Here is a 55,652-nt window from a genome sequence, read left to right as displayed (position 1 = left end):
TGCCGGCGCCGGTCGTATTGCTGATGCTTATGGCAGCACCCGAACTTGCCGTGGCGCTCACCTTGAGCCCATTCACCCTGGAACCGGTGGCGCTGTAGTCGAGCTTCAGCTTCGACAGTGTCTCGTTGTGGAAGCCGGTCAGGGAGTTGACGTCGGCGCTCACCGAAATCGCGTCGGAACCCGTGGCCTTGGTGGCGGTGTCGACGTCGGACGTGAATTGCTTGATCAGCGAGCGCGCGTCCAGCGCGTTGCCCCTGATGTCGATTGCATAGCCCTTACCCGATCGTTTCACCGAGACGGCAACATCGTCTCCCCGGTTCAACGTGACCTTGCTGAACCGCGCCGAGGACAGGGCGCCGTTGACCAGCACCACGCCGCCGTCGATCGAAAAGGTCTTTCCATTCAAGTCGAAGTCGGACAGCGTCGTGGTGTCGCCGGACTTGGCCATGGCAAATGTGACATTGGCTGGAATGCCGGGTCCCTTACTCCAGCCTGCCCAAGGAATATCCAGCCTGGCATTGGTCAGGTCCGCCGAAACAGTCTCGTTGCCCCTGCCGCTCTTGTCGATCTCAACCTTGACGGCTCCGGAAAGCAGCGCCGACAGGCCAGGCATGGCGGCGGCACGCATCTTGTCGTCGAGCACCAGCGCCACTTTCCGGCTACGTGGCGATCCGCCATCCCTGAGCGGTTCGATCAGGTCGAGTTCGGCTGGAATGCCGTTGAGCAGCGCCTTGGCTGATATCACGGCCTTCTCGGGTTCGACCGTGATCGAACCATCGGCGTCCGTCACCGTCTGGTCTTCGAACGGCTTGCCCAGCGACAGGTCCTTGTAATCGAGCGTCACCAGCCAATCGAGTTTCGAGCTGTCGACGCCTGACTGCAGCGGAATGTCCGCCTTGACGTGGCCGGTCACCGTGCCCGACAGGTCTTCCGGCAGCAGGCCGACATGGCGCATGGCATTGATCGGATCGTAGGAGGCGAGTTCGGCGATCGCGGACGCTTCCCCGGCGACGTCGATATCGAGCGCGCCGATCACCGGCGGGCGGTTCGCCGCCTTGATCGTCATCGTGCCGTTGCTTGCCGCCACCGTGCGGCCACTGGCCATATAGACGTTGCCCGAGGACAAGGCGATGTCGACGTCATTGCCGTGGAATTCGGCGACGCCGACGGCATCGCGTATCGGCGGGATGTGGCCGGCCGTATCGAAGCGCGATCCTTCGATCTGGAACCGGCCGAACACTTCATTTGATGAAAGCGGGATCCCGTTGCCAAGACGCCCAGGCACGACCTGGAACTGCAGGCTGCCATCGACGACACGGCCGCCGAACAGGTTCTTCAGTACCCAAAGGCGAGCGTTTCGCGCGGAAAACCAGGGCCAGAACTGCTTGACGTGCGAGACCGGCATGTCGTGGACGTTGAAGGCAACAGAGATGCCCGGCACCTTTCCCCTAGCGAATTCGACCGAAGCCGTGCCCAGCGCCTCGCTGGCGGCTCCGGACCTGATCCCGATCTGCTCGGCTACGAGCTTGTGGCTCCGGGTCTGGTAGACGCCGGCAATGCGGGCCACGAAATCGAGCGCAGGTTCGGACGATTCCGAAGGCGCCAGCGTCGAGCCGTCGCTGGTCAGGTCGTAGCGATAGGACGGCTCCTCGCCCGCTGATCCTGTCGCAGGCTTCGGTCCGATCGAACCGGCGAAATTGAAGATCGAGCGACCGGTTTTCAACAGCAGCTTGTCGACCTGGATCTTGTTCGACCCGGCGACAAGTGTGGCATCGAGATCGACGTCTGCTGGAAGCGAGCCACGCGACCCCAAATCGAGCACGGAACCCGCGAATGACAACGAGGCAGTCAGCCGCGACGCGTTCTCGCCGGATCCTTCCGATCCCGCCAGCTTCAAGGCAATCGCGCCCAGCGTCCCACTTGGCGCTGCCGCAGCGTCGTTAACCTCCGCTATCTCGACGCTGGCATCCAACCCCGTCACGCGCCGCGTCGTCGTATCGCGAGTGGCTGAGGCGGCGATGGCGAGTGCCCTGCCGTCGACATCCGCGTCGGATGAAAACTCCATGCCGCCCGGCCCCGACTGTCCAACGGTGGCATCTGTGATCCTGACCAGTTTGACCGACCCGGTCTCGGGCAGAACGATGTCGACATTGCGGAGGTCGATCCGGCGCATCGAATCCTCCCGCACTGCATCGAGCGCATGGTTGATGCTGGCAAAGACCGAATCGGCCAGTCTTTCCGGATCGATGAGGCCGTCGTCGTTGCGCAGCGTCGCCGTCCAGTCGCCACCCGACGGCAGCGCCGCCATCACGATGCGCGCGTCGGAAATCCTGGCGCTGGTAAGCCGCACCTCGCCCGAAAGCAGCGGTATCAGCCGTATGCCGAAGCGGACACGCCCAGCATCGGCCATCGGTTTTCCGTCGGCGGTCTTGAGGCTGACGTCGCTGACCTGCAGCGCGATGAAGCTCGATCCGTCGAGCGTGAGACCGGCCGGCCCGACCGCAACATCGACGTCGACGCCAGCCAATTTCTCGATGGCCGTTTCCGCTTCGGCCCGCAGCCGCTCGGCGCCGAAACCGGACATGCCGATCGCGTACACAGCGGCGGTGGCCAGCAGCACAAGCACCACAAAGCCGGCAAACAACCGCGCAAGAATGCGAACGCCGCGGCCGATCGACGCCTGGCCGAGCGGCGGTACGCGGCACGCGGACGGGAAGGCACCCAGGTCGGTGATCTCATCACGCCTGAATCTGATCTTCTCGTGCTGCGGCTGCTCCTGATCCACACAATTTTCCGTTGAACGAACTCGACCGTGGACGAATCCCGGTGCGACAATATATCGATGAGGCTTCGCGCGTAACCTCAAACAAGGGCATCGATATGGCTGATCTCGACGTCGGCGACCTTGCGCCGCAGTTCGATCTTCCCCGCGACGGTGGCGGCTCGCTCAGCCTCGCGTCATTGCTGGGAAAGCCGGTCGTGCTTTACTTCTATCCGCAAGACGACACCACAGGCTGTACCAATGAGGCGATTGGCTTTTCGCAGTTGAAGCCGGAGTTCGAAAAGCTCGGCGCCGCCGTCATCGGCCTGTCGCCGGACAGCGTCCGAAAACACGACAAATTCAAATCAAAATACGATCTGACCGTCGACCTCGTCGCCGACGAGGAGCGCAAGGTGATCGAAGCCTATCATCTGTGGGTCGAGAAGAAGCTCTATGGCCGCCGCTATATGGGTGTCGAGCGTGCAACGTTCCTGATCGGCAGCGACGGACGGATCGCCAGGATCTGGCGAAACGTTCGCGTCAGAGGCCATGCCGAGGCGGTACTGGAGGCCGTGCGCGTGCTTTGACGTCAACGTCGGCTGTGGCCTGAAAGCCCCATGAGAGGCATGAGGCGCCGAAGCCTGCACTTCATGCCCTCATGGCAATCCGGCTGCAACCTATGGGCTGCAAGCAGTTGGGCGCAAGCAACCGACCGTTAACCTTAATGATGTGTAATGAGGCCTGTCGTGGTGTCGTAATGAAAGCTTGGTCCCGTGAACGTAGCCAGTCAGTCAGCGGTCTTTGGCAGGCGCAAGGAGCCCCACACGGTCATTATCGCCCGGGGTAACGAGATAAGGCATTTCACCATACGGCCATGGGTTGCCGCTTTTTGCGGCTCCGCGCTGGCGGCGATGGCCATCGGCTACCTGCTGGCGACCTCCTATCTCGTGCTGCGCGACGACCTGATCGGCGCGACCACGGCACGGCAGGCGCGCATGCAGCAGGCCTATGAGGACCGCATCTCCGCACTGCGCGCCCAGGTCGACCGGATCACCAGCCGCCAGCTTCTTGACCAGCAGCTCATGGAAACCAAGGTCGGCGAACTGCTGGAGCGACAGACCCAGCTCAGCCTGCGCCATGGCCGCCTCGGACCGCTCCTCGAACGCAGCGAGCGCGAAGTCGGAACGCCACCTGCCACAGGTACTGCTGCGTCCGCAAAGTCGGATGAACGCGCCGGCGTGACCGACGCCCAGCCGCAGGCCTATTCGGTTGCCGGCGTCGGCGCCAACCTTGGCGCCGGCGACACCAGGCCGTTCTCCCTGTGGTCGACACGCTCCGATCCGCTGCCGAGCGACACCGCGGCCGATCGTGCCGACAAGCTGTTCGTGTCGATCAACGAGTCGCTCAAGGCCATAGAGAGCCAGCAGCTCACCCGCATCACCACGCTTGCCGACAACGCCTACAGAAACGCCGATGCAATTTCTCAGGCGCTCGAGGCGGCTGGCCTGCCGGTCGACAGCGATTTCGGCAAGAGCGATGCCGGCGGTCCGCTGATACCACTCGACAGTTCGATGACATTCGACAGCAAGGTTAGAGAACTCGATGAGGCGCTGGACGCGCTCGACCGCTTGAAAAAGGAGGCGCGCCGGCTGCCGCTCGCCAATCCCGCCCCCGGTCGCTCGGTCACCAGCCCGTTTGGTGTGCGCACCGACCCACTCCTCGGCACCGCCGCGCTGCATTCGGGGATGGATTTCAGGGCGCCGACCGGAATGCCCGCCAAGGTCACGGCGCCCGGCGTCGTCGTCAAGGCCGGCTGGAACGGCGGCTATGGGCGCATGGTCGAGGTCGACCATGGCAATGGCTTTGCGACGCGCTATGGGCATCTCAGCAAAATCAACGTGACCGTCGGCAAGAGGCTCAACGCCGGTGACGTCATCGGCAAGACCGGCAGCAGCGGCCGCTCGACCGGCCCGCATCTTCACTACGAGATCCGCCACAATGGCGAAGCCATCGACCCGCTGCGCTTCCTAAGGGTCGGCAAGAAGGTCGTCCAGTACCTCTGAAGTCCGCCATCTTCTTTCATTGAGACCGATCTGGCCGTTTTCCATCTGATGGCGGCCTCTGCTCGTGCTCCGTGTCGCTGGTGAACTCGTGACCGGCGCATCATGCGCGGAAGTCATTTGTTATTTTTGAATTCCATTTGACTGAATAAATATTCGGTGCGAACCTCATGTCTCCTAGGAACGCAAGACATGGCACTGCGGGGGACCAATCAGGAATTCGGGCGGCCTTACAACAGGCGCATTGTCCTCGAGTCCATCCGCCTTCACGGTCCGGTCGCCCGCGGCGACATTGCCAGGCGGGTCGGGCTCACCGTGCAAACGGTATCGACAATCGTTCGCGAGTTGGAAGAACACGGCTACGTTCTGTCCATGCGCGAAGAGCCGCGGGGGCGTGGGCTGCCTCCGGCGACCTTGCGGATCAACCCGGAGGGCGGCTATGCCGTCGGCATCCATGTCACCCCGCTGGGAACGAATGCGGCGCTGATCAATTTGAGCGGAGACGTGATCGAGAGCACCTACCGCGAGGCCCCCAATGCATCGCCCGACCATGCTTTCGATCTGATCGGCGCGATGGTGCTTGAATTGACCCGACTGCGGCCGGGCGGTCGCGTTCTCGGCTTAGGCATGGCGCTGCCCGGCCCTTTCGGCGTGGAGTCGATGAGCTTTATCGGCCCGACGACGATGGCCGGCTGGAAGGACGTGGCGCTTCGGGAACGACTGGAGGCCTCGACCGGGCTGCCCGCGTTTTTCGAGACCGACATGGCGGCCGCGGCAATGGGCGAGCGCCTGTATGGCCTCGGGACGGGATATTCCGAATACTACTATCTCTATTTCGGCGTCGGTCTTGGCGGCGTCATGGTTCATGACGGAAGCGCGTTGCGCGGCGCCTGGGGAAATGCCGGCGAAATCGGACACATCCCTGTCGTGCCGGGTGGCGAGCCGTGCCCATGCGGCAATCGCGGCTGCCTCGAAAGATACCTCTCGCTCGAGGCACTGCGGCGCAGGAACATCAGCGACGCCGATTGGGTTGATGAAGTCGAGTCGATCTTCCGCAACGCCATCACCATCATCGAGAACCTGTTCGATCCCGAAACCATCATCCTCGGCGGACTGGCGTCCACCGATTTGCTTGAACGGCTGGCTGGTTCGGTTGCGAACCTTCCCAACTCGATCTCGGCGCGAAACGACCGCACCACGCCCCGTGTCACCGTCGCACGCGGCGGCCAGCATGCGGTGTTGCGCGGGGCCGCAGCGCTTGCCGTCTCAGGGGTGCTTTCGCCACGCTTCGGCCAGATATTCACCGCCGAGCGCGAACGCGGGCGAGATATCCTGCAAGGCAAGGGGATCGCGGCATGAGCGGAGCTCAGCCTGGCATGAGTGAACCTCTGCTGGTGCTCGACAACGTCGCCAAGAACTATGGCGCGATCGAAGCGCTCAAGGGCATCAGCTTCTCGATCGGCAAGGGCGAGGTGGTGGCGCTTTTGGGCGACAATGGCGCCGGCAAATCGACACTGGTCAAGATCATCGCCGGCGGCCTGGAGCCGACCTCCGGTCGCATGCTGTTCGAGGGAAAGGAATTCCTGGCCAAATCTCCCGCCGAGGCCAAGGCCGCGGGGATCGAGACCGTCTATCAGGACCTCTCGCTTTGCACCAATGTCGACGTGGTGGCCAATTTCTTCATGGGCCGCGAGATCACCAGGAAATTTCTTGGCGTTCCCGTGCTCGACGAACCCGCCATGGAGCAGGTGGTCGAAAAGGCGCTGACCAGCGCCGGCACGCGCATTCCTTCGCTCAGAAGCAATGTCGAGCACCTCTCGGGCGGCCAGCGGCAGGCCATCGAGCTCAACCGGTTTGTGCATTTTGGCGGCAAGCTCGTGCTTCTCGACGAGCCGTTCGCAGCACTCGGTGTCGAGCAGACGCGGCGCGGTCTCGACATGATCCGTCAGGTGGCCAGCCAAGGTATCGGCGTCGTCATCATCACCCATATCATGCAGCAGGCCTTCCAGGTCGCCGACCGGATCGTGGTGATCCGGCAAGGCGTCGTTGCGGGCGATGTCGCGCGCAACAAGACAAGTCCCGACGCGGTGATCAACATGATCACCGGAGAGACGCTCGCCGGTGCCGGACCGGCAGGCTGAGGGACAAATGAGGGGTCCGGCGCAAAAGGAGCGAACGACATGAAGAAAATACTTCTTGCTGTCTTCGGTATCCTGGCACTGGCCTTTGCCACGCTCACGCCGGCATTCGCCCAGTCCAAGGGCACCGTCTACTACCTGGTGCCGACATTGCTCGATGAATTCCAGACCGGCTCGGTGAGCGCTCTGGAGATGTTCCTGAAGCAGGTCGGCTACGAGATGAAGACGCTGAACGCCGATAACAAGACCGACGCTCAGCAATCGCAAATGAACGACGTTATCGCGCTCAAGCCGTCGGCGATCATTCTCGCTGCCGTCGATTTCAATGCGTTGAAGCCGTCTATCGAGGCCGCCCGCGCCGCAGGCATCCCGGTGGTCGAGTTCGATCGCCAGATTACCTCGACACCGTCCGACTTCACTTCGGTGGCGGGAACGGTCGAAATCGGCCAGATTGCCGCCGATCAGGCCGAGAAGCTCTTGAAGGCGAAGCACGGATCGGTGAAAGGCAAGATCCTCCAGGTGCTCGGCGATCCTGGCGACCCCTACACGCTCGACATCCAGAAGGGTTTCGACGAGATGATGAAGGCGTTCCCGGACGTCACGATCATCTCGGTGCCTGCCATGCAATGGGCGGCGGATGCAGCCGGAACCATCGTCAACGACCAGATGCTCGCCAACCCTGATATCGACCTGATCTTCAGCCATGCGGCGCACCTCTCGGTCGCCGCCGTCGCCTCGCTCGAGGCCGCTGGCAAGAAGCCGGGCGACGTCATGCTGATGAGCTCGAACGGTGCGCCGGTCGGCCTGGACCTGATCCGCAAGGGCTGGCTCAACGTCGAAGTCGAGCAGCCGCTCTACGCTCAGGCCGCCGCCGTCGCCATGTTCATGGACAAGGTCGTCAACAAGCAGGAGATCAAGCCGGGCGAGTACGACGTGCTTGGCCTGAAGTCGACTGTGACCATTGAAGCCTGGGGACCGAACATCAAGATCCCCGGCGCTGCGATCACCAAGGAAAACGTCGACAACCCGGCCTTCTGGGGCAATCTGAAGCCGCCGTCGGGCACCGTGAAGCCGGTCGAATAGCAAAGTCGCCTAGGGCTTCGGGCCAGGCTGGCCCGGAGCTTCCTTGCGCGTTCGAACGGACGCGCAAGGAAGCTGCAGCAATTTTCAATCCGCGCATGATCCTTTCCGAGAATCGATGCGCCAGCCGGATCAGCACATGAATCCTCGCACGCGCCACGCCCTCGAGTTCGTCCTCGACAACCTCGTCTGGCTCATGCTGGTCTTCGTGCTGGTGGTCTTCTCCATCTCCATTCCGAACTATTTCCAGCTCGGCATCTTCGCCAACATCATAGAGGCGTCGAGCGTGCTTGGCGTCATGTCGATCGGCCTGGCGCTGGTCATCATCACCGGCCACATGGACTTGTCGGTCGAATCCGTGGCGGCCCTCAGTGCGATGGCGGTCGGCATCCTGTTCTGCTCGGCGGGCATCGGCCTTGGCGTTCAATTGCACCCGGAATGGCTGATGGTTCCGGTTTCGCTGTTTATTGCCCTTGCTGTCGGCGGCATCATCGGCGTCATCAACGGTTACCTAGTCGTCAAGGTGAAGATGAGTGCTTTCATCATCACGCTGGCGTCCTACATCTGGGTGCGAGGCCTCGTGCTGGTTATTTCGGGAGGCCGCTCCGCACAGGATCTTGCGCCGGCGATCCGCTGGTTCGGCATTCAGCGCCTCCTTGGCCTGCCACTCACCGCCTGGATCGCTATTGCGTGTTTCGTGGTCTTCTCGCTGATCATGGCCAAGACCCCCTTCGGCAGGCATCTCGTCATGATCGGCGGCAACGAGACCGCAACCTTCCGCGCCGGCATCCGCGTGAACCGCAACCTCGTCATTGCCTTCATTCTCGCTGGCGCCATCGCCGGCCTTGCCGGCTGGCTGCTGGCGATCCGCACCTCCGGCGCCACCGCCAATCTTGGCGTCGGCCTGCTGTTCAATGCCTTCGCCGCGGTCGTCATCGGCGGTGTCAGCCTGAAGGGCGGCGTCGGCACCCTGCCCGGCGTTTATGCCGGCGTGCTTTTGCTGTCGGCCATCAACACGGCGATCAACCTCATGGGCCTTCCGGCCAACTTCACCCAGGTGATCCACGGCCTGCTCGTGCTTGCCGCCGTGCTGCTCGACGCTTTCAAACAAACCATTCGCCAGAGGCTGGCATGACCGGGCGTCCAGAGATCGGAAGACTTGCGGACAAGATCGCGCTGATCGTCGGCAGTGCGCGCGGCATCGGCAAGGCCATCGCACAGCGCTTTGCCGAAAAGGGCGCGAAGCTGGTCCTGGCCGATACCGAGGTCGAGGCCGGGCAAGCGGCCGCGGACGAGCTCGGCGCTGCCTTCATCCGCACCGACATCTCGCAGATGGCCGATGCGGAGGCCGCCGTTGCGCTGGCGCTCGAACATCACGGCCGTCTCGACATCATGGTCCAGAATGCCGGCATCTATCCGTGGCAGTTGCTGGAAAACACCAGTCCGGAGGACTGGGACCGTGTCATGGCGGTCAATTTGCGCGGCAGCTTCAATGCCGCCCGTGCCGCGCTCGTTCCGATGAAGGCGCAGCACTTTGGCCGCATGCTGTTCACCTCCTCCATCACCGGCCCGCACGTCACCAGCCCTGGTCACGGCCACTATTCGGCGACCAAGGCGGGCATCAACGGCCTGATCCGTTCGGCCGCTCTCGAATTCTCGGGCTATGGCATCACGGTCAACGGCGTCGAGCCCGGCAATATCCTCACCGAAGCAATCCAGCTGCATCGCGGCGCCGCCTATATAAAGAACATGGAGGACTCCATACCGCTCGGCCGCCTCGGCAGCCCGCGCGACGTGGCTAATGCCTTCCTGTTCCTGGCCTCGGACGACGCCAGCTACATCACCGGCACGACCATCATCGTCGACGGCGGGCAGCTGCTGCCCGAAGGCAGGGATTTCCGGCTCCTTCCGCCATGATCTTCGATTTCGGCGACGGTTTTTTCCGACACCGGGCAGACAGCGGCAGATCATGCAGCACTTGCCACGGTCGCCTCAGAACCGGCGACGCGGGCAAAGGATCGTAGTCAAAGCGACTTGGCTTCGCGCCGGGAGTTGCAGGCTGAGGCCTCGCCAGACGTGCTGCGGCGCGAGGAAACAAGGCGTGAGTCGCGTCGATAAAACTCGATTCGCTACCAATACTTTAACATCGGTTTACCCGGAGTTGGTAACAGCAACGACGCTCGTTTTCATGATCACGCAAAGGGCCTACCTTGCCGCAGCAGTACAGCTCTCCTTTCGGCCACCTGAGCGATTGCAACTGGTCGAGATTGCACCGCTACGAACACCTGACGTTCGCCGCGACGGCCGATGGGAAGCCTGGCCTTGCCATGGTCTGGAAACGTGGGGACTCCGGTGCCGGGAGCCGGGCTTGAGCGTCATTCGCGCCCTGGAAGGTGCCGATCTTCCTGCAGTCGCGGGCATGTTTCAACGCGTGCTGCGCAAAGAGCGGACCGAAGCGCCCGCCTCGCTCATCGAATACATGAGACGGTTTTATCTAGAGGCGCCCGGCTGCGGAGGCGAGCTCCGGTCGCTAGTCCATGTCAACGACGCCGGCCGTGTCTCGGGGTTTGTCGGCGTTCACGTGTTACCGATGAAATTTAACGGCCGACAATTACGCGCCGCCATCTGCAGCTCGCTCATGGTCGAGGATCATGAGCGCGACCCGCTGGCCGGAGCCCGCTTGTTGAAAGCTTACCTGGATGGTCCGCAGGACATCTCCTTCAGTGAGACGGCCAACGATATCTCCGCAAGGTTGTGGACACGGCTGCGCGGCGTGGTCCTGCCGCAATACAGTCTCGATTGGGTACGCGTGATGCGGCCGTCGAGCTTTGTGCTCAGCCTTTCCGCCAGTCGCATGAAGCTCGCCCGAATGTTCGGTCCGTTTGCCCATGCCCTCGACCGGTTTTATTGCAGGCGAATGAAGTCCAGCGAACGACGCTGGTCGGGTGTGGCGGCGGACGGGGCAGGCCATGGAGCATTTCGGACGTCCGAAATCGACAGCGACACATTTGCCAAACTCATCGAACCCTTGACCGCGCAGTTCGCCCTGCGCCCGGAGTGGGCGGAAGGCCAACTCGATCATATCCTGATCGATGCGGCACAAAAGCCGGACCTGGGCGAGCTTATCTACGTTTCCGTGACATCGCCAGTCGGCACCAATGTCGGCGCATTCGCCTATCACGCACGGGCGGGTGAAATCGGTCGCGTGCTGCAGATCCTCGCCCTCCCCGGCCAGGCAGGTTCGGTGATCGACTGTCTAGTCGATGATGCCGCCGTACGCGGCGTCAGCGGCCTGCGCGGACGGATTCAACCCGCACTTCTGGAAGCAATGCTTGGGCGACGCATAGCTTTCCTAACTGTAGCCTCGACCGTAGTGCATTCACGCGATCCAGAGCTTTTGGATGCCATGAAGAACTCTCAAGCTTTCCTGAACGGACTTGCGGGTGAGCAGTGGAGCCGGCTGATCGGCGGCCGCTTCACCTGAAGCATTCAGTCGTGCGGGAGCGAAGGTTGGAGAGGCAGGTCAGGTATCGACTTCCTCGACCTCATCAACGAGTTGCGGACGCAGGTGCAGATAGCGCGTCGCCTTGCGCTTGGCGGCGATGTCGGTCCAGACGCGTTCAACCTGCGTGGCAGTTAATCCCGCCGCCTGCCCCACCAGTTCGGCGGCCACGCCGTTGTTGAGGCCGCAAAGGCAAAGATCCATGCGCTCATAAGGAAGCGAGAAGTAGAACTCCTCCTGCGTCTGCGCCAGCGAATAGGTATCGGTGGTCGGCGGCCGGTTGCGGATTTCCTCGGGAACCCCGAGATAGGCGGCGAGCGCGTAGACCTGTGTTTTATAGAGGTGGGCGATCGGCTTGACATCCGCCGCGCCGTCACCGTTCTTGACGAAGAAGCCCTGATCGTATTCCAGCCGGTTGGGCGTTCCAAGAACGGCGAAATTCAGCCGATCGGCATGATAATATTCGATCTGCTTCCGCGTGCGCTGCTTCATGTTGGTGGCGGCGACGATCCCGAGATAGACCGGGAGCGGCATTCTTAGTTTGGTCTGCTTGCCCTTGGGGTCCTGGACCACCAGCGACGAAATATTGTAGCCCTCACTCTCGAGGGCGTTCGCAATCACGATCTTCGAGGCCCAGCCTTCGCCGTATTCTGGGACCAGTTCGCGGATGAAGGCGTCGCGACGCTGGTAGCAGCCCATGGCGCGCAGGGCCGGCCCGATATCCTCCACAATAGCCTCGACACCGAAAGTGTCGGCGACAAGGCGGCCGAGCCGCAGACTTTCCGGATCGGAATCGTTTTCCGGCATGAACAGGCACAATACATTCTGAGGCCCGACGGCTCGCGCGGCCAACGCCACCGAGACACTTGAATCGATCCCGCCGGAAAGACCGAGCACGAGGCCGCGCTTGCGAATGCCGCGCAACTGCTGGCGCAAAGCGGTCACGATCCTGTCCGTTTCGGCACCGGGGTCGATCGCCAGAGCCTGCGCCAGAACGGTCTGCGCGTCTTGGGTCGGGCGATCGCTCATGGCGCGGCCTCCATCATCTCTGCAGCAAGCTTGCGGCTGACCTTGCCCGTATCCGTCTTCGGCAGTTCCAAGCGGAACTCGATAACCTTGGGGACCATGAAATCCTCAAGATGACGTGCGCAGTGGCGCATGACATCCTTTTCGCTGAGCGTCGGGTCCGAGCGTATCACGAGTGCGCCGATTGCATGCCCAAGCACCGGATCCGGCACGCCAACGACAACGGCCTCCGCGATGCCCGGATGGGCGTGAAGCACGGCTTCCACTTCCTTCGGAGCCACTTTCTCTCCCCGCGTCTTTATGATGTCATCTTTGCGCCCGACGAAATAGAGAAAGCCATCCTCATCGGTACTGAATAGATCTCCGGTATAGAGAACCTTCTCCCAAGGGTTCGGGCCTGGCCGCAGGGTCCGTTCGGTTGCAGCTTCGTTGCGCCAGTAACCCTGCATGACATGCGGCCCGCGAATGACCAACTCACCCGCAACGCCGGATGGCACTCGTTGCCCGTTCTCATCGACGACGAAGGCTTCAGTGTTCGGAATGGCTATTCCGACCGATCCCGCCCGGCGATCGAGCTCCTCGGGGGGTAGATAGGTGCAGCGCTTGCATTCCGTCAGGCCATACATCGAATACAGCCTGACACCGGGAAAAAGGAAGCGCAGGCGTTCTATGTGCGCCTGCGGCAAGGCCGCCGCCGTATTGGAAATATAACGAAGGCTGGGCAGGAAGCCCGGCGTCAGGTCACGCATCTGCAGGATCATCGCTGCCATCGTCGGCACGAGCGGAAGACCGGTGACGCCCTCCTCGCGAATGCGTTCGAAGACCGCTTGCGGAAAAGCGAATGACTTTTCGAGCACGAGGGTGGCGCCGAGTCTCACAGCCATCAGCAACTGATAGAGGCCATAGTCGAAGGCAAGGGGAAGAACATTCAAAATGATGTCGTCTGGAGAGTTGCGCAGATAGGTGGTGATGGAGTCCGCGGCCGCGTCGCAATTGCGGTGCGTCATCATCACGCCCTTGGGCCGGCCCGTTGAGCCTGAGGTGTAAATCAGCATGGCCAGATCGACGTCGATGCCGCGGTGGTCGATCTCCCCGGCTTCGGGCGTCAGGCAGTCGGCCAGGGATGTCGCCCCTGCCGGGCATTGGTTATCGGCACCAGCGGTGGAAGCCACGAAGATGCCGCTCTTGCCGCTCGATCCGAACGCTTCGGCGACCACGGGCATCAGTTTTGCCTGCGTGAGGATCGCGGCAGCGTCGCAATCGGCGATGATGTAGGCAAGCTTTTCGGCCTTGGTGGATGCGTTGATCGGACTGAACGTCGCCCCTGCCTTGAGGACGGCGAAAATCGAAACCGCAGCCTCCCAGCAATTGTCCATGAAGATCAGGACCCTGTTGTTGCGCCTGACGCCATTCGCGAAAAGGGCTGCGGCCAGGCGGCTCGAAAGATCGTCCAGTTCTTCGAAGCTCAGCCTTTTGTCCTTGGTGATCAATGCCGTTTTGGCGGGATGGGCGGCGGCCTTCGCGGCCAGAAAATGTTCGATCCGCATGGACGCTCCTCGCTGACTGTACCTACGCTGCCAGCGCTTCTGCTTTCGCCCTGATGAAGGACGAGAGGCGGTCAATCGAATCCAGGTTGGCCGGTACGATGTCGGAATCGACCATCGCTATGCCGAAATTGTCCTCTATGAAAGCCACGAGTTCCAGTACGGCTGTCGAGTCCATGATGTCGTTCTCGATCAGTGAGGCTGTATCCGAAAGCTGGTATGATGTGTCGCCGAACAGGAAGTTGTCGACGATAAAAGTTCTGACCTTGTCCTTGATTGTAACCATTTTTCTTTCCTTCCCTTCTCAAGCTGCTCGTTCTGCACCGACCTCTTGGCCGGTGAAATTCTTCTGCCACAGCTGCGTCGACAAAATGCCGACGAAGGCCGCGTTATCTCGAAACCCGGATACTGGCTGCGTGCGGCATTTCTCATGAAGATTTGCAACCGCCTTGGCGTTGAACAGTCCGCCGGCAGCGATGCTTGCTTCGCTCAAGCAGTCGCGTACGTAATCCAGTTCTCCAGCTCCAACAAAGGAGCTGGCGTCCGGGGCTCGGTAAGGTTGTTTCGTGCGCTCCCGGATCGCCGTCGGAAGCAGGTCCTTGGCTGCCTTGCGCAGTATGTGCTTTTCCAGCAATCCCTTCAGCTTCATCTCCGGCGGTAGTCTTGCCGCGAATTCCACCAAACGAGGATCGAGGAAAGGGAAACGTCCTTCGATTCCATGCGCCATCGCCATGCGATCACCTTGGCTGGAGAGGATATAACCCGGCAGAAGGAAGCCGGTTTCGAGATATTGTGCCTGATGCAGTGGATGCCACAGGGAAAATGCTTGGGGCAACCGGCTGACCAGGTCCTCGGCCGCGTCATAGCCCTTCAACGTCGCACGCAGGTCGCCGGAAAAGAAAATCTTCGCCGCCGCCGTGGTCTTGAAGCGCGGCCGGTGCGAGAACAGCGGATCGTCGAGCGCGGTGTTGCCGGCGCCGAAGAACGCAGCCAGGTACTCCACGGACTGCTGCTGCAGACCCGGCAGATAGGGATAAAGCCTGCGGAACAGCTGTGGCCTCATGCGCGATGCCGGCTGCCGCCCGCAGAACCGGCGAACACGCGCTTCCTTGAAGACATCGTATCCTGCGAAGACCTCGTCGGCGCCCTCGCCAGTCAGCACCACTTTCAGGCCGGCCTGGCGAACGAGGCCGGACAGTTGATAGAGGGGAGCCGGAGCCGTACGGATGATCGGCCGCTCGGCAAAGCGGATGACGTCGGGGAAGACACCGGCGATATCGCCGGCACGGCAGGCAATGGTTCGATGATGGGTGCCAAGTGCTGAAGCCATTTCGGTCTGGAAAGCGCTTTCGTCGTGCTCGGCGCTGTCGAACGCCACGGAAAATGTCTGCAGTTTGAGAGGGGTCATGCCGGCGGCAAGCGCCGAGACAAGGGATGAATCGAGCCCGCCCGAAAGATAAGAACCGACCGGCACGTCAGCGCGCATGCGAAGCCTTACTGCATCGGTCAAAAGGGCCTGTAGTTCCTCGGCCGCATCATCCTCGTTCGTGACCTTCGACGGCGCATCCCGATGCGGATAGTCGAGGTGCCAATAGCGTTTGACCGTGACTTGCCCCTGTGTAGCGATCATCACGCTTGCCGGCTCCAGCTCGTGGATATTGCGGAAAGCCGTGCGGGGAGCGATCGGCGCCCACAGCGTAAAGATCTGGTCGAGTGCAATCGGATCGATTTCGGCCGAGACGCCCGGAACCGCCAGGAGGGCTTTGATCTCCGACGCGAAGTAAAGCACGCCGTCCTTGTTCGTGTAGAACAGCGGCCGGACACCCATCCGGTCTCGTGCAAGCACCATGCGCCGACGCCTGTTATCCCATATCGCGAAGGCGAAATCGCCGTTCAGAAGCGGCAGGCAGTCTTCGCCCATCTCTTCATACAGGTGCAGGATGACCTCGGTGTCGCTCGACGTGCGGAAGCGCCGGCCCTTGGCGATCAGCCCTTCGCGCAATTCCAGGTAGTTGAAAATCTCGCCGTTGAACGCAATCGTCAAACTGCCTGACACGTCGGACATCGGCTGCTGGCCATCACCGATCCCGATCACCGACAGCCGCGCATGCCCGAGCCCGGCGTCCGGTGCTACAAATTTCCCTTGCTCATCCGGCCCGCGATGGGCGATCGCAGTTATCATGCGCGCAAGCAAAGCTTCCGCATCCCGGATCGAACCGAAATAGCCCCCGAATCCGCACATTACCTACGACTCATATAACAGCGAGGTACGAAACATAACCTCAATATTTTCCTCAAGCGTTAACCGGATAATCTAGGCTAACACATGGTTAACAATAATTAAAAAACAGAGGTACTTTTTTAGTTTATTATCTCGTCCAGATATAGAAGTATAATTCTAAACGCAACTTTTGTTCGAGCAACGGCGGCGCAGTCGCGTTGCCGCCCATGGCCGGCCCAGTCGGTCCGTCACAGATCGCTTGTTCGCTCGATGGATTTGGAATCCCGAGCCGCCCCGATCTAACCCAACAAACCTGCGGAAAATAAAAAGCGCTTAGTTTGCCACGAAGTCAGCGAGCGCCTGTTGTCCTTCGTACGCGCCGTCGAAATAACGAGGCCTGGCATCGTCGGTGTCAAAGTCGATCTTGCAAGCGAGCCGATCAGCGAACAAGACTAACCAAACGGTTATATGGTGGGCGATGACGGGCTCGAACCGCCGACATCTTCGGTGTAAACGAAGCGCTCTACCAACTGAGCTAATCGCCCGCTCCGGGCCGGACCTTTAAGCAGTTAGGACGGGGTTCGCAAGGCCAAATGAGCGCACAACGCCCTGGCCGCTCATCGGTTTTGGCAACAAAATCCTGCCTGTCAAAAAACCTTCTCCTGTTTGCTGTTATGCTGTCGCGCTCCGCTTGACACCCGGTGGCTTACGCCTTATCCACCGCCCCAACGACGAACACGGCTGACCGTGCTCGTCTTGCGCGGGTGTAGCTCAGTTGGTTAGAGTGCCGGCCTGTCACGCCGGAGGTCGCGGGTTCGAGCCCCGTCACTCGCGCCATTTCTTTCAAGGGGTTAGCTACCGCCCCTTGAAAAGTTTCAACTTTCATTTTCCAGAAAGTTTCAACTTTTTGTATTCGTTGCGTTCCTGGCCGAGCAGTTTGCGGCTTTTGCGGCGATGCGTCTGCAGTACGGACGGCGGCCAGGTTGACCGGCATATAGGTCTTCTGCAGCGCCTTGTTCTCGTCGATCGAGTTGCCCATCTTGGCCGAGATCGCCTCTACGGAAGCGCCGCCGGCATTGGCCTCGACCGCGCCGGATCGCCGCATGTCCATGAGGCGACGCTTCTCCCCTTCCCCGAAAACCAGCCTGCGCAGTTCGGCGAAGTCGTCGACCAGCGAGTCCTTCGTGTAAGGCACGCCGGGGCGCGGTCGGCCGCCCTTGGCGCCCGTGCAAAGCCGCGCGAGCGGAAGATCGGCGCATCGTCGAGCAGGGTGACGCCGAGCGATTCGACATAGGCCAGAACCAGCCTTTGCGTGCGCGGCGACAACGTGCCGAACGCCGCCTCGCCGCTCTTGGTGCGCTCGATCAGGAAACCCCACTCCTGCGCCGTCTTAACGGCCTGCGCCGGCGTCAGCGTGCGCACGTCGACCGGCGAGAAGCTGGTGTCCCAGGCGACGGCGATGATGCAGGCAAGGCCGCGGTAGCCGGCGCGCCATGCGCCCTTGACCAGGCGCACCGCCTCGCCCTCGGACCAGACCTGGGTGCGCCGGTTCGGCGTCTTGCGGCGGATGGCGAGCGACGGGTCGGCCTTCGGCGTGCAGAGCTTCATGCCGGCCATGACGTTATAGAGCGCCCGCCATGTCTTCATAGCGCGATAGGCGACGTCGATGCCCTTGGCCCGCATCAGCCGGGCATACCATTCATCCAGCAGCTCGAGCGTGATGTGGCCCGGCGGCAGGTCGGCGAAGTACGGCTCGATGAAGGTCCAGCCACGTTCCCAGTCCTCGCGCGTGCGCGGCAGGCGGCTCTTCCATGCCTCCATGCGGCGATAGCGGGCGAAGGCATCGCCTATCGAATCCTTCGGCCATGTGTCGAGGCGGGGAACCTCCCTGCCCTTGCGGAACGCCTGCGAGCGGTCTTCCCATTCCTTGGCGATCGCCCAGGCGTCCGGCCCGTCGAGCCCGCAGGAAATGCATTCGAAGCCGCCTCGACCATCTTTGGCGTCGGCAGCCAGTAGCCGTATTTGCCTTTGCGGATGACGAAGTGCTTCAGCTTGATCTTAGCCAAGGGATGCCAGCCTCGCCTTTGCGATTTCGGCGCTAGACTGCGCGCCGGATCCTGCTCCGGCAAGCCCGGAGCGGCGATCCTGCCAGGCGTCGATCGCCACCACGTCGTAATTGCCGGTGATCGGGCAGGCTTTTGGAAAGCCCTGCATCTGCAGGGCCGGCGAGCGCGAGAACATTTTCAGGCGGGCAGAAAAAGCGCGTGTCCGCGTGAATAACATGCCGCCAGCGACGGCTCTGGTCAGGCATGAGGGAACGATCCGGTCCGCCATGAGTTAGCACATCATGATGAACACCATGGAATCCCACGGACGCACGATCGCCGATGCCAAGGAGCGCATCAATCGGACCGAGCTCGCGCTTGAACGCTCAGAAGAAATGCAGGCCCAGAATATCGCGCTGTGCAGCAGGCTACGCGCGCAACGGCGTTTGGTCGAGGCCGCAGTCCGCTTGGTAAAGAACGATTCACCAGCAATGAAGTAGCGCGCGACTGAGCTTAGGCGGCTTGCGCTATCGCCTCGCCCGTTTCGGAGGCTCAACGCTCCATTTTGTCGATACGCTCGCTAAGAGCTTTCACCGCTGCCGTATTTTCCCGGCGGCCCGAAGAGGTCATTGCTGCCGCACCGCGGCAATGGCTCACCCTGCGTGCAGGAGAAGACGTAGTGAAGAGGATCCTGTCGTCGCTGGTACTTGCCGTCCTTGTGGCCGTGGGCAACGCGGAGGCGCAGGAACTGACAGTGATGCCGCTGCATGAGGAGCCCGCGGCGGGCGCTAGATCACGGCGCATGATACGCGCTTCTCTCGGGATAGAAGCAGTGGTGTCTCAGTTTGAATTCGGCTGTGGGAGGATAGCAGTAGCCTGCGTTGCCAAGTCGCCGATTGGATAAAGTGCGTTCCACCGGAACTTTGGCAGTGTCAGGCTTCATGCTATTTTGCCCACTCTTTCGTGGAGATGAGTGCGGTGTCGCAATTGGCAACTTTGCTGCTGGGATCATGGCGGATGATTTCCTGGACCTATGAGGTCCTTGTATCCGGCGAAGTCAGAGACGCTTTTGGAAAGAATCCCAGAGGCGTTATCACCTATGCTGCGGACGGCCGAGTGATGGTGCTCGTGCTTAATGAAGATCGCATAACACCCAACGATCTTGTCCCGACTCCCGAAGAAAAGATCGGACTTTACGATTCGATGTTTGCCTATGCGGGGACATACACGGTCGAAGACGATCGAGTTATTCACCACATTGACATGAGCTGGAACGCGACGTGGGAGGGCACCCAGCAAGTTCGTTTCATCGATACGGATGGTCGAATGCTGACTTATAAATCAGCCCCAGCAAAAAACCCCCTTGACGGTCGCGACTGCATTCACACCGTCAGGTTCGAGAAGATCGTTCCGCCCCTAATCTGATTGCGAAGATTGGCGTGGCCCCAAGCCGTGGAGGCAAGTCATGAGCGATCCCACTTCACAGACCGTCTATTTTTATAATCGTCATCCCATCTCATGCGAATCATCCTTACGAAACTACGTGCAAGCCGTGGCCACCTCGACGGCTTGCGCCCTGAAGAGCTGTTTCCCCACGACCTCCCGTATTCGGAAGCAAGTCGCGACAGATCGAGAATTTCGACGGCAAGTTTCGTTTCCTTGTCGATGGTCTCACGGGCGATTTCGGCGAGCCGGAAACTCTTCGACATTTCGCCGGGACAGGTATGCTCGCTGCGCGACGACCCGTTGATGATCAATAGACGCGGCGGGACCGTTAGATCCTCGTGCCGACGCTGCGCCTGTAGCACCGCTTCGTGCGCAGCGATCCAATCGACCGACAGATCGTAGTCGGGGTCGCTGAACGTAGGACCGGCTTTCTTCGTGATCGGGCTCTTGCGGGAATCGGCATAAGCCTGCCAGGCGATCGAAGCGATTTGCTCGATCGACCGGGCGACCGGTTCGAACGCTGGATCGACGAATTGCTGCATGTACCTTGCCTTGAACTCTTTCTCACTCAATTTGGGACTAGCCATGCCCTTGCGAGGCGCCGGGGTTTTCCCGACAAACTTGCCAACGAGACCAGCCATTTCCGAATTCCTTTCCCGAATCTTCGTCCAGGAACGCGCAAGACTTGCAGTGATTTATTCACCCGTTTCGTCGGCACCTCCGTGGAAGAAGGATCGGATTTCCTCCCTGTCGACGCTGTCATCGCCGTTCTCGTCGACAGCGTTGAATATCCGCCCGATGAAATCCTGAACCTCGGTTTGAGAAAGCGCACCATCGCCGTCGGCGTCCACTATGGCGAACATCATTCGCATCCGTGCGCCATGCATCATCCCGCCTCCCATTCGGCGCCCGTCATGCGGACCTCTTCGGAAATCGCGATGCCAACGGTCGCCACCTCGTCGTTCTGCTCGAGGGCGACGATGCTCCTGCATTCTCTCCTCCAGCATCTCAGTCATCATCTGACGCATCATTTGGCGCATGGAGTCTTCGGTTGGCCCGCTCATTCCTGGCGATGGCTGTGAACCTTGATCCGGTGCCGGTGCGGTGGGCGCAGGTGAGCTCGTCTGGGATAGTGCCGGCGAAGCCAGCATAGCCAGCGCCGCGGCAACTGCTGTGGTCTTGCCTGCTAATGTCATCGTATTCTCCTTGGAGAATGGTGGACCGAACGTGTCGGCATCCAAGCCAAACCCGCTGCTCCCCGCATGGTTCCTGGCGACTTGGCAGATGATCGCTGTGTGCCGGTTCATCTTTCGCGCTGCCGCAGAAAAATGCAGTCCCTACAGGGACATAGCGCAGCGATCCGCTTTAACAGCGGGCCAGAAGGCTATTTCCGACTGGGGCGTGTCACGCTGGATTCGCGGATGGCCTTAGTTCCTTAATACAAAAAGTTTCGACTTCGGTTTCCTGAGAGTTTCAACTTTTGTATTTGTTGCGTTCCAAGCCTGTCATATGCGTTTGAACATTGGATTTTCCCGAACCCGGCTCCCACTTTGGGTCCGGATGCTCTCACGGAGAAGAAGCCTTGGATGCCCTGAAATCGCTCATCGAATCGCGCCATTTCGACCTCACGATCATGGTCCTGATCCTGATCAACGCCGTCACGCTCGGCCTCGAAACCTCGCCCGATGCGATTGCTGTTTTGGGCCCGCTTTTAACAGCCATCGACCGTGCGATCCTCGGCGTCTTCGTGCTCGAACTCGCGATCCGGGTGGTCGTCTACAGGACGAATTTCTTGCGCGATCCATGGCGCATCTTCGACCTCTTCGTCGTCGGTTTCGCGCTCATCCCCGCGACCGGTTCGCTGTCCGTGCTGCGGGCGCTGCGCATCCTGCGGGTCCTGCGCCTTATCAGCATCGTTCCGTCGCTGCGCCGTGTCGTCACCGGCTTCATCACCGCCTTGCCTGGCATGGGCTCGATCATGCTGTTGCTCGGGCTGGTATTCTACGTCTTTGCGGTGATGGCAACGAAGCTTTACGGCTCGTCCTTTCCCGAACTGTTCGGCGGCATACCGGAATCGCTCTTCACGCTTTTCCAGGTCATGACTCTCGAAGGCTGGTCGGACGGCGTGGTGCGCCCGGTCATGGCGGTCTATCCGACCGCCTGGCTGTTCTTCATCCCATTCATCATCGCGACCTCGTTCACCGTGCTCAATCTGTTCATCGGCGTGATCGTTTCGGCGATGGAGGCCGAGCATGAAGCCGTAGAATCGGCCGACAGGGCAACGCTGCACAGCGATCAGGCCATCATCCTCGCGGAGCTACAGGCGCTGCGGGCAGAGGTCCGCGAATTGTCCGGCGTTCGCAGCTAGATCGCGTCATTCGGCGCGACAGGTACTTCCCCGCGAGCATTGCAAACCACAGCCATTCCTATCCGTCGGCGGCTTCTGATGGTGTGGTGCCGTGAAAGAGCCCGCCGCTCCATTTGCGAAGCGGCGGGGCCCCCAGATTACCCCCCCCATTGCCAGGTCAAGGTTGCCCCCGGCATCGCTGACCGTGCAATTGCGGCGCCAGGACCCAGTGGCCCATTACGGGCACCTATGCCAATGACGCAAGATGGGATTGCCGATTTACATTAACTGTTGCTAATGTGCCACCATGGTCGGAACGGACCAAAGTGGAGAGCTTGCGGGCCTCACCCCTTGGCGAGCAATGCCTCGACCTCTTGCAGCGTCGGCATCGACGGCGCCGTGCCCGCTCGCGTTACCGAAATGCCGGCGACGGCGCAGGCGAAGCGGACCGCTTGCAGCGGTTCCACCCCTCTCGCAAGTGCTGCAGCCAGGCCGCCATTGAAGGCGTCGCCTGCGCCGGTTGTTTCGACCACAGGGCCGGCATTGATCGCGCCGACATGGTCGGAGCGGCTGGCCGTGTGCAACAGCGCGCCCTTTTCGCCGAGCGTCACGATAACCGCACCGACGCCCTTCTGGAGCAGACTGTCGGCGGCGCGGCGGGCGTCGTCGATGGAGGACACCTTGATGCCGGTCAGTTCCTCGGCCTCGGTTTCATTGGGCGTGACATAGTCGCAGAGCGTGTAGATGCGCTCGGGCAGGCTTGCCGCGGGCGCCGGATTGAGGATGGTCGTCACCCCTGCCCCGCGCGCGATTTCCAGCGCCCGCAGCGCCGCCTTGATGGGCTGTTCGAGCTGGGTGACGAAGACGCCGGCCGAGCGGATCAGGCCGGCATGGGCCTCGATATCGTCGGGCGAAATCAGCATGGCCGCACCGGGGCTGACGATGATGGCGTTGTTGCCGGTCGTCTCCTCGACGAAAATATAAGCCGCACCCGTGTAACTCTCCGGCGTGTCGATGACGGCGCTCTTCACCTCGGCCTGCGCCCAGGTTTGCCTGGCCATATCGGCAAAGGGATCAACGCCGAGGCGCGTCAGGAAGGTGGTGTCTGCGCCGAGCCGGCCAGCCGCGACCGCCTGGTTGGAGCCCTTGCCGCCCGGGCCGAGGGTGAAGGATGTGCCAAGGAGCGTCTCGCCCATGCGCGGCTGGCGCGCGGCGCGGTAGGCGGTGTCGGCGACGAAGACCCCCAATATGACGACAGGCTTGCCTGGCATCCCCCTACTCCGCATCCGGCGGCACGACGCCCTTGCGGAAGGCGAAACAGCCATAGAAGCGGCGCTCGCCGGTCTGGATGACGCAATAGGCCTTCTTGGCGCGCTCATAAAAGGCGTAGCGCTCGACCGAGATCATCGGCCATGCCTTGCCCTCCGCCGCGTCAATCTCCCTTTGCACTTCCGTCTGCACTGCGGGAATCTCGTCCGGCTTGCCGACGATCTCCATGCGGGCGGCCGCGTCGTCGACGAAATTGTCCAGCGGATAGAGCGACAGCACCGCCTTGACCACATCCGCGGCCGGCGCATCGATGCGCAGCAGCCGGCCGAGCACGGTTTGGCGCGCCACCGAATCGGAAGGGAAGTTGGTGTCGGCGATGATCAAATCATCGCCATGGCCCATCGCCCGCAGCGCCTGGAGCACGTCGGCATTGAGCAGCGGATTGATCCCTTTAAGCATAGTTCCCTCCCGAACGGGCTTTTTGATGCGAAACCTGGCGCATGATCCCGAAAAGTGTTCGCGGTTTTCGGATAAGATCATGCGCAATTCAAATCGTTAAAGACGACGGCCGGTCTCTGCGTCGAAGAGATGGACCTGGTCGAGCCGGGGTTTCAGGTGCAGCGTGTCGCCCGGCTTGAAGTCGTGGCGCTCACGGAACAGCGCCACCATCTCGCCCTCGCCGAAGCGCAGGAAGACAAGCGTTTCGGAACCGGTCGGCTCGACCACCGAAATCTTCGCCGGCACGCCTTCGGGGTGGATTTCGAGGTGCTCGGGCCGCACGCCGTAAACGACCTTGCGGCCATCCTCCACCGCGCTGTTCGCAGCAATCGGGAACGGCGTTCCGGCGATCTCGACGACCGGCTTGTCGCCCTTGCGCACCACGCCCTTGAGCAGGTTCATCGACGGCGAGCCGATGAAACCGGCGACGAACAGATTGGCCGGCCGGTCGAACAGTTCCAGCGGCGCGCCGACCTGCTCGATGCGGCCGTCGCGCATCACCACGATCTTGTCTGCCATGGTCATGGCCTCGATCTGGTCGTGCGTGACATAGATGGTGGTGGTCTTCAGCCGCTGGTGCAGCTCCTTGATCTCGGTGCGCATCTGCACGCGCAGCTTCGCGTCGAGATTGGAGAGCGGCTCGTCGAACAGGAACACCTGCGGGTTACGCACGATGGCGCGGCCCATGGCGACGCGCTGGCGCTGCCCGCCCGAGAGCTGGCGCGGATAGCGCTTGAGGTAGGGGTTGAGGTCGAGGATATCGGCGGCGCGCTTGACCCGCTCCGCGACATCAGCCGGATCGGTCTTCCGCAGCTTCAGCGCAAAGGCCATGTTCTGCTCGACCGTCTTGTGCGGATAGAGCGCGTAATTCTGGAACACCATGGCGATGTCGCGCTTGGCCGGCGGCAGATGATTGACGACACGGTCGCCGATGGCGATCGTGCCGCCGGAAACGGTCTCCAGCCCCGCCACCATCCTGAGCAGCGTGGACTTGCCGCACCCCGAAGGGCCAACCAGCACCACGAACTGCCCGTCGGCGATGTCGACGCTGACATCGTGCAGGACCTTGACGGTTCCGAACGCCTTGGCCACATTGCTGATCGCGACTTGAGCCATGGGCCCCCCTTTCGTTGCGGTGAAGCTAAACAACGCAAACGGCGAGGGCAAGTCAGTCTCTTATAGATAAAAACCAATTCTCGTTTGACAGGGCACCTGGTTGTGAGAATAGTGAAAGAGCTCGGGTTATGACCCTATTCCGGGCGCGCCGGCACGCTCGTCCGGGCCACGGAAATCGAAGTGTCGCGGAGGAAAACTTGGGCCGCTATTTCTAGGAGTCGCTGTTGTTGGGGAACACGTCCAGCGCTCCAAACACCCGAAACAATTACCATTGAGATACAATCACTATTGAGATTCTGGGAGGAACGAAATGAAAGCCAGCCTTTACAACCAATTTATGCGCGCGGGTGCCACTCGCCGCGATGTCCTCAAAGGTGCGGCCAGCATGGCCGCGATCGCAGCGGCCTCCGGCGCCGGGCTTGGCGCGCTGACGCGCCCTGCTTCCGCCGCAAGCGAGTTGCGTGCGCAGATCCTGCAGATCCCCGGTGTCGGCAAGGGTCAGCCGACCGATGCCGACTTCCAGCAGGTCGGCGAGCTTTGCCTGGAGGCGACCAAGGCCAACGTCAAGGAAGGCGAATTCGCTGGCGTCCAGCTCACCTTCATGGGTCTCAACAACCAGAACCTGCACAATGTGCTGTTTCGTGGCTTCCTGAAGCCGTGGGAGACCTATACCGGCGCCAAGATCAACTGGATCGACCTGGCGCAGGCGGACTACAACGCCCGCCTGCAGCAGTCGATCGCCACCGGCACCGTCGATTTCGACATCATCGAGATGGGCGCGCCGTTCGAAGGCGATGTCTGCGGCAAGGGTCTCACCTCCGAAATGCCAGACTGGGTCAAGGACCAGATCGACATGAAGGACGTCGTGGCCTATCTGCAGCCACCGGTCGGCACCTGGGACGGCAAGCAGTACCGCGTGACCGTCGACGGCGATGCCCACAACTTCAACTACCGCACCGACGTGTTTGCCGATGCCGACCTCGCCAAGGCATGGAAGGACGGCGGCGGTGGCGGTGAATGGGGCGTGCCGAAGACCTGGCAGCAGGTGCAGGCGGTGACCAAGTTCCTCAAGGGCAAACAGTTCCAGGGCCAAGACGTCTTCGGCTATCTCGACGCGCCCAAAGCGTGGGGCGGCTTCGGCTTCTACTTCCTCGGCAGCCGCGCCAGCGCCTATGCGAAGCATCCCGACGACAAGGCCTGGCTGTTCGATGCCGATACGATGAAGCCGCGCATCAACAATCCAGCCTGGGTGCGGGCGATCCAGGACGTGGTCGACGCGCTGCCTTCCGAGCCTGCCGACCAGATCAACGCCGACCCGAACACCACCGCCTTCCAGCAGTTCCTGGCCGGCACCGGTTCGATGGTCACCTGGTGGGGCGACGTCGGCTCCAACGTCAAGACCAACGACAGTTCTGTCGTCGGCGACGTCACCGGCTTCTCGATCCTGCCTGGCTCCGACGACGTCTATAATTCCAAGACCGGCCAATGGGACAAGCTGGCCAGCGGCCCGAACCATGCGCCGAACTGCGCCTATCTCGGCTGGGGCGTCTACGTCATGGCTCGTGTCGATTCGGATGAAAAGAAGAAGAAGGCGGCCTGGTCTGCCGCCGCCCATCTCGGCGGCAAGGACCTGTCGCTCTGGTGCGCGGCATATCCGTCTGGCTTCCAGCCCTACCGCAACTCCCATTTCGACATTCCGGAATGGGTGGCGGCCGGTTACGACGAGGCTTTCATCACCTCGTATCTGAAGTCGGAGGCCGACAGCTACAACCATCCGAACGCCGCGATCGAACCGCGCATCCCCGGCATCTTCCAATATTACAGCGCCGCCGAGGACATCCTGGCCAACACATTCGCCGGCAAGATGACGGCGCAGGAGGGCGCCGACGCCATCGCAGCCGCCTGGGAGAAGCTGACCGACCAGATCGGCCGCGAAAACCAGGTCAAGCTCTACAAGGCCTCGCTCGGGATGTAGGCTGAGACTAGAGTAAACCGCGGTCCGGCGCAAAATCGCCGGACCGCACCTTGACCGGCAAGCGGTCATAAAAGCCTTCAGTGAACGGACGAGACGCGTGGCTGACCAGACTTTGCCCACCAATGCGTGGCCGGCAAACGCCGCTCCATCCGATCTGATATCGCCGGGTCGCAAGCGGCTCGGCCGGGCGTTGATGGCCGCTGCGACGCTCGGCCTGCTGGCGGTGATCGCAGTTCAGATCCTCTACAAGACAGAGATCGACACCATCGGTTTCGAGACCTGGCGGCCGGTCGTCTATGCCTATGTGCTGTGGGGTGTTGCGCTCGGCGTCGGCCAGGTGCTGACGCGCGGCGAAGACGGCCAGCGCGCGCTGTTCCTGCTGCCGGCGCTGCTGTTCACCATCGCCATGGTGATCTTCCCGACGCTGTTCGGCTTCTACATCGCGCTGACCGACTGGAACCTCAGTTCCTTTTCCGGCCGGAAGTTCAACGGGCTCGACAATTTCTGGCAGATGCTGGCCGATCCCTACTACCGCAACGCGCTGTTCAACATGGTGCTCTACGTGCTCGCGGTGCTGGTCGAATATGTCATCGCCTTCGGCCTCGCCCTGCTTCTCAACGCGCAGATCAGGGCACGCAAATTCTTCCGTGTCGTCTTCCTCATGCCGTTGATGCTGTCGCCTGTCGCGGTGTCGTGGATGATCGGCAAGTCGCTGATGGAATACCGGTTCGGGCCGGCCGCGGCGCTGGCGCGCCAGCTCGGCTGGGAAAACCCGGCCTTCTTCTCCAACCCGATCACCGCCCGCATCTCGATCATGGTGCTCGATGCGTGGACCTTCATCCCGTTCATGATGATCATGCTGCTCGCCGGCCTTCAGGCGATGTCACGCGAGGTGCTGGAGGCGGCCAGGGTAGACGGCGCCAATGCCTGGCAGACCTTCTGGCAGGTCACCTTCCCGCTGATGCTGCCGGTGTCGGTGACGGCGATCATCCTGCGCATCATCTTCAAGCTGAAGCTTGCCGACATCATCATCACCGTCACCTCGGGCGGCCCTGGCGGCGCGACCGATTCCGTGTCGAGCTTCATCTATCGCGAGTATCGCGACCGCTCGAATGTCGGCTACGGCACCATGCTGGCGATGGCTTATTTGATCATCATCATCGTATTTGTGACGTGGCTGCTGAAATTCGCCAATCGCTTCGTGCGCAACGTCAATTGATAGGGGCGGCGACATGAGCGTTCAGACCACCGAGTATGCCGCTTCCGAAATCCGCTCGCCGGCGAGCTTTTTCGCGAATCGCGTCTTCATCTATGGCGCGCTCGTCTTCTGGGCCTTCATCTGCCTGTTCCCGATCTACTGGACGATAACCACCTCGTTCAAGACCGCGGTCGACGTCACCCAGGGCCATCTCATCCCGTTCGTCGACTTCCGGCCGGACTGGAAGGGCTGGCGCTCGCTCGGCCTGTCGCCGGACTCGATCTTCCGGACCTCGACGGTGCGCGACGAGTTCATCAAGCGCTTCATGAACTCCGTCATCACCTCGGTCGGCGCGTCGAGTCTGGCCATTGTCATCGGCAGTCTCGCCGCCTACGGCCTAACCCGCTACCGCTATCACTTCGCCTGGTTCAAGAATGAGGACATCTCCTTCTTCTTCCTGTCGCAGCTGATCCTGCCGCCGGTCGTGCTCGCGCTGCCTTTTCTGGTGCTGTATCGGGAAGTCGGCATGCTCGACACGCGCATCGGGCTGATCCTGCTCTACACGCTGATGGTGCTGCCGATCGTCATCTGGATCATGCGCGACCAGTTCAATTCGATCCCAGTCGAACTGGAGGAAGCAGCCCTCGTCGACGGCCTGTCGATCTGGGGCGCCTTCTTCCGCATTGTCATGCCGATCGCGCTGCCGGGCATGGTCGCCGCCTTCATCCTGGCGCTGGTGCTGTGCTGGAACGAGTATTTCTTCGCCGCACTGCTGACCTCGACCGACGCCAAGACCATTCCCGTCATGGTGGCGAGCCAGACCGGCTCGCAGGGCATCAACTGGTGGTCCATGGCGGCGCTGGCCACCGCCGCAATCACGCCGCTTGCCGTCATCGGCATCGCGCTGGAGCGCTATCTGATCATGGGCATGACCGCGGGCGCGGTGAAGTAGGCCGCCCCTCTCCCCTGTTGTGGGAGAAGGGGAAGCCGCACTAGGCCAAAAGCGTCGCGCGCAGATGACCGAGGATCATCGCGACGCCCTTTTGCCCCAGTTCCGCCGAGGCGTCGGGGGCGGTTGCCGTGTACCATGCCGTATTGTCGGCGAAGCGGCCGGCGTCCACCGCTTCCGGGCATAGCGCCAGCATCAGCGACGTCTCGCCGATGCCGGCATGATCGAACGGATACTGGCCGTTCATTGCTGCCGGCAGCAGCGGATGCACCTGTATCCAGTTGAAGAAATTGACGGCTTCGGCATGTTCGGCATAATAGCCGGCCATCGCCTCGGAGCCCCACCAGCCCTCGCCGCGCTCCTTCTCCAGAAAACGGAAGATCGCCTGGCGGCCAGCGGTCTTGAAAGCGAGATCGGTCGGCATGCCGGCAACAAAATTCTCGGTCTGGTGATGGATGATGGCGTGGATGTTGCGAAAGCCGATGCGCAGCAGGCTGTAGAACAGTTCATCCGCCAACGGCGCCAACGCATTGCCGCCGACCTGAACTGAGCCATTGCCCTCCGGCGGCGCCACCGCGTAGCTCGCTGCGCCATAGTAGAACGGCGGCAGGATGACGATGTCGGCTTCCTTTTCGAACAGCTCCAGCATCTTGACGACCGCCAGCGTATCCATGCCGACGGCCATGTGCTCACCGTGGTATTCGAGCACGCCGAGCGGGAGCACGACGGGCCAGTTTTCGGCGATCGCCTTGCGGATCTGGTGCGGCAGCATCAGCTCGTAGCGCATGACGCCTACTCCATGTTGGTGTGGCCGGCGGCGTCTATACGGCTCTCGCCGATCGGAGCCACCACAGTGCCAAACTCGTCGAGCGCAACCCCGAACAGGTTTTTGCCAGCATTGGAACCGGAGACCTGCCTGAATGTTTGCACCACGTTTTTCCCCGAACGGGTTGTTTTTGCTCATGCTATCACCGTGAAAGTTCGTGTCCAACGGCTCGGAGTGCTTTTGCAGTGTCCCAGGCGTGATAGTGTCACCGCAATTGCGTAGGTGAGGAAACGGCAGGACATGAAGACACGGCATTTCGACCGCATCGGCGATGGCGGCATCACGTTCACGGAACTCGGCTTCGGCACGGCGCCGCTCGGCAACCTCTATCGCGCCGTCTCCGACGAGGATGCCAACGCCACCCTGGAGACCGCCTGGCGGGTCGGCTGCCGTTACTACGACACCGCGCCACTCTACGGGCTTGGCCTGTCGGAAACCCGGCTCAATCCGTTCCTGCGTTGGAAAAAGCGCGACGACTTTGTGCTGTCGAGCAAGGTCGGCCGCATCATGCGCGCCTGCCCGCCAGACCAACGCACCGGCATCGGCAAGTTCTTCGACACGCCGTCGCGCCGCGAGGTCTACGACTACAGCTATGACGGCGTCATGCGCTCCTTCGAAGCCTCTCTGGAACGCCTCGGCGTCGACCGCATCGACATCCTTTTCGTGCATGACGTCGATATCTTCACCCATGGCAGCAAGGAGGCGTCGCGCCAGCGCATCGAGGAGTTCATGCGCTCCGGCTACTACGGGCTGCTGGCCTTGCGTGATCAGGGCGTCATCAAGGCGTTCGGCGGCGGCATCAACGAATGGCAGGTTGCCCAGACACTTGCCGAGCGTGGCGACTTCGACCTTTTCCTGCTTGCCGGGCGCTATACGCTGCTGGAGCAGGAGGCGCTGCAATCCTTCCTGCCGCTATGCCAGAAGCGCGGCATCGGCATCGTTCTCGGCGGGCCGTATAATTCCGGCATCCTGGCAACCGGACCGAAGCCCGGCGCCTACTACAATTATTCCGAGGCGCCGCAGGACATCATCGACCGCGTCACGCGCATCGAGGCCGTCTGCAAACGCCACGGCGTGCGCCTGATCGAGGCGGCACTGCAATTTCCGCTGCTGCACCCTTCGGTCGTGTCGGTGATCCCCGGCGGCCAGCGGCCGAGCGAGGTCGAAAGCAACCGGTCGCTGCTCGACGCGAAACTGCCATCAGCACTCTGGGCCGATCTCAAAAAGGAAGGGCTGATGCGCGCGGATGCGCCGACGGCATAGAGCCGTCCGCTATCATCGCGACAAATATGACCCCACCAAAGTGGGTGCAAAGGAAAAGCCGGGGCATGCCCGGCTTTTCTGGTCTCTGAAAAGGGTAAGAAGGCGCTTAGTTGACTGCGTCCTTGAGGCCCTTGCCGGCCGAAAACTTCGGCACGGTGCGCGCCGGAATCTGCACTTCCGCGCCGGTCTGCGGATTGCGGCCGGTCGAGGCAGCGCGTTTTGACACTGTGAAATTTCCGAAGCCGACAAGCCGGACATCGCCGCCCTTCTTCAGTTCGCCGGTGATGACGGAGAACACCGCATCAACCGCCGACTGCGCGTCACCCTTCGAAATACTCGCGGCATCGGCGACAGCGGACACCAGTTCGTTCTTGTTCATAAAAATTCCCTTCCATGAGAAACCGGAACGTACGACTCATCCGGCAGGAAACGGACTTTAGAAAGAAGCGCTTCCGCAACCAAGTCGAAAAGCGTCAAAAGAGTCGAAAAAACCCCGGAATTCCGGGGTTTTTCACATGAAAAAGCCGGGCGCTAGGCCCGGCTCTCTCTTGTGCATTGCAACTTTAGCGGATGCTAATGAGCTAGAGACTTGCTGGCGTCGTCTCCGGCATCCACCGCAGCCGGCGCATTGACCGGTTCCACCCACTCGATCGGCTCCGGCATACGCACCAGCGCATGACGCAAGACTTCACCAACCCGCGCGACCGGAACGATCTCCATACCGTTCTTCACGTTGTCCGGAATCTCCGCCAGATCCTTGGCGTTGTCTTCCGGGATCAGCACCTTCTTGATGCCGCCGCGAAGTGCTGCAAGCAGCTTCTCCTTGAGCCCGCCGATCGGCAGTACCCTGCCGCGCAGCGTGATCTCGCCGGTCATCGCCACATCGGCCCTGACCGGAATGCCGGTCAGCACCGAGACGATCGCCGTCGCCATCGCCACACCCGCCGACGGTCCGTCCTTGGGCGTTGCGCCTTCGGGCACGTGGACGTGAATGTCGCGCTTGTCGAACAGCGGCGGCTCGACGCCGAAATCGATAGCCCGCGAGCGGACGTAGGAGGCCGCCGCCGAGATCGATTCCTTCATCACATCGCGCAGATTGCCGGTCACCGTCATACGGCCCTTACCTGGCATCATGACGCCTTCGATCGTCAGCAACTCGCCGCCGACTTCCGTCCAGGCGAGCCCAGTGACAACGCCGACCTGATCGTCGGCCTCGACCTGACCGAAGCGGAAGCGCGGAACACCAAGGTAATCGGCGAGATTGTCCGCCGTGATGTCGACCGTCTTCTTCTTCGTCTTCAGGATCTCGGTCACCGCCTTGCGGCCGAGCTTCATCAGCTCGCGCTCCAGGCTCCTGACGCCCGCTTCACGAGTGTAGGTCTGGATGATGCCGCGGATCGCGTCCTCGCCGACGGAGAACTCCTTCGGCTGCAGCGCATGATCGCGGATCACCTTGGGCATAAGGTGGCGCTTGGCGATCTCGATCTTCTCGTCCTCGGTGTAGCCGGCGATACGGATGATCTCCATGCGGTCCATCAAGGGCGCAGGGATGTTCAGCGTGTTCGCCGTCGTCACGAACATCACGCTCGACAGGTCGTATTCGACCTCGAGGTAGTGGTCCATGAACGTCGAGTTCTGCTCGGGATCGAGCACCTCAAGCAAGGCCGACGACGGGTCGCCGCGGAAATCCTGGCCCATCTTGTCGATCTCGTCGAGCAGGAAGAGCGGGTTGGACTTCTTCGCCTTCTTCATCGACTGGATGACTTTGCCGGGCATCGAGCCGATATAGGTGCGCCGGTGACCGCGGATTTCGGCCTCGTCGCGTACGCCGCCCAGCGCCATGCGGATGAACTCGCGGCCCGTCGCCTTGGCGATCGACTTGCCGAGCGAGGTCTTGCCGACGCCGGGAGGTCCGACCAGGCACAGGATCGGCCCTTTCAGCTTCTTCTGGCGGCTCTGCACGGCGAGATATTCGACGATGCGGTCCTTGACCTTGTCGAGGCCGAAATGGTCGGTGTCGAGCACGTTCTGCGCGAAGGCCAGATCCTGCTTGACCTTGGAGTTCTTGCCCCACGGTATCGACAGGATCCAGTCGAGATAGTTGCGCACGACGGTCGATTCAGCCGACATCGGCGACATCGTCCGCAGCTTCTTCAGCTCGGCTTCCGCCTTTTCGCGGGCCTCCTTGGAGAGCTTGGTCTTCTTGATGCGCGCCTCGATCTCGGCGGCCTCGTCGCGGCCGTCCTCGCCTTCGCCGAGCTCCTTCTGGATCGCCTTCATCTGCTCGTTGAGGTAGTATTCGCGCTGCGTCTTCTCCATCTGGCGCTTGACGCGCGAACGGATGCGCTTCTCGACCTGCAGGACGGAGATTTCGGCTTCCATGAAGCCCATCGCCTTTTCCAGCCGCTCCTTGACCGAAAGCGTGGCGAGCATCTCCTGCTTCTCGGGGATCTTGATGGCAAGATGCGAGGCAACCGTATCGGCGAGCTTGGAATAGTCGTCGATCTGGCTGGCGGCACCAACCACTTCGGGCGAGATCTTCTTGTTCAGCTTGACGTAGTTCTCGAAGTCGGTGACGACGGAACGGGCCAGCGCCTCGACCTCGACCTCTTCCTCATCCGGTTCGACCAATGCCGCGGCGTGGGCCTCGTGGAAGTCGGAACGGTCGGTGAACGAAACGATTTTCGCGCGCGAGGCGCCTTCGACCAGCACCTTCACGGTGCCGTCCGGCAGCTTCAGCAATTGCAGCACATTGGCGAGCGTGCCGATGTCGAAGATGGCATCGGACTCGGGATCGTCATCGGCGGCATTCATCTGGGTCGCAAGCAGGATCTGCTTTTCCTGACCCATCACCTCTTCCAGCGCTTTGATCGACTTTTCACGCCCGACGAAGAGCGGAACGATCATGTGCGGGAACACCACGATGTCGCGCAGTGGGAGGACTGCGAAGACGCCGTCGCTGGGAGCCTTGGATATTTTGGCCATTGTCCAACCTTTCATATCGCGACCGCCAATCGGCCAACCGCGAATCTCATATTAACGACCGAGGATCGTTCCGCCTACCACCGTTTGTGACGGGAGTTTTACAGCACAGAATTCAGCACCCCGGCCTTCCTCAGTTAGTTGGAGGCACGGGGGGCAAAGATCAAGGGTCAACACGAAACCGTTCATCCAATCTGTCACAATCCGTCCATCACACAATCTGTCACAATCCGTCCATCACAAGTCGGCCGTCCGCAAAACAAAACGGCGCCTCACGGCGCCGTTTGAAGAATTTCCACTGCAGAGGCTCACGTCAGGCGCTGACGTTGCCCTTCTTTTCCTTCTGCTCGGAATAGATGTAGAGCGGCCTGGCGTTGCCGGACACCACCTCTTCCGAAATAACCACTTCGCGCACGCCTTCCAGCGCCGGCAGCTCGAACATCGTGTCGAGCAGGATCGCTTCCATGATCGAGCGCAGGCCGCGCGCGCCGGTCTTGCGCTCGATAGCGCGCTTGGCGATCGCCGACAGCGCATTCTCGTGGAAGGTCAGGTCGACATTCTCCATCTCGAACAGCCGCTGGTACTGCTTGACCAGCGCGTTCTTCGGCTCGGTCAGGATCTGGATCAGCGCCGGCTCGTCGAGGTCCTCCAGCGTCGCCAGGACCGGCAGCCGGCCGACGAACTCGGGAATGAGGCCGAACTTCAACAGATCCTCGGGCTCGACCAGGCGGAAAACGTCGCCGGTGCGGCGATCCTCGGGCGACGCGACGGTGGCGCCGAAGCCTATCGAGGTCTTGCGGCCGCGATCCGAGATGATCTTGTCCAGCCCAGCGAAGGCGCCGCCGCAGATGAACAGGATGTTGGCGGTGTCGACCTGCAGGAATTCCTGCTGCGGATGCTTCCTGCCGCCCTGCGGCGGCACGGAGGCGACCGTGCCTTCCATGATCTTCAACAGCGCCTGCTGGACGCCCTCGCCCGACACGTCGCGGGTGATCGAAGGATTGTCCGACTTGCGCGAGATCTTGTCGATTTCGTCGATGTAGACGATGCCGCGCTGGGCGCGCTCAACGTTGTAGTCGGCCGACTGCAAGAGCTTCAGGATGATGTTCTCGACATCCTCGCCGACATAGCCTGCCTCGGTCAGCGTCGTCGCATCGGCCATCGTGAACGGCACGTCGATGATGCGGGCGAGCGTCTGCGCAAGCAGCGTCTTGCCGCAACCGGTCGGGCCGATCAGCAAAATGTTGGACTTCGCCAGCTCGACGTCATTATTCTTGCCGGCATGAGCGAGGCGCTTGTAGTGGTTGTGGACGGCGACCGACAGCACGCGCTTGGCGTAGGGCTGGCCGATGACGTAATCGTCGAGAACCTTGAGGATCTCCTGCGGGGTCGGCACGCCCTCGCGCGACTTCACCATCGAGGTCTTGTTCTCCTCGCGGATGATGTCCATGCAGAGCTCGACGCATTCGTCGCAGATGAACACCGTCGGGCCGGCGATCAGCTTGCGGACTTCGTGCTGGCTTTTGCCGCAAAACGAGCAATAAAGCGTGTTCTTGGAATCACCGCCGTTGTTGCCGACCTTGCTCATTTTCATGTCCTTTCATAGCCGCCCGCCGATGGTCTGGTTGAAAGGGCGCATATCTCAATCTATCGCGGGAAATCGCCGCCGCCAGTATTCCGGCTCCCGCAACGCATTCCGTACGAAACACATATCAGAAAACGTCGCAATGATTCGCACCAACCCCGCACAAAGCTAAGCCGTCGAAAATCAACATAGGCTTAACCTAGGCAATTGCTCCCGTCGAGGGAACAGCCAATTGTGGCCGAAATGCCGCAAGCGGCATCAAAAGCGTGTTTTCCCACTATCCAACTGCCACCGGGCTTATGTGGCAATACCTTCGATCGGCTCACGCGACGAAATGACCTTGTCGATGAGGCCGAAATCCTTCGCCTCGTCGGCGGTCATGAAGTGGTCACGGTCGAGCGTCTTTTCAATCTCGTCGTAGCTCTTGCCGGTGTGCTTGACATAGACCTCATTGAGGCGGCGCTTCAGCTTGATGATGTCCTGGGCGTGGCGCTCGATGTCGGACGCCTGGCCCTGGAAGCCACCGGAAGGCTGGTGGACCATGATGCGGGCGTTCGGCGTGGCGAAGCGCATGCCCTTCTCGCCTGCGGTGAGAAGCAGCGAGCCCATCGAGGCGGCCTGGCCGATGCACAGCGTCGCCACCGCTGGCTTGATGAACTGCATGGTGTCGTAGATCGCCATGCCCGAAGTGACGACGCCGCCGGGCGAATTAATGTAGAGGTTGATTTCCTTCTTCGGATTCTCTGCTTCGAGGAACAGGAGCTGCGCGCAGACCAGCGTCGCCATGCCGTCCTCGACCGGACCGGTGATGAAAATGATGCGCTCTTTCAGGAGCCGCGAGAAAATATCGTAGGCCCGCTCGCCGCGATTGGTCTGTTCGACCACCATCGGAACGAGGTTCATGTAGGTTTCGACGGGGTTCTTCATGGACTATCCCTTATTGAAGATGGGATTCCGGCGCCGGGAGATTAGCAAGTCGGGCAGAATCGGTTCTGGATCGTTGTCCTGTAAATAGGATGTCGGCTCACCCTAGCGCAAGGCCGACCCTCCTAGCCATCCGGTTAACTCGAATCAAGGTTTCTGCACAGAATTCGCCCGAGGCGAACGCCGGCAGCCATCTGCTGCTCTTCAAGCGGCGCGGCTGCGTAGCAGTTTCTTAACCGCGTCGCTTAACGAAACATCTCGAAACTGCTTTCCCGCGATGCGGCTTCCCCTACAATTCAACGTTGAGCTTGCGCTGAAGGTTCAAACAGGGGGAGTGCCATGATCAGGAAAACTGCTTCCTCGGCCATCGCCAGCCTCGCCGTTCTCGGCATGGTGTCCGGAACGGCTGCCGGCGGACGCGCCGTCGACTGCTACGAGCAGGTCAACAGGCCGTTTGTCTACGAAACCGTTTATGAAAACGTGCTGGTCAGCCCCGGCGGCCAGATGGTCGACTACGACCCACCGATTTATGGCACGGTTGAGCGCGTCGAGCAGATCGCACCGCCCCGCGTCACATACGAGGTCGTGCCAGCCATCACCCGCAGGATCTACCACACGGTCAAGGTCGACGATGGCGGCTATGCGTGGGAATGGCGCGTCATCCACGGCCGCAAGGTGCTGTGCAAGGTCTGGCGCAGGGCCCGCCACGCGCGTGTCGCCGAAACAATCGTCGTTGAACCCGAGCGCACCCGACGGGTTGTCCTCCCAGCCGAGTATGAGAGCGTTGCCCGAGAAGTGCTGGTGCGACCGGAGCGGCGGCGCATCACTGAGATCGCGCCGTCATACCAGAGGGTGGCGCGCCGGGTGATGGTGCAGGAAGGCTCGACCAGGTGGCGGCGGGTGCATATCCCAAAGCATTGCCGGTATTAGCTCAGGCCACCTCCGCCCTTAGCCATGCCTTCAACCCCGCGATATCGCCGTCGCCGACGGCCGCCGCTACGCGCCTGCCGACCGCTGCGCCGAATTTGTAACCATGGCCGGAGCAGGCCGAGACAACAAGACATTTGCCCTTCTGGTGAGCCAGGAACTTCTCATCGGCGGTGAATGTGTAGGCGCAGGTGACGACTTCGGTCACCCCGTACTCCTCGATGCGGGCGATCGGCGCCGAAAACAGGTTGCGGATCGCCTCGCCCTCGCCCGGCACCGGCTGGCGGTTCCAGTCGGCATCGCTGGTCGGCACTCTGTGCAGGCCCGAGCCGAATTTCATGCCGGCGCCGCCGGACGGCGGGATCACGTAGCCGTCGACGGCGCCGCCGACATTGAGGATGACCGGGGCTGTCTGCCATGCCGCCTTCAGATCCGCCGGCGGTTCGACATAGGCAAGCGCGGTGCGCCAGGTCTTCAGGTGGCCGCCCAGTTCCGGAAACAGTTTCAGCACCCAGGCGCCGGCGGTGACGACAATGCGGTCGGCCTGCATCGTCTCGCCGCTTTCAAGCACGATGCGGCCGGCCCCGGCGTCGACCTCAACCACCTTGCTGTTTTCGTATACGTTGGCGCCGCTGGCGCGCAGCCATTTGGCGAGGCCGGCGGCGATCCTGCGGCAATGCAGCGCACCGCCGTCCGGCGAAAAATACGCGTAGCGGAACGAGCCGGGCTCCAGGAACCGCCAGCGTTGGACAGCGGCGTCCGGCTCGAACAGTTCGAATGGGTAGTTCCCGGCTTCCATGCCTTCGCGGTATTCCTCGGCTTCGTCTCCCGGCTCGCGTGAAATGCAGATGAAGCCGCGCGGGTCGAGATGGTTTTCGCCGAGATCGGCCCACATTTCGTCCCAGGTCTGATAGGCTTCGGTGATCAGCCGGCCATAGCCCGCCGCTGCACCATAGGCGCGGCGGATGATGCGATGATGATCGCCCGAAGCAGCAAGCGGATTGGGAATCGACCCCTGCTCAACGATCGTGACCCGGTGCCCGGCCTTGACCAGCGACCACGCCGTCGAAAGCCCCGCAATGCCTGCGCCAACCACGATCACATTCATCAAGTCAGTCTTTCCGCAGCCGCTTCGGCTGGCTCAACGCGCTTCTGTGCATGTCGTTATCCCAAAACCGCATCACACTTTTGGGCGACACGCATCAGATTGCAGGGGGCCAACATACGGTCTGGCATCAAGCTGGCAAGCCGCGTTAATTGTCTGGCATGACCAAATTGATGCTGACCTATCTTGCCTTCGATTCCTCGACCCGCCATGTGCGACTGGACCCGCACGAGCCGGCTTTCTACCAGAACCCCTATGAGGCCTATGCCTTTATGCACGGCGCATCGAACGCCTTCTTCTGGGAAGAGTTCGGCTTCTGGTGCTTTGGCGGCTTCGACGACGTCAACCGGCTGCTGCGCGATCGCCGCTTCGGCCGCCAGAACCCGGCCGGCATCCCTGACAGAAGGGGCATCGGCCCGGACCGCACCCATCTCAGCGCATTCGACGGCATCGAGGCCAATTCGATGCTGGAGCTGGAACCGCCCGTTCACACCAGGCTCAGAACGCTGGTCAACCGCGCCTTCGTCTCGCGTCACGTCGAACGGCTGAGGCCTCGCGTCAAGGCGCTCGCCAACGAGCTGATCGACCGTTTCGAACCGGACCAGGCCGACCTGCTGCCAGCCTTCGCATCGCCTTTGCCGATCACCATCATTGCCGAGATGCTCGGCGTGCCGGTCGAGATGGGGCCGCAACTGCTCGACTGGTCGCATCAGATGGTCGCCATGTACATGCACGGCCGCACGCGCGAAACGGAAGAGACGGCCAATCGCGCCGCGCGCGAGTTTTCCGATTTCCTGCGCGGCTATGTCGCGGACCGGCGGAAGAAACCCGGCGACGATCTGTTGTCGCTGCTGATCTCGGCGCAAGACGGTGGCCAAAAACTCTCGGAGGACGAGCTGGTGTCCTCGGCCATCCTGCTGCTCAATGCCGGCCACGAGGCGACCGTTCACCAGACCGGCAATGCGGTGCGCTCGATCCTCGCGCAAGGTGGCGACCCCCGCCGCTTCTTCGTTTCTGCAGAAGCCACGGCAGCGACCGTCGAGGAATGCCTGCGCTTCGACGCGCCGCTGCACATGTTCACGCGCTATGCCTATGAGGAGATTGAGGCCGGGCCAGGCGTGATCGTGCGGCCGGGCGAGACGATCGGCCTGCTGCTCGGCATGGCCAACCACGACCCGGCTGCGTTTGCTGAGCCCCTCGCCTTTCGGCCGGATCGCGCGGACCAGAAGAACGTCTCGTTCGGCGCCGGCATTCATTTCTGCATCGGCGCGCCGCTTGCCCGGCTCGAATTGCAGGTATCGCTGAAGAGCCTGTTCGAGCGCCTACCGCGGCTGCATCTCGCCGAACAGCCGCGCTTTCGCGACACCTATCATTTCCACGGGCTGGAAACGCTCGCCGTGCACACCGGACGGTGATCAAAGATTGATCACATACTCCTTGCGCGTCGTTTCAAGCACTTCCCAACTTCCCTTGAAGCCCGGCCTGAGCACGAAACTGTCGCCGGCCCTGACGGTGCGTGCCTCACCGCCCTCCTCGGATATGACCGAGACGCCGGAGAGAATGTGGCAGAACTCCCACTCGTCATACTCGATGCGCCATTTGCCCGGGGTCGCCTCCCAGATGCCGGCATAGAGCCCGCCGTCGCGTTCCTCGACATTCCAGGTGCGAAATTTCGGATCGCCAGAGATCAGGCGATCCGACGCCGGCGCGCCAAGTTCCGATTCGATGCTGTCGACACCGATGGAGATGAATTTTGGCGCGTTCATGGAAGCTCCTTCCAGCAGGGATCAGATCTTGGCGAGGGCCTGTTCCAGATCGGCGACGATGTCGTTGACATCCTCGATGCCGACCGAAAGCCTGACCGTATCCGGCCCAGCGCCTGCCGCGACCTTCTGCTCGTCGGACAGCTGCCGATGCGTGGTCGATGCCGGATGGATGACCAGCGACTTGGTGTCGCCGACATTGGCGAGGTGCGAGAACAGTTCGAGCGCCTCGACGAATTTGATGCCTGCCGCATAGCCGCCCTTCAGGCCGAAGGTGAATACGGCGCCGGCGCCAAGCGGCGAGTACTTCTTCTGCAGCGCATTGTTCTTGTCGCTGGGCAGGCCGGGATACGACACCCAGGCCACCTTTGGGTGGTTGGACAGCCAGCCGGCGACGGTGACCGCATTGTCGCAATGGCGCTGCATCCTGAGCGGCAGGGTTTCCAGCCCGGTCAGGATCAGGAATGCATTGAAGGGCGAGATCGCCGGGCCCATGTCGCGCAGACCGAGCACGCGTGCAGCAATGGCGAAAGCGAAATTGCCGAAGGTTTCGTGCAGGACGAGACCGCCATATTCGGGGCGCGGCTCCGACAGCATCGGGTATTTGCCGGATTTCGACCAGTCGAAGGTGCCGCCGTCGACAATCGCGCCGCCGATCGAATTGCCGTGGCCGCCGATGAACTTGGTCAGCGAATGCACGACAATGTCGGCGCCATGCTCGATCGGCCGCACCAGGTACGGCGAGGCCAGCGTGTTGTCGACAATCAACGGCAGGCCGTGCTTGCGGGCGATGTCGCCGATCTTCTCGATGTCGACGAAGACACCGCCCGGATTGGCCAGGCTCTCGATGAAGATCGCCTTGGTCTTTTCGTCGATCTGGCTCTCGAAGGTCGAGATGTCGTTGGTGTCGGCCCAGCGCACCTGCCAGCCGAAATTCTTGAAGGCGTGGCCGAACTGGTTGATCGAGCCGCCGTAAAGCCTTGTCGCGGAGACGAAATTGTCGCCGGGCTGCATCAGATTATGGAAGACGAGCACCTGCGCGGCATGGCCCGACGCCACGGCCAGCCCTGCCGTGCCGCCTTCGAGCGCCGCGATGCGCTCTTCCAGCACCGCCTGCGTCGGATTCATGATCCGGGTATAGATGTTGCCGAAGGCCTTTAACCCGAACAGCGAGGCGGCATGGTCGGCATCATCGAAGACAAAGGAGGTCGTCTGGTAGATCGGCGTGGCACGCGCGCCGGTCGCCGGATCGGGCTTGGCACCCGCATGGACGGCGAGCGTGTTGAAACCGGGCGTACGGGTCATCGAAAATCTCCCTTTTGAACCTTCTGGAAATCGCCGGGCATTCTTGGCGAAGCCCGGTGGCGAATGCAAAGAAGAAAATGCCCGTCGATGCACGTTCCGTGACCGAGGCACGAGAAAATGCGCCAATTACCGGAATAACTTTCCGTCTACTTCTGGCGAACGCCGAAGCTCTGGAATCCCGGCCGCATCAGCGGCTTCTTCGACGACAGCACGCCTGAGTTGACGCCGGTCCAGCCGATTTCGCCCGACAGCTTGCCATATTCGATCTTGGGGCAGCGGTTCATCACCACCTTGATGCCGGCGGCTTCGGCGCGCGCGGCCGCCTCGTCATGGCGCACGCCAAGCTGCATCCAGATGACTTTCGGCAACGGATCGAGCCGCAAGACCTCGTCGACGACGCCCGGCACTGCCGCGGAGCCGCGAAAAACGTCGACCATGTCGATCGGCTCGGGAACATCTGCGAGCCTGGCATACGTCATTCGGCCAAGGATTTCCTTGCCGGCCTGTCCCGGGTTGATCGGGAACACCGAAAACCCCTTGCCCAGCAGGTATTTCAGCACGAAGTAGCTCGGCCGCACATCATTGGCGGACGCACCGACCATGGCGACGGTCTTCACCGAATTGAGGATGCCGGCGATATAGGCATTGTCGTAGGCGTCGTGGTTCATGCCTCGTCCTCATACAGAGCTTCGGCGAGAAAACCATCCGGGTCGTTGCAGAAACTGCGCATCATGCGGAATTGATCGGTATCGTGAAAATCGGTCGGGTCGAGGCCGAACCGGCTGATGCGGAACAGCCGCGCGCCGGGACAGGCCATCAGCAGAGGCGAATGCGTCGCCATGATCACTTGCGCCGTGCCTGATAGATCCATCCGCCGCAACATTTTGAGAAGCTCGATCTGCCGCGTCGGCGACAAGGCGCTTTCGGGCTCATCGAGGATGTAGATGCCTTGCCGGCGGCAGCGCTCCTCGAAGAAGCGGATGAAACCCTCGCCATGCGACCAGGACAGGAAGTCGGGCGGCGCCGCATGGGCGTCGATGGCGGCCTGATCGAGATAGCGGGCCACGGAGTAAAAAGATTCGGCGCGGAAGAACCAGCCGGCGGTGACCTTCGGCAGCCAATGGCCGCGCAGCGTTTCCGCCAGTGCCGCGCCGCTCTTGTCGATGGCGCGGGAGTGGTCGATGGGCATGTAGCCCTTGCCGCCACCTGCCTCATCATATCCGGCCAGCGCGCCGATCGCCTCGAGCAATGTCGATTTGCCGGTGCCGTTCTCGCCGACGATGATGGTGATGGGCGTGGTAAATTCCAGTTCGAAATCGTGGCTGCGAAAGATCGGCAGGTTCCAGGGATATTTTTCCCAATCTGCGACCCGGGCTGGCTCTATCAGGATGCGCTTGAGATAGGGCGCCTTCAGCCGCGTCAGTTGCTTGCGATATGCCATCTGGAAGAGGGATCAGCCCGGCAGCGAGATGCTGCCGTCTTCCGCGATCGGAAAAGCCGGATTGTGCGCCACTTCCCAGACATACCTTCCGTGTCGGCGAAATAACCGTACCAGCCGCCCCAGAAGGCGCGGCCGGCCGGCTTGACGATACGACCGCCGGCCTTCTCGGCCATCGCAAGCACGTGATCGACTTCCGTGTCGGAGCGGGTGTTGTAGGCGAGGTAGATCGCCGACGGCGCCGTGCCGAAAGTGACGCCTGAATCCGCTTCGGCGCTTGCGCGCGGAAACAGGCCGAGAATGACGCCGCCCATCTGGAAGAAGGTGACGCCGTCGGTGATGCCGGCATGGCGGGTCAGGCCCATCCCCTCGTAGAAGCGCGTGGCGCGCTCGAGATCGTCGACGGCGATAGTGACGATTGAGATGCGGGGTTCCATGTCTAGTCGTCCGTCCATTCCGGCTTGCGCTTGCCGATGAAGGCGCCGATGCCCTCTTCCGCGTCGCGTGCCAGCATGTTGTCGACCATGACGCGGCCGGTATAGGCATAGGCCTCGGCCAGCCCCATCTCGGCTTGTTCGTAAAAAGCTTCCTTGCCGGTCTTGACGACCAAAGACGATTTGCCAGCAATGGTTTGCGCGTATTTGGTGACAATCTGATTCAGATATTCGCGCGGCACCACGCGATTGACCAGGCCGAATTCCTTGGCCGTTGCCGCATCGATCGTCTCGCCGGTCAAAAGCATCTCCATCGCCTGCTTGCGCGAGACGTTGCGTGACAGCGCCACCATCGGCGTCGAGCAGAACAGGCCGATATTGACGCCGGGCGTGCAGAAGGTCGCCTCATGCGAGGCGATCGCCAAATCGCAGCTCGCCACCAGTTGTGCCCCGGCCGCCGTCGCCAGACCATCGACCTCAGCGATCACCGGTCTGGGATGGCGCACGATCGCCTGCATCAGTGTCGCGCAAGCGGAAAACGTCTCCTCGAAGAATGCCTTGCCGCGATCGGCATCGCCGCGGTGAGCGGTCATTTCCTTGAGGTCGTGTCCGGCACAGAACACCTTTCCGGCCGCTGCCAGGATGATGACGCGGACGGATCTGTCGGCTTTCGCGCGGTCAAGTTCCGCCATCAGCGCCGCCATCACCGCCAGCGACAGCGCATTGGCTGGCGGATTGCTGAGCGTCAGGCGCAGGACGCCCTTGTCCAGCCTCGAGACGACAGGACCTTCGGCAACAGCCGGCTTGATGGCGACGATTTCAGCCATGTTCTCCAACCTCTTCATCGGCCAGCGACATCGGACGCGCGGCCATGGAACAAAAGAACTAGCACGCTGCCGATTGAAGAACAGCCTTGAGGCGTGTTTTCTCGGCGGTGCGGTCTCAGCCAAGTACCCTCGCCTTGGGACCGCCGGCGCCCATACCGGCCCCACAGACAGGAAACCGCCTATGCCTGCCCAAAGCAATCTCAAGCCGGTGCTGACCGCGGCGCAAGTCAATGCCTTGATGGAGACCGTCTACCCGCAGCTCAACGACCAGTTCACCTTCTACGAGGCGATCGAGGTGTTTCCGGGCGGCTGCACGGTGCGCCTGAATGCCGACGAGCGACATGTGCGCCCCGGCGGGACCGTATCGGGCCCGTCGCTGTTCACGCTGGCCGACATAGGCGGCTATGTCTGCGTGCTTTCGCATGCCGGGCCGGATGCGCTTTCGGTGACCACCAACCTCAACATCAATTTTGTCCGAAAGGCCGAGGCCGGACCGATCGACGGCCATTGCCGGATCCTGAAGCTGGGCAAGAGCCTGATGGTGTTCGATATAGACATCGTCGCCGGGCCGGAGGGACACACGGTAGCGCACGCCACGGGGACTTATTCGATCCCGCCGAGACGGATTAATGATGTGGTAAAATAATACCTTTCATGCAAGCGGTTGTTTTTACTGTATTTTACCCGCCGCCCGGCTTTTCGCCTGCCTTGACTCGAAAACCGCCCTCGCCTATAAGCCCTCACGGAACAGCGGCCCGCAAAGGCCGCCGTTTTGTTATTGGCGGCGGGCGAACGCTCGGCGTCAATCCAAGCAACAAGAAACGCCTTTCCTTGTCATTCGTCGATGGGGAAGGTCCGAACCGAAAGCAATAATCCATGGCAACCTTTTCGCAGAAGCCTGCGGATGTGGTGAAGAAGTGGGTGCTGATCGACGCCGAGGGTCTCGTCGTTGGCCGTCTCGCCACTGTCGTCGCCAATCATCTTCGCGGCAAACACAAGCCCACCTTCACCCCGCATGTCGACGACGGCGACAACGTCATCGTCATCAATGCCGACAAGGTGGTGTTCACCGGCAAGAAATTCACCGACAAGGTCTATTACTGGCACACCGGCCACCCTGGCGGCATCAAGGAGCGCACCGCGCGCCAGCTGCTCGAGGGCCGTTTCCCCGAGCGTGTCGTCGAGAAGGCCGTCGAACGCATGATCCCGCGCGGCCCGCTCGGCCGTCGCCAGATGAAGAATCTCCGCGTCTATGCAGGCACGGAACATCCGCATGTCGCCCAGCAGCCCGTCGCGCTCGACGTGGCCAAGCTGAACGCCAAGAACAAGAAGGTTTCGTAAAATGGCTGAGCTTTCCTCGCTCGCAGAACTCGGAACTGCCACCGGCAACACCAACACGCAGCCGGCTGCACCCGTCCATGTCCAGAAGCTCGACAAGTCGGGCCGCGCCTATGCCACCGGCAAGCGCAAGAACGCCATCGCGCGTGTCTGGGTGAAGCCCGGCTCCGGCAAGATTGTCGTCAACGACAAGGTGTTCGCCGAATATTTCGCGCGTCCGGTCCTGCAGATGATCCTCAACCAGCCGATCATCGCCGCCAACCGCGCCGGCCAGTACGACATCGTAGCCACGGTCATTGGCGGCGGCCTTTCCGGCCAGGCCGGTGCCGTGCGCCACGGCATCTCCAAGGCGCTGACCTATTACGAGCCGGCGCTGCGCGGCGTGCTCAAGAAGGGCGGCTTCCTGACCCGTGACAGCCGCGTCGTCGAGCGCAAGAAGTACGGCAAGGCGAAGGCCCGCCGCTCGTTCCAGTTCTCGAAGCGCTAAGCACTGCGCAGCTTCAAACATTCGAAAAGGCCGCCTCCGGGCGGCCTTTTCTTTTGGCGATTACTAACATGGCCCAAATTCAAGGCCGATCGGCCGGTACTTTGAAGGGCGAAAGGTCGCCTGCTCTTGTAGCCCTGCGAGCCAACCCCAGCGCAAACTCGCAAACCTTGGAGCGTAGCCGAAACACCCCTCCGCTTCGTCATCCGAGGGCGGAGCAAGGAGCGAAGCGACGCGGCGCAGACCCTGGGATCCATACCGTTACCTCAGCCGAAGAATGCAGCGGCTCAGAACCGAACGCCTACCACCCGGTACCACGAAAAAGCTCGAACCACTCTGGATTGGTCTTCTCGATCAGCTCGATCTTCCATTGGCGCGGCCAACGCTTCAGCGACTTCTCGCGCTGGATGGCGTCACGAATGTCAAAAATGCTCCTCGTACCAGACCAGACGCTGCACGCCGTAGCGGCTGGTGAAGCGCGAGCCTTGGCCGGATTTGTGCTCCGGCATGCGGCGGCCGAGATCATTAGTGACGCGGATGTAGATCGTGCCGCGCTTCTGGCTTGCGGTCATATAGGCATAGCCGGTCATGGTGGAAGGGTAACGAGCGCAGTTGCGGTACAAGTGCCGTTCTTGGCCGCTGCATTCTTCGGCTTGGTTAACGGCATGGATCCTAGGGTCTACGCCGCGTCGCTTCGCTCCTTGCTTCGGCCTAGGATGACGAAGGCGCGGGGGCTTACGGTTAATCGCAGAGGTTGGAGATTGGCAGCTGCAGGCCGGCCGGCAGCGCGACCGTCAGTCAAAGAACCAAATCCCCTGTGCAGAGGAACTAGTTGATGCTTGCGGTGTTCGCCGGCTCCGCCGGCCGCGTCTCATCAGAATAAGGCACGCGGTAGCCGTTCGCCGTCAGCCAGTGGATCGCCGCTTTCGGCTCGTCGGTCTGGATGATGGTGGCGCCGCGCTTGGCCCAGAAGCCGTAGGTCTCGCGCGGCAGACTGGCGAGCACCGCCAGTTCGTCGCCACGACCGCCGGCAAGGAAGCCGCCCGGCTTGTTGACGATGGCGTAGGTATTGGCCCAGATGTGCCAGTCGCCCCTTATCGCCGCCGCGCGCATGCGGGGGCTGAACAGCGGACCGCCGGTCTCGGTCAGCGTCTCTGATCCCGCGCGCCAGTTGATCATCTCGACCGCGCGCGGCGAAAAGATCCCGCTGACTTTCTCGGCGAAACCGGCGTCGCGAACCGCGTCATCGGCGATAATCGGCATGAACTGGAAACCACTGCCGATCGCGCCCATGGCGGCTTTGACAGTGGTGATCCTGGCCGGATTCCACAGGTTCTCCTTGACGATCACCTGTTCGGCCATGCCCAGATCGCGCGCGACCGCGATCATGCCGGCCAGGCTGTCGACATCGAGCTTGTTGTCGATGTTGATGAGTATCCTGTCCTTGGTCGCCATCAGCATTTCGCGCAGCGTCGAAACCGGCTCATCGGTGACAGCGCCGGTGCCTTCGATCACCAGTCTGCAAGTTTTGAGTTCGGCCAGCGTGCGCTTGATCACCTCGCCCTTGCAATTCGTCGTGCGGTCGAGCCAGCTGTCATGCATGATGACGAACTGGCCGTCCTTTGAGCGCCTGAGGTCGACCTCGACGATTTCGGCGCCAAGCGCGATCGATGCCTCGACGGCGGCGATCGAGTTCTCCGCATGAAGCGACTTGCGCGCTTGCATGCTGCCGGCGCGGTGTGCCGCCACCATCACATGATCGCGCCACTGATTGGCGTGTTCGAAACGGTCGAGAATCTGTCTGGCGCGTGTTTCGGCTGCCGATGCCGTGCCTGTGAAGAGCACCAAGGCGGCGGAAAGCAGAAGGTTCAGCCAGGTCGTTCGCATGAGAATCGCTCCGTACCGGATGGGCACCCGGTTAAGCGACGCACGTGACAGCCTGGTGAACGAAGCCGGCTTCGCAAATGCTGGAAAGTCCGGTCAATGCCGGCTAAAGCGGCCGTTCTGAAACCTCGAACCGACGGCAATCAGCAGGTCGCCGGCAATCAGCTTGCCGAGATCGATGCCGCCGTCCTGGCGGTCGGTGGGCCGGCTTGGCGCGCCCGTATCTGTTCCGCTCCGCGGCCGACACCATCCCATCCGGCGACGGCTATCTACTTTCGGTTGCATTCATGCTTACCTACGCAATTTCCGGGTTTGCCATGCGGGCTCACCTGGCAAGCAAGAATTTGTGACCGAGCGCGAATGGCCATGGCCTCGGAAGGGGTCGCATTTCTGAGAATTATATCCAATAAGGTTGCGCCTCGACGCACAGGAGATCGCTTCATGCCGAACAGCAACATCGACCACGCCTTCACCGCCCGGGCCAGGACGGGTGCGTCCTTCGAGCCGACCTATGCCGGCGCGCTGTCGTTCATGCGACGCAAATACACGAAGGACGTGAAGGGCGCGGACGCGGTGGTGTGGGGCATCCCTTTCGACGCCGCCGTCACCAACCGGCCGGGCGCGCGTTTCGGGCCGCAGGCGATTCGCCGCGCCTCGACCATCCTCGACAACGATCCGCAATATCCGTTCTCGCGCGATCTGTTCGAACAGCTTGCCGTGGTCGACTATGGCGATTGCCTGCTCGACAGCGGCAATCACCAGAAGACGCCAGGGACAATCGAGCGCGAGGCGGCGAAGATCCTGAAATCCGGCGCCTTCCTGCTATCGCTCGGCGGCGACCATTTCGTCACCTGGCCGCTGCTCAAGGCGCATGCCGCCATCCACGGCCCGCTGGCTCTGGTGCAGTTCGACGCCCACCAGGACACCTGGCCGGACGATGGCAAGCGCATCGATCACGGCTCCTTCGTCGGCCGTGCGGTCAAGGAGGGCATTATCGATCCCGACCGTTCGATCCAGATCGGCATCCGCACCCATGCGCCCGACACCTTCGGCATCAAGATCCTGTACGGCCACGAAGTCGAGGACATGCGCGCGTCCGATATCGCCTATGCCATCGTGGACCGCACTGGTGGCAAGAAGGCCTATGTCACCTTCGATATCGATTGCCTGGACCCGGCCTTCGCGCCCGGCACCGGCACGCCGGTCGCCGGCGGGCCGTCTTCGGCAAAAATCCTGTCGGTGCTGCGCCAGATCAATCAGGTCGATATCGTCGGCGCCGACGTCGTGGAGGTTGCGCCGGCCTATGATCACGCCGATATAACAGCGATTGCCGGCTCGACGGTGGCCATGCACTATCTTGGGCTCCTGGCGGAACGAAAGGCTCGACTCGAAGAGCTGAACAGCGGCAATCACGCCGTTGCGGCATTGAATCAGGCAAGCGGCATCTAACTGAGACAACAGGAATTCAGGCAGGTAATGAAACCGAAAATCTTCATCGACGGCGAGCACGGCACCACCGGTCTCCAGATCAGGGCACTGCTTGCTGAGCGCGGCGACCTGGAGATCATCTCCATTCCGAGCGAGCGCCGCAAGGAACCGGCAGCTAGAGCCGAGTTCCTCAACGCCGCCGATGTCGCGATCCTGTGCCTGCCGGACGCAGCCGCGAAAGAAAGCGTCTCGCTGATAACCAACGACCCCACCAAGGTCATCGACGCCTCGACCGCGCATCGCGTGGCCGAAGGTTGGGAATATGGTTTCGCCGAAATGGACAAGGATCAGGCGCGGAAAATCACTTCGGCGAAGCGCGTCGCCAATCCGGGCTGCTGGCCGCAAGGCCCGATCGCGACGCTCAGGCCGCTGGTGGCGGCCGGGCTGTTGCCGCCGGATTTTCCGGTCACCGTCAACGGCATATCGGGCTATTCGGGCGGCGGCCGGCCGATGATCGAGGACTATGTCGCCAAGGGCGAGGATGCCTCGGAATTTCTGCCCTACGGGCTGACCCTGCAGCACAAGCATGTGCCGGAGCTCAGGACCTATGCGAAGCTGTCGCATGACCCGATCATGCAGCCGGCGGTCGGGAATTTCGCGCAAGGTATGATCACAGTGGTGCCGCTGCAGCTCGGCGGCCTCGACTATGTGCCGACCGGCGCCGAACTTCATGCGGCGATCGCCGACCATTTCGCCGCCATCGATGGCGGCGTGGTGGAAGTGGCCCCCTATGAGCAACTGGAGCGCGTGCCGGAGATCAATCCGGAAATCTACAACGGCACCAACCGGATGAAGCTCTATGTCTTCGCCAATGACGACAGGGCCCAGGCGCTGCTGCTCGCCGTCTACGACAATCTCGGCAAGGGCGCCTCGGGTGCTGCCGTGCAGAACATGGATCTGATGCTCGGCCTCAAGCACTGAATGGACGCTCCGGCATTTCCGAAACGCTGGAAGGTCAGCGCGCCAGAACTGATTGCCGAGACGTTCAGCAGCCGCATCTGGAAGGTTTTTCGCGCGGACGGCTCGCCGGCGGTCGTCAAGGCCCTCAAAGCTTTCGACGACGTCGAAGACGAGTTGCGCGGCGAGCATTTCCTCGCCTGGCGGCGCGGCGAAGGCGCAGTGCGGCTGCTCGGCCGCGACGGCCACTGCATGCTGCTCGAATTTGCCGGCGAAACCCTGCTGTCACAAGTTCTCTTGGAGCAGGGAGACAATGCCGCTACAGCAATCGCGGCCGAAGTGATGGCAAGACTGTTCTCGCCATCCGACCACCCTGCCCCACCGGATCTGCAGCCGCTGCGGCTACGGTTTTCCAGCCTGTTCAAGAAGGCGAAGATCGATCGCGACGCCGGCGAAAAGAGCCTCTATGTCGAAGCGGCTGCGACCGCGGAGCGGCTGTTGGCCGATCCTGTCGACGTGCTGCCGCTGCATGGCGACCTGCACCACGACAACATCATGCAGGGACCGCGCGGCTGGCTGGCGATCGACCCGAAGGGCCTTCTTGGCGATCCCGGCTTCGATGCGGCGAACATGTTCTACAACCCGCTCGAGCGCGACGATCTTTGCCGTGATCCCCGGCCGGATTGCCCACATGGCCGAGATCTTCGCCACGACGCTCGGCCAAACGCCGCCAGCCATTCTGGATCACGCCATCGCCTATGGCTGCCTGTCGGCATTATGGCATCATGAAGACGGCAACGCGATCGAGGAAAGCCGCGAATTGTCCATTGCCGCGGCGGTCAGGGCGGTGCGGCTCAGCCTCTGACGGCGATCTGGTTGGGCAGCGGATAAGCGCCTTTGGTGCCGCGCCAATGCGCTGCGGCAAACCCCAGCAGGACTAGCGCGAATGCCTGATGCGTCAGCGCCATGTGCAGCGGCACATGCATCAGCAGCGTGCCGATGCCGATCAAGGCCTGCCCCAGCACCATCAGAAACAACAACGTCGCGCGGCGCGCATGCGTCGTGCCGGGCTGGCGGCGGTGCGTCGCGATCATGTGCCAAAGAGCTGCGCCGAAGATCGCGTAGGCGCCGAGCCGGTGGATGAACTGAACCGTCTTCGGGCTCTCAAAGAAATTGCGCCATGCCGGCTCGAGGATCAACAGATCGTCGGGGATGAGCTTGCCGTCCATCAGCGGCCACGTGTTGTAGCTCAGGCCGGCATCGAGCCCGGCGACCAGCCCGCCGAGATAGATCTGGATCAGCGCCAGCAGCACCAGAAAGCAGGCCAGACGCTGCGTCGAACGGTCAGCGGCGGGCTCGGAGTGTGGGGCCAATCCACGCGCGACCATCATGGTCGCGGTGAAGATCAGCGCGGCCAGCGTCAGATGCGTCGCCAGCCGGTACTGGCTGACGGAGACCCGGTCGACCAGTCCGGACGCCACCATCCACCAGCCGATCGCGCCCTGCAGGCCGCCGAGGACGAGGATGCCGATCAGCTTTGGCCCAAGGCCGCGTTCGATGCGGCGCGTCGCCCAGAAAAATACCAGCGGCACGGCAAAAATCACGCCGACACCGCGCGCCAGGATCCGGTGCACCCATTCCCACCAGAAGATCGACTTGAACGCGTCGATGCTCATGCCTTTGTTAAGCTCGGCATATTGCGGGATCTGCTGGTAGCGCTGGAATTCCTCCTGCCATTCGGCGTCGTTGAGCGGCGGGATGATGCCGTGGATCGGCTTCCATTCGGTGATCGACAGGCCGGACTCCGTGAGCCTGGTGGCGCCGCCGACCAGCACCAGTACGAACACCACCAGAAGCACGACGTAGAGCCAGCCGCGCACCAGCGCCCGGTTGCGCAGGTCGCGGTCGCGGGCCACGAAAGGCGCGGCAGCTGATATGGCAGCCATAGGCTTGTCCCGGCAGGTTGCAGTCGCGGATTGGTGAACCATCGCAACCCCGCTGGCAAGACTGGATAGCGCGGCACGCCGTCGCGCCGCTTCTTGCGGGTTGCGTGCCTCTCCCGTTGGGCCTAAGCGATAGGGATCAACGGGATCGCGAAATGCCCATTCGCCTGAAGAAGCTGATCGGAACATTCCTGCTGGTGGCGCTGGTCATCGTCTATGCGCTGGTCGCATCGATCGTGGCGGTTGCCCAACTGGCGGAATCGGGACCTTGGGCGCATTTCCTGTTCTTCCTGCTCAGCGGCATGCTCTGGGTGTTGCCGGCTATGGGCATCATCAAATGGCTGATCCTGGAGCCCCCGCGCCCGAAGAATTGACGCTCGCTCGCCGCCGCTAGATGGTGAAGCCTCACGCTTGCTACCCGACGTGTAGGGCAGAGAACCGTTTTCGTGCGCTGGTTGATAGGTTGACGGGGATCGACCTCGAAAAGGAGGGCTACTTCGTCCGTCACCGCCGAACGCACTAGCAGTGACGGGCGCGTGCCGGAGACTCGGCTGTCCTCAATCGGCTCAAAAGCCATACCCAATTGAGGACATTTCAAGGGGAGCAGATGTCACGACGTGTTCGAGCCAAGTACAGGCGGATCATCTTCGGCCAGGGTAGAACCGGCGCGAAACTAGTCGAATGCATCCCGCCATGTCTGCTTCAGGAAAAGCGAAAACTGATCGCTATGGCCTATATCAGGCGCATTGCCGCCCGGCAGCCATGGGCAATCGGTAGTGTCTCAGATCGTACTTCTGCTAATGCTGGGAAGCAAATCGCCCGCGATGTCACCAACGACCGAAAGTGTGAGGGCGCAACGGGCTGATGGGCCTCTCGCTCATCGGGCCTCTTGTCTTGAAGGAGGAGCGCTAGGATGAGCACCGACCGGGATACCGTGCGGTCCTATGATACGGTCGCGGCGGAGTACGCTGCCGAGGCCGCGGCGATGCCAGAATGGGTCGCGACAGAGATCGATGCGTTCGTGACCGAGCTGGGTGCCTCTGGCAGGGTGCTGGAGATCGGAAGCGGTGGCGGGCGAGATGCACTTGAGCTTGAGAGGCGGGGGATTAGCGTCCGACGCACCGACATTTCAAAGGGTTTCGTCGAACTGCTTCGCGAGAGTGGCTTCGAGGCCGACCTGTTGGACCCGCTGACCGAAGACTTGGCCGACCCGCAGCGTCCCGGCACGCCGTACGACGGGATCTGGGCCTGTGCCTGCCTGATTCACGTCGCGCGCGAGGATTTCGGCACGGTGCTTGGACGGCTTGCCGAGGCGACCCGGCCCGGTGGCCGACTGCACGCCTCGGTTAGAGACGGCGATGGCGAGGATGTGTCCACACACGGCAGCGCTGCAGCGCCTCGGCGCTACGTCGAGACGTACTGGCGCGAGTCTGCCCTGCGGTCCGCACTCACAGACGCCGGCTGGATCGTCAGCCAGGTACGTCGGTGCATCGGAAAGCCCGATGATCGGTGGCTGAGCGTTCGGGCGAGTCGGGCGTGACGCACACAGACCTTGCGGAGAAGGTCAGCATTCGGGATGCCTCCATGTTGTGCTACATCGAGACTCGTCGGCGGCGGCGAGAGCGACAAGGGGTGGCAAGGCATGCTGGAAATCGAGAAGGACACTGCGACGAGGATCATCGACGCGCTGGCGGTCGCCATCGACGGCAAGCCCTCTTCGGCGAAGAGTTTCAACCAATTCCCCTACGAGGACCTCGCCGACTACGGCAACTGGGGTCAAGACAACAATGACTCTAAGAGGGACACGCCGCGCACGCGGGCGCTGTTCATGGCCTACCTCGTCTTCTCCGGCGGACGCATCCCGCTGCGCGGCATCGAGATGCACGGGACCTATTTCCGGCCGGACGTCTGGGTCGCAGGTGCGCTCGTCAAGAAGGGCTACCTGACCGTCAACGAGAGCGCGCAGGAATTCGTGGTCACGCAGGACGGCTGGAGCTTCGTCGCTGACACGCTGGAAGTCCTCGGGAAATAGCCACGCAAGCATCGATCGTGGCCCAACTGGCGGGACCGTGGGCGCATTCCTGTTCTTCCTGCTCAGCGGCATGCTCTGCCGGCCATGGGCATCCTGGAACCACCGCGGCCGAAGAACTGAGGCTCGCTCGCCGCCGCCAGATGGTGAAGCCTGACGTTTGCCACCCGACGCGTAGGGCAGCTCAGGGTGGTTTTCTGCCTTCCGTGTCGCCGATCGGAACGCGCAGGCGGCGCCATATCAAGACCGTCGTGGTCTCACTTGCGAAAATCGTGATCCGCACTCAATCCAGACATCTAGTGATTGGACTTGACGCGCTACTTCGGGACGAGCGACCCGGCGCGGCTTCCTGGGCTTGGATGGATCGCGCCGTTTCGGCCGGGGTCGTTATGTGGCTCATTCGAGCGCAACAGAGCGCGACCCGCGATCACTCTAGGCTGGTCTTGCCGAGCTGAGTGTACCAAGTGGCGTTGTCCCAAAAGCTCGTGATCTTGACGATCCGGCCTTCCTCGTTAGTTTCCAGAATGAACAGATGGCGCAACCAATACTCCTTGCCTTTGTTCGTGATACCAAACGCGTCCTTAGTCTGCTTTCCGCCGATGTGAACATCCACGAAGGCAATGTCACCGCTCTTATCCTCCCAGATTGTGCTAACCTCGTTGCGCAGGTCAGGGAAAGCATCGATCAGGGTCCGCCAGACCGGCACGCCATCTTTGAGGACATTGCCGGAACCAGCGTCACCGAAAGGCACGTAGACGAACGTGGCATTCTCGGTAAAAAGAGTGGTCATGGCGTCTACTTTCCGATCGCGGTAAGCGTCGAAGAATTTCTTTGCCGCTTCCGCTGCATTTGCCGCTTCCGCCGCAGCGACCGCGAAGGCAGACAAGCTGATTGCGATCAGCACCGCCGCCGAAATCCGAGCTAGGTGTAATTTTTCCCGTGTCCTGAGTGAATGGAATGTCATCATCTCCTCCCCGAGGTTGTTGACTGCAGCAGATTGTCCAAAACGGCAGATCAGGATTCTACAAGATCGAG

53 protein-coding genes, 2 tRNA genes and 3 pseudogenes (2 of these 58 cut by a window edge) are annotated in these 55,652 nt (G+C 61.7%); 27 read left to right on the top strand and 31 right to left on the bottom strand.

What is annotated here, in order from left to right; translation table 11 throughout:
• Positions 1-2,785, bottom strand: the 5' portion of a protein-coding gene (locus tag NKH36_RS24525; protein ID WP_352964912.1) for a YhdP family protein. It extends 599 nt beyond the left edge of the window; 2,785 of the gene's 3,384 nt are visible here — the first part of the coding sequence; the start codon lies at positions 2,783-2,785; the stop codon falls past the left edge of the window.
• Positions 2,786-2,880: 95 nt separating this feature from the next.
• On the opposite strand from NKH36_RS24525, the gene NKH36_RS24520 reads away from it, so the two are divergent.
• The 8 genes from NKH36_RS24520 (at position 2,881) to NKH36_RS24485 (ending at position 11,523) form a co-directional block, all read left to right on the top strand.
• Positions 2,881-3,348 carry a peroxiredoxin gene (locus NKH36_RS24520; RefSeq protein WP_352964909.1) on the top strand — a complete coding sequence of 156 codons (468 nt, stop codon included), beginning with the start codon at positions 2,881-2,883 and terminating at the stop codon, positions 3,346-3,348.
• 186 nt (positions 3,349-3,534) lie between these two features.
• Positions 3,535-4,824: a M23 family metallopeptidase gene (locus NKH36_RS24515; protein ID WP_352964906.1), complete on the top strand. Its 1,290-nt coding sequence runs from the start codon at positions 3,535-3,537 to the stop codon at positions 4,822-4,824.
• A gap of 189 nt (positions 4,825-5,013) precedes the next feature.
• Positions 5,014-6,180, top strand: coding sequence for an ROK family transcriptional regulator (locus NKH36_RS24510; RefSeq protein ID WP_352960978.1), 1,167 nt, complete (start codon positions 5,014-5,016; stop codon positions 6,178-6,180).
• Positions 6,181-6,197: 17 nt separating this feature from the next.
• Positions 6,198-6,962: an ATP-binding cassette domain-containing protein gene (locus NKH36_RS24505; protein WP_352960976.1), complete on the top strand. Its 765-nt coding sequence runs from the start codon at positions 6,198-6,200 to the stop codon at positions 6,960-6,962.
• Positions 6,963-7,001: 39 nt separating this feature from the next.
• On the top strand, positions 7,002-8,042 hold the full coding sequence (locus NKH36_RS24500; protein WP_352960974.1) for a sugar ABC transporter substrate-binding protein: 1,041 nt from the start codon (positions 7,002-7,004) through the stop codon (positions 8,040-8,042).
• Between the two features lie 136 nt (positions 8,043-8,178).
• Positions 8,179-9,174, top strand: a complete 996-nt coding sequence (locus tag NKH36_RS24495; protein ID WP_352960973.1) for an ABC transporter permease — start codon at positions 8,179-8,181, stop codon at positions 9,172-9,174.
• The gene (locus NKH36_RS24490; protein WP_352960972.1) at positions 9,171-9,956 is read left to right on the top strand and encodes an SDR family NAD(P)-dependent oxidoreductase; all 786 of its coding nucleotides are present in this window, start codon (positions 9,171-9,173) and stop codon (positions 9,954-9,956) included. The genes NKH36_RS24495 and NKH36_RS24490 overlap by 4 nt, the downstream gene beginning before the upstream one ends.
• Before the next feature lie 451 nt (positions 9,957-10,407).
• A complete protein-coding gene (locus tag NKH36_RS24485; protein ID WP_352960971.1) occupies positions 10,408-11,523 on the top strand; it encodes a hypothetical protein in 1,116 nt (371 codons plus the stop codon).
• Between the two features lie 39 nt (positions 11,524-11,562).
• Here the strand turns inward: NKH36_RS24485 and nadE are convergent, their stop codons facing one another.
• The 5 genes from nadE to NKH36_RS24460 form a co-directional block, all read right to left on the bottom strand.
• A complete protein-coding gene (gene nadE, locus NKH36_RS24480; protein WP_352960969.1) occupies positions 11,563-12,570 on the bottom strand; it encodes an NAD(+) synthase in 1,008 nt (335 codons plus the stop codon).
• Positions 12,567-14,114, bottom strand: a complete 1,548-nt coding sequence (locus tag NKH36_RS24475) for a class I adenylate-forming enzyme family protein (protein ID WP_352960968.1) — start codon at positions 14,112-14,114, stop codon at positions 12,567-12,569. Before NKH36_RS24475 ends, nadE begins: the two co-directional genes overlap by 4 nt.
• A gap of 22 nt (positions 14,115-14,136) precedes the next feature.
• On the bottom strand, positions 14,137-14,397 hold the full coding sequence (locus tag NKH36_RS24470) for an acyl carrier protein (protein ID WP_126106852.1): 261 nt from the start codon (positions 14,395-14,397) through the stop codon (positions 14,137-14,139).
• An 18-nt stretch (positions 14,398-14,415) separates the two neighbouring features.
• Positions 14,416-16,353 (bottom strand): asparagine synthase (glutamine-hydrolyzing), encoded by a 1,938-nt coding sequence (asnB, locus tag NKH36_RS24465; protein WP_352960967.1) that lies wholly within the window; start codon positions 16,351-16,353, stop codon positions 14,416-14,418.
• Positions 16,354-16,801: 448 nt separating this feature from the next.
• Positions 16,802-16,877, bottom strand: a tRNA-Val gene (locus tag NKH36_RS24460).
• A gap of 215 nt (positions 16,878-17,092) precedes the next feature.
• Between NKH36_RS24460 and NKH36_RS24455 the strand changes: the two genes are divergently transcribed.
• A tRNA-Asp gene (locus NKH36_RS24455) sits at positions 17,093-17,169 on the top strand.
• 219 nt (positions 17,170-17,388) lie between these two features.
• Here the strand turns inward: NKH36_RS24455 and NKH36_RS24450 are convergent.
• Positions 17,389-18,153, bottom strand: a complete 765-nt coding sequence (locus tag NKH36_RS24450) for a hypothetical protein (RefSeq protein WP_352960966.1) — start codon at positions 18,151-18,153, stop codon at positions 17,389-17,391.
• Between the two features lie 237 nt (positions 18,154-18,390).
• Complete coding sequence (locus NKH36_RS24445) at positions 18,391-18,666, bottom strand: hypothetical protein (protein WP_352960964.1); 276 nt, start codon at positions 18,664-18,666, stop codon at positions 18,391-18,393.
• Positions 18,667-18,679: 13 nt separating this feature from the next.
• On the opposite strand from NKH36_RS24445, the gene NKH36_RS24440 reads away from it, so the two are divergent.
• On the top strand, positions 18,680-18,877 hold the full coding sequence (locus NKH36_RS24440) for a hypothetical protein (RefSeq protein ID WP_352960963.1): 198 nt from the start codon (positions 18,680-18,682) through the stop codon (positions 18,875-18,877).
• Positions 18,878-19,355: 478 nt separating this feature from the next.
• Complete coding sequence (locus tag NKH36_RS24435; protein WP_352960962.1) at positions 19,356-19,802, top strand: lipocalin-like domain-containing protein; 447 nt, start codon at positions 19,356-19,358, stop codon at positions 19,800-19,802.
• A 38-nt stretch (positions 19,803-19,840) separates the two neighbouring features.
• Here NKH36_RS24435 and NKH36_RS24430 read toward each other — a convergent pair whose 3' ends face one another.
• A complete protein-coding gene (locus NKH36_RS24430) occupies positions 19,841-20,464 on the bottom strand; it encodes a hypothetical protein (protein ID WP_352960961.1) in 624 nt (207 codons plus the stop codon).
• A 54-nt stretch (positions 20,465-20,518) separates the two neighbouring features.
• A complete protein-coding gene (locus NKH36_RS24425; protein WP_352960959.1) occupies positions 20,519-21,064 on the bottom strand; it encodes an EF-hand domain-containing protein in 546 nt (181 codons plus the stop codon).
• Positions 21,065-21,405: 341 nt separating this feature from the next.
• On the opposite strand from NKH36_RS24425, the gene NKH36_RS24420 reads away from it, so the two are divergent.
• Positions 21,406-22,191, top strand: a complete 786-nt coding sequence (locus tag NKH36_RS24420; RefSeq protein ID WP_352960958.1) for an ion transporter — start codon at positions 21,406-21,408, stop codon at positions 22,189-22,191.
• A gap of 323 nt (positions 22,192-22,514) precedes the next feature.
• On the opposite strand, the gene rbsK is transcribed toward NKH36_RS24420, so the two are convergent.
• From rbsK to NKH36_RS24405, 3 genes are all read right to left on the bottom strand, one after another.
• Positions 22,515-23,441 carry a ribokinase gene (gene rbsK / locus NKH36_RS24415; RefSeq protein ID WP_352960957.1) on the bottom strand — a complete coding sequence of 309 codons (927 nt, stop codon included), beginning with the start codon at positions 23,439-23,441 and terminating at the stop codon, positions 22,515-22,517.
• A gap of 4 nt (positions 23,442-23,445) precedes the next feature.
• On the bottom strand, positions 23,446-23,898 hold the full coding sequence (locus NKH36_RS24410) for an RbsD/FucU family protein (protein ID WP_192364795.1): 453 nt from the start codon (positions 23,896-23,898) through the stop codon (positions 23,446-23,448).
• A gap of 96 nt (positions 23,899-23,994) precedes the next feature.
• Positions 23,995-25,053, bottom strand: coding sequence for an ABC transporter ATP-binding protein (locus tag NKH36_RS24405; protein ID WP_352960955.1), 1,059 nt, complete (start codon positions 25,051-25,053; stop codon positions 23,995-23,997).
• 310 nt (positions 25,054-25,363) lie between these two features.
• Here NKH36_RS24405 and NKH36_RS24400 point away from each other — a divergent pair, with 310 nt between their 5' ends.
• The 3 genes from NKH36_RS24400 (at position 25,364) to NKH36_RS24390 (ending at position 29,178) form a co-directional block, all read left to right on the top strand.
• On the top strand, positions 25,364-27,028 hold the full coding sequence (locus NKH36_RS24400; protein WP_352964892.1) for an ABC transporter substrate-binding protein: 1,665 nt from the start codon (positions 25,364-25,366) through the stop codon (positions 27,026-27,028).
• A gap of 97 nt (positions 27,029-27,125) precedes the next feature.
• Positions 27,126-28,247, top strand: coding sequence for a carbohydrate ABC transporter permease (locus NKH36_RS24395; protein ID WP_352960953.1), 1,122 nt, complete (start codon positions 27,126-27,128; stop codon positions 28,245-28,247).
• 13 nt (positions 28,248-28,260) lie between these two features.
• On the top strand, positions 28,261-29,178 hold the full coding sequence (locus NKH36_RS24390) for a carbohydrate ABC transporter permease (protein ID WP_352960951.1): 918 nt from the start codon (positions 28,261-28,263) through the stop codon (positions 29,176-29,178).
• A 40-nt stretch (positions 29,179-29,218) separates the two neighbouring features.
• On the opposite strand, the gene NKH36_RS24385 is transcribed toward NKH36_RS24390, so the two are convergent.
• Together NKH36_RS24385 and NKH36_RS24380 are read right to left on the bottom strand one after the other, a co-directional pair.
• Positions 29,219-29,962, bottom strand: a complete 744-nt coding sequence (locus NKH36_RS24385; protein WP_352960950.1) for a creatininase family protein — start codon at positions 29,960-29,962, stop codon at positions 29,219-29,221.
• A 5-nt stretch (positions 29,963-29,967) separates the two neighbouring features.
• Positions 29,968-30,105, bottom strand: a complete 138-nt coding sequence (locus tag NKH36_RS24380; protein ID WP_352960949.1) for a hypothetical protein — start codon at positions 30,103-30,105, stop codon at positions 29,968-29,970.
• A gap of 136 nt (positions 30,106-30,241) precedes the next feature.
• On the opposite strand from NKH36_RS24380, the gene NKH36_RS24375 reads away from it, so the two are divergent.
• A complete protein-coding gene (locus NKH36_RS24375) occupies positions 30,242-31,264 on the top strand; it encodes an aldo/keto reductase (RefSeq protein ID WP_352960948.1) in 1,023 nt (340 codons plus the stop codon).
• Positions 31,265-31,370: 106 nt separating this feature from the next.
• Here NKH36_RS24375 and NKH36_RS24370 read toward each other — a convergent pair whose 3' ends face one another.
• The 4 genes from NKH36_RS24370 to clpP all read right to left on the bottom strand — a co-directional run bounded on the left by NKH36_RS24370 (position 31,371) and on the right by clpP (position 36,758).
• Complete coding sequence (locus NKH36_RS24370) at positions 31,371-31,643, bottom strand: HU family DNA-binding protein (protein ID WP_023798342.1); 273 nt, start codon at positions 31,641-31,643, stop codon at positions 31,371-31,373.
• Between the two features lie 194 nt (positions 31,644-31,837).
• Entirely contained in the window at positions 31,838-34,249 is a 2,412-nt protein-coding gene (lon, locus tag NKH36_RS24365) for an endopeptidase La (RefSeq protein WP_352960947.1), read from the bottom strand.
• Between the two features lie 310 nt (positions 34,250-34,559).
• The gene (gene clpX, locus NKH36_RS24360) at positions 34,560-35,834 is read right to left on the bottom strand and encodes an ATP-dependent Clp protease ATP-binding subunit ClpX (protein ID WP_029353486.1); all 1,275 of its coding nucleotides are present in this window, start codon (positions 35,832-35,834) and stop codon (positions 34,560-34,562) included.
• A 294-nt stretch (positions 35,835-36,128) separates the two neighbouring features.
• A complete protein-coding gene (gene clpP / locus NKH36_RS24355) occupies positions 36,129-36,758 on the bottom strand; it encodes an ATP-dependent Clp endopeptidase proteolytic subunit ClpP (protein ID WP_292515229.1) in 630 nt (209 codons plus the stop codon).
• Between the two features lie 336 nt (positions 36,759-37,094).
• On the opposite strand from clpP, the gene NKH36_RS24350 reads away from it, so the two are divergent.
• On the top strand, positions 37,095-37,685 hold the full coding sequence (locus NKH36_RS24350) for a hypothetical protein (protein ID WP_352960946.1): 591 nt from the start codon (positions 37,095-37,097) through the stop codon (positions 37,683-37,685).
• A 1-nt stretch (position 37,686) separates the two neighbouring features.
• Here NKH36_RS24350 and NKH36_RS24345 read toward each other — a convergent pair whose 3' ends face one another.
• A complete protein-coding gene (locus NKH36_RS24345) occupies positions 37,687-38,790 on the bottom strand; it encodes an NAD(P)/FAD-dependent oxidoreductase (protein WP_352960982.1) in 1,104 nt (367 codons plus the stop codon).
• 158 nt (positions 38,791-38,948) lie between these two features.
• On the opposite strand from NKH36_RS24345, the gene NKH36_RS24340 reads away from it, so the two are divergent.
• Positions 38,949-40,202 carry a cytochrome P450 gene (locus NKH36_RS24340; protein WP_352960944.1) on the top strand — a complete coding sequence of 418 codons (1,254 nt, stop codon included), beginning with the start codon at positions 38,949-38,951 and terminating at the stop codon, positions 40,200-40,202.
• Here NKH36_RS24340 and NKH36_RS24335 read toward each other — a convergent pair whose 3' ends face one another.
• The 6 genes and pseudogenes from NKH36_RS24335 to NKH36_RS24310 form a co-directional block, all read right to left on the bottom strand.
• On the bottom strand, positions 40,203-40,553 hold the full coding sequence (locus NKH36_RS24335; RefSeq protein WP_352960943.1) for a cupin domain-containing protein: 351 nt from the start codon (positions 40,551-40,553) through the stop codon (positions 40,203-40,205).
• A 21-nt stretch (positions 40,554-40,574) separates the two neighbouring features.
• Entirely contained in the window at positions 40,575-41,855 is a 1,281-nt protein-coding gene (locus NKH36_RS24330; RefSeq protein ID WP_352960942.1) for an O-acetylhomoserine aminocarboxypropyltransferase, read from the bottom strand.
• Positions 41,856-42,001: 146 nt separating this feature from the next.
• A complete protein-coding gene (locus NKH36_RS24325; RefSeq protein ID WP_352960941.1) occupies positions 42,002-42,523 on the bottom strand; it encodes a CoA-binding protein in 522 nt (173 codons plus the stop codon).
• The gene (locus NKH36_RS24320; protein ID WP_352960940.1) at positions 42,520-43,296 is read right to left on the bottom strand and encodes an AAA family ATPase; all 777 of its coding nucleotides are present in this window, start codon (positions 43,294-43,296) and stop codon (positions 42,520-42,522) included. Before NKH36_RS24320 ends, NKH36_RS24325 begins: the two co-directional genes overlap by 4 nt.
• 12 nt (positions 43,297-43,308) lie before the next feature.
• Positions 43,309-43,730, bottom strand: a pseudogene (locus NKH36_RS24315) (VOC family protein).
• A 2-nt stretch (positions 43,731-43,732) separates the two neighbouring features.
• On the bottom strand, positions 43,733-44,554 hold the full coding sequence (locus NKH36_RS24310; RefSeq protein ID WP_352960939.1) for an enoyl-CoA hydratase: 822 nt from the start codon (positions 44,552-44,554) through the stop codon (positions 43,733-43,735).
• 181 nt (positions 44,555-44,735) lie between these two features.
• On the opposite strand from NKH36_RS24310, the gene NKH36_RS24305 reads away from it, so the two are divergent.
• The 3 genes from NKH36_RS24305 (at position 44,736) to rpsI (ending at position 46,379) form a co-directional block, all read left to right on the top strand.
• The gene (locus tag NKH36_RS24305) at positions 44,736-45,200 is read left to right on the top strand and encodes a PaaI family thioesterase (protein WP_352960938.1); all 465 of its coding nucleotides are present in this window, start codon (positions 44,736-44,738) and stop codon (positions 45,198-45,200) included.
• 230 nt (positions 45,201-45,430) lie between these two features.
• A complete protein-coding gene (gene rplM, locus NKH36_RS24300; protein ID WP_352960937.1) occupies positions 45,431-45,895 on the top strand; it encodes a 50S ribosomal protein L13 in 465 nt (154 codons plus the stop codon).
• A gap of 1 nt (position 45,896) precedes the next feature.
• On the top strand, positions 45,897-46,379 hold the full coding sequence (rpsI, locus tag NKH36_RS24295; RefSeq protein WP_027155304.1) for a 30S ribosomal protein S9: 483 nt from the start codon (positions 45,897-45,899) through the stop codon (positions 46,377-46,379).
• A 298-nt stretch (positions 46,380-46,677) separates the two neighbouring features.
• Here the strand turns inward: rpsI and NKH36_RS24290 are convergent.
• Both NKH36_RS24290 and NKH36_RS24285 read right to left on the bottom strand, forming a co-directional pair.
• Positions 46,678-46,966, bottom strand: a pseudogene (locus NKH36_RS24290) (GIY-YIG nuclease family protein).
• 238 nt (positions 46,967-47,204) lie between these two features.
• Positions 47,205-48,263, bottom strand: a complete 1,059-nt coding sequence (locus NKH36_RS24285) for a glycerophosphodiester phosphodiesterase family protein (RefSeq protein WP_352960935.1) — start codon at positions 48,261-48,263, stop codon at positions 47,205-47,207.
• Positions 48,264-48,701: 438 nt separating this feature from the next.
• Between NKH36_RS24285 and speB the strand changes: the two genes are divergently transcribed.
• The 3 genes and pseudogenes from speB (at position 48,702) to NKH36_RS24270 (ending at position 51,510) form a co-directional block, all read left to right on the top strand.
• A complete protein-coding gene (gene speB, locus NKH36_RS24280) occupies positions 48,702-49,709 on the top strand; it encodes an agmatinase (protein ID WP_352960934.1) in 1,008 nt (335 codons plus the stop codon).
• A 27-nt stretch (positions 49,710-49,736) separates the two neighbouring features.
• Positions 49,737-50,669 carry an N-acetyl-gamma-glutamyl-phosphate reductase gene (argC, locus tag NKH36_RS24275; RefSeq protein WP_352960932.1) on the top strand — a complete coding sequence of 311 codons (933 nt, stop codon included), beginning with the start codon at positions 49,737-49,739 and terminating at the stop codon, positions 50,667-50,669.
• Positions 50,670-51,510: pseudogene (locus tag NKH36_RS24270) on the top strand (aminoglycoside phosphotransferase family protein). It begins immediately after the preceding gene.
• Here NKH36_RS24270 and NKH36_RS24265 read toward each other — a convergent pair.
• Positions 51,500-52,591, bottom strand: coding sequence for a COX15/CtaA family protein (locus NKH36_RS24265; RefSeq protein WP_352960931.1), 1,092 nt, complete (start codon positions 52,589-52,591; stop codon positions 51,500-51,502). The pseudogene NKH36_RS24270 and the gene NKH36_RS24265 overlap by 11 nt on opposite strands.
• A 152-nt stretch (positions 52,592-52,743) precedes the next feature.
• Here NKH36_RS24265 and NKH36_RS24260 point away from each other — a divergent pair, with 152 nt between their 5' ends.
• The 3 genes from NKH36_RS24260 (at position 52,744) to NKH36_RS24250 (ending at position 54,620) form a co-directional block, all read left to right on the top strand.
• Positions 52,744-52,962, top strand: a complete 219-nt coding sequence (locus NKH36_RS24260) for a DUF2842 domain-containing protein (RefSeq protein ID WP_029353452.1) — start codon at positions 52,744-52,746, stop codon at positions 52,960-52,962.
• A gap of 539 nt (positions 52,963-53,501) precedes the next feature.
• The gene (locus NKH36_RS24255) at positions 53,502-54,128 is read left to right on the top strand and encodes a class I SAM-dependent methyltransferase (RefSeq protein ID WP_352960929.1); all 627 of its coding nucleotides are present in this window, start codon (positions 53,502-53,504) and stop codon (positions 54,126-54,128) included.
• Between the two features lie 102 nt (positions 54,129-54,230).
• Positions 54,231-54,620: a hypothetical protein gene (locus tag NKH36_RS24250; protein ID WP_352960928.1), complete on the top strand. Its 390-nt coding sequence runs from the start codon at positions 54,231-54,233 to the stop codon at positions 54,618-54,620.
• A gap of 424 nt (positions 54,621-55,044) precedes the next feature.
• On the opposite strand, the gene NKH36_RS24245 is transcribed toward NKH36_RS24250, so the two are convergent.
• Both NKH36_RS24245 and NKH36_RS24240 read right to left on the bottom strand, forming a co-directional pair.
• Positions 55,045-55,581: a nuclear transport factor 2 family protein gene (locus NKH36_RS24245; RefSeq protein WP_352960927.1), complete on the bottom strand. Its 537-nt coding sequence runs from the start codon at positions 55,579-55,581 to the stop codon at positions 55,045-55,047.
• A gap of 50 nt (positions 55,582-55,631) precedes the next feature.
• Positions 55,632-55,652, bottom strand: the final stretch of a protein-coding gene (locus NKH36_RS24240; RefSeq protein ID WP_352964877.1) for an AAA family ATPase. The gene runs 3,381 nt beyond the window's last position; the window shows 21 of its 3,402 coding nt (coding positions 3,382-3,402); the start codon falls outside the window, past its right edge; its stop codon occupies positions 55,632-55,634.

Origin of the sequence: Mesorhizobium sp. M1312, from assembly GCF_040318115.1 — a bacterium.
GTDB lineage: Bacteria > Pseudomonadota > Alphaproteobacteria > Rhizobiales > Rhizobiaceae > Mesorhizobium.
Note: the sequence above shows the minus strand (reverse complement) of the source record. Positions and strands in the feature narration are given on the sequence as shown.

What these genes read in the sequence shown, in the direction of transcription:
- NKH36_RS24510 (WP_352960978.1), top strand. Translation starts at nt 5,014, where the DNA reads ATGGCACTGCGGGGGACCAATCAGGAATTCGGGCGGCCTTACAACAGG.
- NKH36_RS24265 (WP_352960931.1), bottom strand. Translation starts at nt 52,591, where the DNA reads ATGGCTGCCATATCAGCTGCCGCGCCTTTCGTGGCCCGCGACCGCGAC.
- speB (WP_352960934.1), top strand. Translation starts at nt 48,702, where the DNA reads ATGCCGAACAGCAACATCGACCACGCCTTCACCGCCCGGGCCAGGACG.
- NKH36_RS24490 (WP_352960972.1), top strand. Translation starts at nt 9,171, where the DNA reads ATGACCGGGCGTCCAGAGATCGGAAGACTTGCGGACAAGATCGCGCTG.
- rpsI (WP_027155304.1), top strand. Translation starts at nt 45,897, where the DNA reads ATGGCTGAGCTTTCCTCGCTCGCAGAACTCGGAACTGCCACCGGCAAC.
- argC (WP_352960932.1), top strand. Translation starts at nt 49,737, where the DNA reads ATGAAACCGAAAATCTTCATCGACGGCGAGCACGGCACCACCGGTCTC.
- NKH36_RS24335 (WP_352960943.1), bottom strand. Translation starts at nt 40,553, where the DNA reads ATGAACGCGCCAAAATTCATCTCCATCGGTGTCGACAGCATCGAATCG.
- NKH36_RS24385 (WP_352960950.1), bottom strand. Translation starts at nt 29,962, where the DNA reads ATGCGCTACGAGCTGATGCTGCCGCACCAGATCCGCAAGGCGATCGCC.
- NKH36_RS24475 (WP_352960968.1), bottom strand. Translation starts at nt 14,114, where the DNA reads ATGCGGATCGAACATTTTCTGGCCGCGAAGGCCGCCGCCCATCCCGCC.
- clpX (WP_029353486.1), bottom strand. Translation starts at nt 35,834, where the DNA reads ATGAGCAAGGTCGGCAACAACGGCGGTGATTCCAAGAACACGCTTTAT.
- NKH36_RS24350 (WP_352960946.1), top strand. Translation starts at nt 37,095, where the DNA reads ATGATCAGGAAAACTGCTTCCTCGGCCATCGCCAGCCTCGCCGTTCTC.
- NKH36_RS24250 (WP_352960928.1), top strand. Translation starts at nt 54,231, where the DNA reads ATGCTGGAAATCGAGAAGGACACTGCGACGAGGATCATCGACGCGCTG.
- NKH36_RS24245 (WP_352960927.1), bottom strand. Translation starts at nt 55,581, where the DNA reads ATGACATTCCATTCACTCAGGACACGGGAAAAATTACACCTAGCTCGG.
- NKH36_RS24505 (WP_352960976.1), top strand. Translation starts at nt 6,198, where the DNA reads ATGAGTGAACCTCTGCTGGTGCTCGACAACGTCGCCAAGAACTATGGC.
- clpP (WP_292515229.1), bottom strand. Translation starts at nt 36,758, where the DNA reads ATGAAGAACCCCGTCGAAACCTACATGAACCTCGTTCCGATGGTGGTC.
- NKH36_RS24400 (WP_352964892.1), top strand. Translation starts at nt 25,364, where the DNA reads ATGAAAGCCAGCCTTTACAACCAATTTATGCGCGCGGGTGCCACTCGC.
- NKH36_RS24375 (WP_352960948.1), top strand. Translation starts at nt 30,242, where the DNA reads ATGAAGACACGGCATTTCGACCGCATCGGCGATGGCGGCATCACGTTC.
- NKH36_RS24440 (WP_352960963.1), top strand. Translation starts at nt 18,680, where the DNA reads ATGATGAACACCATGGAATCCCACGGACGCACGATCGCCGATGCCAAG.
- NKH36_RS24340 (WP_352960944.1), top strand. Translation starts at nt 38,949, where the DNA reads ATGACCAAATTGATGCTGACCTATCTTGCCTTCGATTCCTCGACCCGC.
- NKH36_RS24310 (WP_352960939.1), bottom strand. Translation starts at nt 44,554, where the DNA reads ATGGCTGAAATCGTCGCCATCAAGCCGGCTGTTGCCGAAGGTCCTGTC.
- NKH36_RS24450 (WP_352960966.1), bottom strand. Translation starts at nt 18,153, where the DNA reads ATGGAGGCATGGAAGAGCCGCCTGCCGCGCACGCGCGAGGACTGGGAA.
- NKH36_RS24430 (WP_352960961.1), bottom strand. Translation starts at nt 20,464, where the DNA reads ATGGCTGGTCTCGTTGGCAAGTTTGTCGGGAAAACCCCGGCGCCTCGC.
- NKH36_RS24305 (WP_352960938.1), top strand. Translation starts at nt 44,736, where the DNA reads ATGCCTGCCCAAAGCAATCTCAAGCCGGTGCTGACCGCGGCGCAAGTC.
- NKH36_RS24285 (WP_352960935.1), bottom strand. Translation starts at nt 48,263, where the DNA reads ATGCGAACGACCTGGCTGAACCTTCTGCTTTCCGCCGCCTTGGTGCTC.
- nadE (WP_352960969.1), bottom strand. Translation starts at nt 12,570, where the DNA reads ATGAGCGATCGCCCGACCCAAGACGCGCAGACCGTTCTGGCGCAGGCT.
- NKH36_RS24390 (WP_352960951.1), top strand. Translation starts at nt 28,261, where the DNA reads ATGAGCGTTCAGACCACCGAGTATGCCGCTTCCGAAATCCGCTCGCCG.
- NKH36_RS24445 (WP_352960964.1), bottom strand. Translation starts at nt 18,666, where the DNA reads ATGGCGGACCGGATCGTTCCCTCATGCCTGACCAGAGCCGTCGCTGGC.
- rbsK (WP_352960957.1), bottom strand. Translation starts at nt 23,441, where the DNA reads ATGCCAGGCAAGCCTGTCGTCATATTGGGGGTCTTCGTCGCCGACACC.
- NKH36_RS24260 (WP_029353452.1), top strand. Translation starts at nt 52,744, where the DNA reads ATGCCCATTCGCCTGAAGAAGCTGATCGGAACATTCCTGCTGGTGGCG.
- NKH36_RS24255 (WP_352960929.1), top strand. Translation starts at nt 53,502, where the DNA reads ATGAGCACCGACCGGGATACCGTGCGGTCCTATGATACGGTCGCGGCG.
- lon (WP_352960947.1), bottom strand. Translation starts at nt 34,249, where the DNA reads ATGGCCAAAATATCCAAGGCTCCCAGCGACGGCGTCTTCGCAGTCCTC.
- NKH36_RS24320 (WP_352960940.1), bottom strand. Translation starts at nt 43,296, where the DNA reads ATGGCATATCGCAAGCAACTGACGCGGCTGAAGGCGCCCTATCTCAAG.
- NKH36_RS24500 (WP_352960974.1), top strand. Translation starts at nt 7,002, where the DNA reads ATGAAGAAAATACTTCTTGCTGTCTTCGGTATCCTGGCACTGGCCTTT.
- NKH36_RS24520 (WP_352964909.1), top strand. Translation starts at nt 2,881, where the DNA reads ATGGCTGATCTCGACGTCGGCGACCTTGCGCCGCAGTTCGATCTTCCC.
- asnB (WP_352960967.1), bottom strand. Translation starts at nt 16,353, where the DNA reads ATGTGCGGATTCGGGGGCTATTTCGGTTCGATCCGGGATGCGGAAGCT.
- NKH36_RS24370 (WP_023798342.1), bottom strand. Translation starts at nt 31,643, where the DNA reads ATGAACAAGAACGAACTGGTGTCCGCTGTCGCCGATGCCGCGAGTATT.
- NKH36_RS24405 (WP_352960955.1), bottom strand. Translation starts at nt 25,053, where the DNA reads ATGGCTCAAGTCGCGATCAGCAATGTGGCCAAGGCGTTCGGAACCGTC.
- NKH36_RS24410 (WP_192364795.1), bottom strand. Translation starts at nt 23,898, where the DNA reads ATGCTTAAAGGGATCAATCCGCTGCTCAATGCCGACGTGCTCCAGGCG.
- rplM (WP_352960937.1), top strand. Translation starts at nt 45,431, where the DNA reads ATGGCAACCTTTTCGCAGAAGCCTGCGGATGTGGTGAAGAAGTGGGTG.
- NKH36_RS24330 (WP_352960942.1), bottom strand. Translation starts at nt 41,855, where the DNA reads ATGACCCGTACGCCCGGTTTCAACACGCTCGCCGTCCATGCGGGTGCC.
- NKH36_RS24495 (WP_352960973.1), top strand. Translation starts at nt 8,179, where the DNA reads ATGAATCCTCGCACGCGCCACGCCCTCGAGTTCGTCCTCGACAACCTC.
- NKH36_RS24325 (WP_352960941.1), bottom strand. Translation starts at nt 42,523, where the DNA reads ATGAACCACGACGCCTACGACAATGCCTATATCGCCGGCATCCTCAAT.
- NKH36_RS24470 (WP_126106852.1), bottom strand. Translation starts at nt 14,397, where the DNA reads ATGGTTACAATCAAGGACAAGGTCAGAACTTTTATCGTCGACAACTTC.
- NKH36_RS24345 (WP_352960982.1), bottom strand. Translation starts at nt 38,790, where the DNA reads ATGAATGTGATCGTGGTTGGCGCAGGCATTGCGGGGCTTTCGACGGCG.